The sequence below is a fragment of the Lentzea roselyniae genome (assembly GCF_039537795.1).
GTDB lineage: Bacteria > Actinomycetota > Actinomycetes > Mycobacteriales > Pseudonocardiaceae > Lentzea > Lentzea atacamensis.
Genome location: NZ_BAABBE010000009.1, coordinates 1 through 54,919, shown reverse-complemented (window position 1 = coordinate 54,919; position 54,919 = coordinate 1). Strand labels below are relative to the sequence as shown.

The following is a 54,919-nucleotide window of genomic DNA, read 5'->3' as shown; positions in this document are numbered from 1 at the left end:
TGGCGTAGCGCTTGGTCAGTCCGCGTGCCTCGATCACCGGTGCCATCAGCGGATCTCGGCCCACCCGTACGGCTCCAGGAAGCCCGCCACCTCGTCCGGCAGCAGCCCGAACTTCCACATCCGGCGCTTGGCCACGAACTCGCGGTAGGCCGCCTCTCCGCCGAACAGCGCGGTTCCGTCGAGAAAGTCCTTGCGCACGAAGGTGAAAACCAGCTCGCTGCCCGCAGGCGTCTGCGCGAGAACGCCGAGCGTCGCGCGAACAGCGTCCTCGGTCAGGTACTGCGTGACCGCTTCCCAGATGAACAGTGTCGGCAGGTCCGTGCGGTGGCCGTGGTCAGCGAGCACCGTCTCGAGGTGCTGCGTCTCGAAGTCGATGGGGACCAGGGTGAGGTCCGGCGGAACCCCACCGAAGATCGCGCGCAACCGGGCGCGCTTGCTCTCGACGTCGGGAGGAAGGTCGACCTCGAACACCCGCCTGCCGCGCGACCGGCAGCCGCGTGTGTCGAACCCGGCACCGAGCACCACGACGACTTCGGCGTCTGTGGCATCCAGTTGCTCGTCGATGTACCGCTTGCGGCACAACATGCTCGCCCACAACCCGGGAATCTTCTTCTCCGTCGCGGCGAACAACGCGGTGCGCACCGGTCGCCAGCGGGCCGCGGCCACCGCCAACCGCCCAGAAGCGGGCAGGATGCGCGCCGCGAACTCGTCCCGTACCAGCGGGTGTCCCTCGTACTGATCCACTGCGGCGATGACCATCGGACCGATGGCCGTACCGGCGACGGCGGTGTCCATGAAAGCTCCTCGACGGCGTCGTTGAACACGCCGACCAGGCTTCCCGGCACACCTGTGGACAGCCTACAACCACACCACGCTCCCGGGTTCGCCGAACCTCAGCCGAGAAGCGGTTTCCTGGACGAACCCGACCGCCTATCCTGACCAGAGGTGTGCCGGGAAGGCTGGTCGGCGTGACGATGTCCTGCGCGAAGGGAAAGTCATGCCCACCAGAAGAGCGCTCGTCGTAGGCGAGGGCACCAGCGGCCTCGCGACCACCTACCGTCTCCTGCGCAGCGACTGGGACGTCACCGTGCTGACCACCGGTGCTCCCCCACGATTCGACGGAGTTCCCGCGGCTCTCACCGACTTCGGCCTCGACGCGGCACGCCGTCTGGGCCTGTTGCCGGCACTCGCCGAACGACGCCAGCCCCGTTGCGCCCGCGTCCAGGTCGACCGCACCGGCGTACCGCTCGCGGTGCACCCCAAGCCCTCACCGCGGCACCCTGTGCTCGGCCGGGACGACGTCGCCGCCGTCCTGAACGACAGCATTGGCAACGTCGCGCGCCGCCGCGACACGCACGTGCCTGTACTCGTCGCAGACGACTGCGGTGTCACGGCCACGTTCGCGAACGGAGACGAGGACTGGTTCGACCTGGTGGTGGCGGCCGACGGAGCGTGCTCCGGCATCAGGAACGCAGTCTTCCCTCCTCCACAAGACGAACTGCCGCGCTGGTCGACGGTGTCCGGCAGGATCGAGCTGGCCTCGTCGTGCGCCGTGTCGATGGACCTCACCACCAGATCCCTTCGGCTGCACCCCCTGCGGGACAACCACTCCGCCGTGTCATTCGCCTGGCGGCACACGCAGGACACACCCTGGCAACGGCTCTTCGCAGACCTCGGCTGGGTCGTACCCGAACTGGTGTCGCATGTGGACGGCAAGCCGGCCTGGCGGATCGCACAGGCGCGGACGGATCGATGGGTGCACAGGAGGATCGTGTTGATCGGTGACGCCGCATGGTACCTCGGACCACACGCCGAGCGCTGCGTCTCGCTCGCACTCGGTGGTGCCGAGCTGCTGGGTGACGCGCTGGACATCTTCCCCGACGCCGATCAGGCTCTGAGTTGGTGGGAACGCACGCTGCGCCCGTACGTTCGGCGTGCGCAGGCAAGGAACAGTGCACCTGAGGACCGGGAGGCAAGGTGGGACTCGCCGAGCACGAGAAGCGTGAGCTGGACGCGATAGAACAACACCTCGCGCAAGAAGATCCGGCATTCGCCACGAAGCTGAGCAGTCCGCGGTGGCATCTCCGGCTGTCCGGCACCGCTCTGTTCGTCATCGGCCTGTTGACCACCTACGTGGCCGGCCTGACCTTGCTCGCCGCGGGTGTCACAGTGTCCTCATGGCCGGTGATCGCGATCGGCGCCGCCGTGACGGCCATCTTTCCGATGAAGGTCGCTCTACGCGCGATGAGAGAGCAGGCGTCGCCAGATAGTCCGTCCGGGTGAGAAACCGAGCCAGAACTCGGACAAGAGCTACCGCTGCAGGTTCTCGGCAGTTGTGCCTTTCCGCGATGCAGACCGGGAAGGCAGCACTCGGCTCCGCCGCTTTCTTCGTGCTGGCACCGCGGTGCCCGGCTGGTGGCCGCGGCTGCCGCCTTGGCACCAGAGCTGACCTGCACGGGCTTGCTCGGCATCGTCCCAACGTCATGTGCGCCCGGCGGACCGGGATCGCCGACGCGGACGTGATCCCGGCAGATCGGGTCGGGGGAGATCCGCTCAGTCGCCCACCGAAGTGCTGCTCAGCACGACCAGCGTGTCGTCACCGCGCAACGCGCCGACCACCGGGTCCTCGACCCAGATCCGCTGACCGTCCCGCACAACGGCCAGGACGTCGTTACCGCACTCCAGCGGCGAACTGCCCACCTCGTCCGGCATCACCGGGCGTTCCGTCACCGCCCATTCCAGGTCGGGCAACTCGTCGTACGAAAGACTTTCGATCTTGAGCGCCCACTCGCCGACCCGGTCCGCGACGAGGACGTGGTCAGCACCGAGGTACTCGACGAGCTCGTGCAGTTGTGTGCTGCGGACCAAAGTGGTGATCGTGGCGGTCTCGTTCAAGCTGCGTACGACCGAGGTGATGCGCAGCGCGAGGGCGTCATCGGTCACGGCGACGACGATGTGGTCCGAGGTGTGCACGCCGGCCGACCACAGCACGTCCAGGCGCCAGCCCTCGCCTGCCACGGCGTGCACACCGTCCACTCCGGCCTGTGCGATGCGCTCGGGGTCGGTGTCGACGACGGTGAAGTCCGTCGCATGTCCCCCGGCGAACAGCGCGCTCAGTACGACACGGCCGCGGGCGCTGTAGCCGATGAGCACGGCGTGTGAGCGCATCCAACGTTCCTTCATCGTGCGCGGGCGGGTACCGGCCGCCGATCCTGCCGGCCGGTACCCGGATCTTCCCGTGGTGGTTTGGCGCGGACGCTCGCCCCGACCGGTCGGCGTCCGCCTCCGCCAGTCTGCCGGAAGCCCGCACTGCGCAACCTTGCGAGGCCCTTTCGATGAGATCTCATTGTCGTTTCGAACGCGAGCCGCGCGGACGTCCACCGGTCCAGAGGTAGATCCCGCCCACCACGGCGGCCATCACGAGGACTCCGAGCAATGCATCCGTGCCGCCGCTGTCGTTGTCCTGGGCGAGGTTCTGGGTCCTGGGCACGTTCGGCACCGCCCGGGGAACGGCGGGTGCGGGCGCTGAACTGGTCGGTGTGACCGGTGCGGCGGCGAGCGCGGCGAGCGGAATCGCTTCCGTGTCGTTGAAATCGACCATGCCGGTCGCTTCGAGGACCTGGATGTGGTCGAGCACGACTTCCATGCACCGCTTGGCGAAGTCTCGGATGAGGGTGTTGCGGGTGCCGGTGCGAACGACCGCGAGGAACTTGTAGACGCCTCCGTGCGCCGCGCGCAGACGGTTGGCGAAGATCCGGTCGAACTCGACGCTTTCCGCCGGGGCGTTGGTCATTTCGGCGATCCAGCCCTGCTGGTCGGCGTTGGCCTCGTTCGGCAAAGGGACGTTGAGCGTGCGGCCGAGCTCGAGGACCTTGGCGTCCAGTTCGGCGTGCCCGTCGATCAGGTGCCGACCGGCTTCCTTGACGAGCGGGTTGGCGGACTTCTGCAGACCCAGCCGCCCGGCAGGCCCTTCCCACAGCCCGGCCAGCCGCACCTTGACGAGCATGTCGCGGCCGGCGGGTCCCATCGGACCGAACTGGGTCTGTGTGTACTCCGGTCCGAATTCGGGTTGCGCCGATGCCTGCGGGACGGCGAGCGAACAGATGATCGCGAGCGCCGTCACCACCTGGGCGAGACGTGTGAGCACTGTGGATCTCCCTCCGCGTACAGCGGCGAACGTGTGTGCTGACACGAAGGGATACGGATGATTCGGGCAACCAGGATTATTGCACTGTGCAAGCGTTATCTAGTCGTTGCCCATGCAGACGGTGCAGTAGTGCGGGCCCAGCGGGCGGTCCGAGCCGGACCAGCCTGCCTGATCGGCCTGCAGCCAGAGCAGGTCCCACGCGATTCGACCGGTGGCGCTGGTGCGGCGAGAACGCCCGCATCCGTCACACACGAGAATCGTTCCCGTGAGGCCGTCGTCGGTGGTGGGCATGCCCGTCACGACTCGTGATGACCTTTCGTCGTCCCGAGACAAGCGTCAGCCGCACCTCGGCGGCCGACGCCTGACCTTCCCCGGAAAGCGCGCAGGCACGCGCCCACTACGGGCGTTCACCCGCGGCGACAAGCATGACGGACGCGTGCACTGTGCAACCTTACGAACTCCTTCCGAAGACACGCGTTTCCGTCAAGATGCGGTCACCATGGCAACGTGATAGAAGCAGCACTGGAAACCAACGAGGAAAAGCAGGACATGGATTTCTCCGTGCTGCTCGTGGACGACGACGAGCGCATCCGCCAGGCACTTGGACTCGCCCTCGTCGACGAGGGCTTCGTCGTCGACGAAGCCGTCTCCGGCGAGGACGCGTTGAGCCGCCTGGACAACGACACGTTCGACGTCGTGCTGCTCGATCTCATGCTGCCCGGTGTGGACGGTCTGCAAGTGTGCCGCAGGCTGCGTGCGCAGGGAGACCTGCCGATCATCATCGTCACCGCGCGCACCGACACACCCGACGTCATCGCCGGATTGGAGGCGGGAGCCGACGACTACGTGACCAAACCTCTGGTCGCAAGCGAATTGGCCGCGCGCATCCGAGCGCTGTTGCGCCGGCGCGGCGGCCCGAGGCAGAACGTCTCCTACCGCGTCGAGGACCTCGAAATCTGGCCGGACGAAGGCGTCGTCCACCGCGGCGGCGAGGAAATCCGGCTCACCCGCACCGAGTTCCGCCTGCTCGCCGAGCTCGCGGTCGCGGGCGGGCGGATCGTGACCAGGGAGCAGCTGCTGCAGCGGGTATGGGGCTACGACTACTACGGTGACACCCGGCTGCTCGACGTCCACATTCGGCGGCTCAGGACCAAGGTCGAGCACAACCCCGAAGAACCGGTGTTCGTGCTGACCGTACGCGGCTCCGGTTACAAGATCGGTCCGCCGAGGTGATCGTGCGCCGTCCGTCGCTGCGCTGGCGGGTCGCCGCAGCGCTCGGCCTCGGCTCGGTGCTGGTCACCAGCCTGCTGGCGATCGCCACCTGGAACCTCGCGTCCGACTACATGCTCAGACAGCGCCTGCAGGCCACGACCCGCCAGGCACAGGTCAACCTCCGTCTGGTCGAGGAAGCCGTCCGCACGAACTCGGACGGGCTGACCGAACTGCTGACCGGGCTCACCACCAACCCCGACTCCACGATCATGCTCTTCCGCGCAAACGAGGTGCTGACCAGCGGACGGCAGGTCGACCCCGCTGTCGTGCCCGACGACCTGCTCGCGATGGCCCGCGACGGTACTCCGGCCAGGCAACGTCTCCGCGCGGACGGCATCCCGGTGATCGCGGTGGCACAACCGCTGGCCGACGGGCGGGGGGTCTACGTCGAACTCTTCCAGCTCGTCCAGCTCGACCGCACGTTCCGGTTCCTCAGCGGCCTGCTGATCGCAGGAACGGTGCTCAGCGGCCTGATCGGCGTAGGACTCGGCTCGTGGGCCAGCAGACGCGCGCTGAGGCCGCTGACCGAGCTGACCGTCGCGGCCTCGCGCATCGCCGGCGGAGACCTGAAAGCACGGCTGCCGGACCAGGCCGACCCGGACCTCGGCCCGTTGGCAAACACGTTCAACTCCACGGCCGACGCACTCGAGCAACGAGTGCTGCGCGACGCCAGGTTCGCCGGCGACGTCAGCCACGAACTCCGGTCACCGCTCACGACGATGGTCAACGCGGCCGCCGTGCTGCGTCGCAGACAGGCCGAGCTGCCCGGCACCGCGGGCAAGGCACTCAGCCTGCTCACCTCCGAGGTGGACAGGTTCGCACGCATGGTGGTCGACCTGATGGAGATCAGCCGCGCCGACCAGGACGCCGATCGTGAGGACTTCGAGCCGCTGGATGTCGGCTCACTCGTCCGAGGCGCCGCGAGCCTGCGACTGGATCCGGACGTCGAGATCGTCGTCGAACCACCACCACCGCTGGTGCTCGGAGACAGGCGCAGGCTGGACCGCGTGATCGGCAACCTGATCGAGAACGCCGAACGGCACGCAGGGGGTGCTGTCCGGCTCGCAGTGCTCCATCACCGCGGGAACGTCCGGCTGGAGGTCGACGACGCGGGTGCCGGCATCCCCAGTGACATGCGCACGCAGGTGTTCGAGCGGTTCACCCGCGGCACCAGGGCCGGCAGTCGCGGCACCGACACCGGTAGCGGGCTCGGTCTGGCGCTCGTCGCCGAGCACGTCCGCCGTCATCACGGTCGAGTGTGGATCGAAGATCGGCCCGGTGGTGGAGCGCGGTTCATCGTGGAACTCCCGGAGGCAGCCGCATGAGAACCGTCATGGCCGTCGCAGCGTGCCTCCTGATCGCCTCGTGCGGAGTGTCCACCCAGGACGAACCTGAGCCTCTTGGCACACCGACGGTGTCCGGCGAGGCGCCCACCCCCGTCGTGACACAGCGCCCGCACCATTCGACGCCGACGTCCAGTTCGAGCACTCCCGCCACATCGACAGCATCGACGCCCAGCCCGTGAGCGATCGTTAGCGACTCGTCAGGTCCACCCCTGTGTGAATTCGGACAGGATGGGAGGAATCCGCCGGAAGGACCTCGTTTTGACCCGAAGCCGATCCATGCCCGCCGACGCGGAGGCCGTCTTCGACGTTCTCTCCGACTTCGACAACATGACCACCTGGCTGCCCGACTCCATCGAGGTCGAGCTGTCCGGCCCCAACCTCATCCGGCTCTGGTTTCCCGGCCGCCACACCGATGTCGACGTCGAGCGCAGGGTCACCGTCGACTGGGACCGGCTGCGCATCACGTGGGGAAGCGAAACCACGACCAGCTGCTCGGGCACCCTGCAGGTGCTCCGGCTCACCCCTGAGCGGAGCGCGGTCAGCGTGCGGCTCACCGGCCCGCCCGGTGCATCACTGAGCTCGGTCAACGGCTGGGTCGAGGCAGCGCTGGACGCACTGCAAACGGTCGTTGCCGCTGAAAGCCGCACAAAACAGGCAGTGCACCAGCCTGCTCGGTGATCACAGCACCCGTGGTTGCGGTACAACAGTCGCATGACTCGGTCCAAGGCCAGTGCGAACGACGTCGACGCGCTCACCGACGCCGTGCTCACCGCGTCGCGGCTGCTGGTCGCGGTGTCCGCACGCTCGCTCGCCGCGGTCGAGGAGACGATCACCCTGCCGCAGTTCCGGATGCTCGTCATCCTGGACAGCCGAGGATCGATGAAGCTCAGCTCGCTGGCCGAGCTGCTGGACGTCAACCCGTCCACCGCGACCCGCATGGTCGACCGCCTCGTGGCGACGGAGATGATTGCGCGGCAGCCGAACCCGGCCACTCGCCGCGAAGTCGTCGCCGAGCTGACCGACGAAGGCCGCCGTGTCGTGCGCGGCGTGACGCGGCGGCGCCGCGCGGCGATCGGAAAGATCATCGCGAAGATGTCCGAGGATGAACGACGGGGACTCGTCGAGGCGTTGACCGCGTTCACCAAAGCAGGCGGCGAACCTGCAGTGACCGCTGGCGACCTAGGTTGGATCTGAGCACGTCAACCCAGCCACTTCCCTGCGTCGATGGCAACCACCAGCAATACCAACGCGATCATCGTCCCGGTCACGATCTGGTTGATCTGAACAACAGAGCTGACGTCCGCGCGTAGGAGGAATGCTGCCGCGACAAGCGCTACCGCTAGACCAATGTTGACCGTGCGCGCCAGCATGATCACCACGGCGAGCACCAACGGAACCCAGTAGGGTCGGAAGTGATGCTCTGCGGCTTGGAAATCGAATAGCAGAGGAGCCGCGATCAGCCACACGCCCGCGAGGAACGTCAGAGTTCCTGTCCTGGCTTCAGATCGTCGGCGCTGTTCTTGACGCACACGGCAATCTTTGCTGTGAGGGCCCTGAGGACGGTCACAGTCGTGTCCGCGACCACGAACCTGTGCATCGCGATGACCATGGCGACGCTGGTGCTGTTCGCGCAGCAGAGGCTGGGGCTGACGAACGCCGGATTCGGGGCGTTCCTCGCCACGCACGGGTGGAACTCGCTGCGGTTGTTCGCGATCGCGCGACACAGCTCACTGTCCGGTTGGCCGATGCCGTCCTTTTCGGACATCGCGGCGGAGCTGCCATCCTTCGCGGACTGGCCGACCCTGTTCACCCTCAAGCAGAAGTGGCAAGTCTCGCTCGCCGCGTTGCTGATGCGAGCCAGAAAGCTCGGACGCATGCCGGAGAAGCACTACACCGCTGCGATGAAGACGTGCAAGAGTCCTGTGGCATGTACTGCTGCCAAGCCTTCGGCCAGTAGCGCACCAAGGCTTGCGACGAGCGGCGCGGGCAGCGGGCCATGCGCTTCGATGTGGACGAACAAGTGCTTCCTGGCACGTACTCCATCGCCAGCCAGGGACGACCAGCGTAGGGATCCGCGTCGAGGAACCTTGCGACCCGGTTCGTCCCGACAACGGTCCGGGCGATCAAGGCTTCCTTTTCGAACCGTGCGCGGGTGACCGGATCCAGCCGATCGCTACGGATCAGCTTCACCGCGACAGGATCGCCAGCGGGCGAGTAGGCGAGGTACACCTCGCCCATGCCTCCGGACCCAAGCTCGCGCTCCACCACGTAGCGGCCGATCAGCGCGGGCATATCACTCATGGCCTACCGGTCGCCCTCTCGTATCCACGTGTTACCGCACGCGCTCTCGCTGCGAGAGGCACGCCCTACTCGGTGAATCGCATTGAAGCAGCACGGAAGTAGGAGCAAAACTGGTCAAAAGTGTGACACCGGAACGGCAGCAATACATTAATTGTCGTACCGCTCACTTGCACTGACACCCGCGCGGTGATACCTCAACCTCTCGGCAGATGCTTTGACTTCCTGGCTCAGGCGTGCCGGACGTGGGCAAAGCGTCCTATCACGCCCAAGTCCCGTGCCTGTCGGCCGACCGCGTTTCAAGAAGTGACGGCCTTACGCTGTAGTTCCACACTCGTCTCTTGCAATCGACAAGCCATTCGTCCGCCTACTTCGTCGTCGGTCTCGGCCCGTACTTCTCCAGACCGGCTTTCGGCGACACGCCAATATCGCCATGGCCGATCGACTTGGACAAACCCACTTCACCCTTTGCCGGCGGATTGTCCGAGGAGTAGACGACGTACTGAAATGACATACGGTCCTCCCGGTCGTACGCCGTGCTCAGCCAGTAGTCACGGTTCGCGATGTCCTCCAGCCTCTCCCAGACCTCGGCCGTGAACGACTCCGCGCGGACGATGACATCGAGATCGATCTGCTGTCCCGAGTCGATGCCGTGCACGTAGACATAACTCGCGTCGACGACCTCTGCCTGCGCCTTCCAGTCCGCCACGATCTTCTTGCAGAGCTCGTCCACGTCCTCGTAGTACTGCACGAAGAGATTGCACCCGGACAGCAGCCCGACCAGCAGCACAACCAGGCCCACTACACCGGCCACACACCTTGCCGTGCTCACCCACTCCCTCCCGTTTCACGTGACGGGTCGACGTCAACCCGGTTCGCCTCGAGTAAGGGGTTTCGCGGCCGCGAAACCTCCGAGCGGGTGGATCAGAACTCTGATCGATCGTGGTTCCGAAGTGACCGTCGTGCGGTCCGCGGTGGTGTGGTAGTACTGGGACGTCCGCTGCGCAACCGCTACGGTCGCCGGTAGATCGAGTTGTCACTGAAGTCGTCGTCCTCGACTGGCCTCGGCATAGGCTTCCGCGGTTCAGGAGTACCGAACGCCGGCACCGACACATCGGTGTCGAGCTGTCCTGCCTGTCCGCCGACCGCATTGCGGAACTCGCCCAGCACGTTGGCCGCAGCACCTTCCCTCGCCTGCCGCACCAACGCCATGAGCCTCGCGGCGAGGTCCGGGTTCTGCGCGATCTTGAGGTCGAGCAGTGCACCGTTCGGCGCCACCGTCACGGTCAGCGTCTTGTCCTCGGAGGTGACGGTCTGCCCCGCAGCCTCCAGGTTGCGGCGGAACGCGACCGCGTTGCGCTGCAGTTCCGCGGTCTTGGCCTCGAAGTCGGTCAGCCATTCGTCCGGAGTCATCGTCCACTCACCTCGTCGTCGCTCTCGGCCCGTACTTTTCTTCAGGAGATCCGGAACCCTGGCCGAGCCCGCCCTGGTAGATCACCGGACCGGGCGTCGCCGACCCGCCGCCGAGCGCGCTGCCCTCGGAATGGACCGACAGGTTGACCTTGACGTCGTTCGACGAGGTCTTCTGCCAGAAGTTCTTTCGGGCCACTTCCTGCAACTGGCCGATCACCGTGTCCTTGTCGACGTCCCCGCGGATCGTGACGTCGAGATACATGACCTGCCCCTGGTCCAGCCCATGGCGGTACTCATAGGTCGCATCGACGACCTCCGGCATCGCCTTCCAGTCAGCGACCGTCTGCTTGCCGAAGCTGTCCACGCCTTCGTAGTACTGGTCGGTGACATTGCACCCGGCCAGCAAGCCAACCATGGCGAGCAGACTGCCCAGCAGGACCGAACGCAGCGCGGTGCTCACTTCACTCCCTCACGCGTCACCTGATAGGTCCTCATCTGCGACGCCGGCCCGCCCTGAGTGAAGGCGTCCGTGCTGTCGAGGAACCTTCGGACCGAAGGATCCGAACTCTGGTCGAGTTGTCCCGCGACCGCGACATAATTGCGGTCGACGCGCTGGTCTTGCGGTTGGCCAGGGTTCTCCCGATAGCCGCCAATGCTGTGGTTCTCGCCGATGGTGCCGGTCTGGTTCTCAAAGGTGACCGTGGTGCGGTTCGGGGTGTTCGGGTTGTCGCTGGCATCGAGATGCGGAACGATGTCACCCTTGTTCTCCAGCGACAACATCTGCACGTTGCCGGGAATGTCGATGCGGCCGACCGGCGAGCCGGCGGTGACCACGTGTGTCACATTGTACCCGCTCGCGACGAGGTCGCTGGTCGACTGGGCGGCGACGATACCGCCCTGACTGTGACCGACCAGCATCACCGGTACACCGGACCCCTGCGCACCAGCATCACGCAGCGCCTGCTCGATGCCCTGCTGCAAAACGGTTCTGTTGCCCGCCATCGCGTCGACGTTGACGCCCGAGTCGTTCGCGCTCTTGGGATCCCACGGCGCATTCCAGTCCTTGGTACCAGGGACATCCACGACGTAACCGGTCACGTTTCCGTTGGCGTCCTTGATGATTCGTACATCGATGTTGCTCGGTTCCTTGTTGGTGGGGCTGTTGCGCTCGTCGAGGCCAAGCAGGATGTCACGCAGGTTGTGCGGTCCCGAGCCGTCGTCATAGGTCTGGAGGTACTTGACGTCCGCCGTGCCGTCCGCATAAGTCGCGGCGAGCAGATCCAATGTGGACGCCAGATCAACCGGTACGCCGAGCGACGAGAGCATGCCGGGTGACATGCCGATCAGGGTGTCGATCATGCCGGGGTGGTCGACCAGCCACTTCTGCCAATCGCCGTCGTAATTGGCGTACACATCCGCGGCAATCGCGGTACCCGTTGCGAGTCCAGCGGCGACAACACCACCTGGCGCCGAAGCGACCGCCAGACCTGCCATCCATCGCGAGGCGTCCAGTCCTCTGGCGGCGAGCTCGTCCGCGGCCTCATAGGCCAGTTTCGTGGCGCGAAGGGCATCGCCGCGCAGGCCGATGGCCGCGGACGTGGCGGTGAGACCGGTCGGCCCATCGAGCGCCAGGGCCATGGCCGCCTCGAACTTCGCCACCCCGGACGGATTCAGCAGAGCCGAGGCAAGCACGTCCGGCTCAGCGAGGAACTTGTGCCCGGCCAACGCTGTCTTGAGAGTGTCACCGGCAACCTCATCGGTGAGGGCGCTCATCGCCACGAGATCTTCGCCCTTGGCGCGGAACCCGCCGGCGCCGCCACTGACTTGGATGTCGGTGACAGGGGCGACCGCAACGTTGCGGTCCACGGACTTGTCGGGCGCTACAGGGTTGTCGGGCATTACAGCGCTCCTGCCACTGCCGGGGCAACCCACGTGCCCAGATCCTCACGCTCGGCTGGCTCCAGCCGCACCATCCGACGCTCGGAGCCGTCCGGCTCCGGGTCGAGGCCGCTCCAGCCACCGTCGGTGTGCACCCAGCTGACCTGAGACGTCATCCCGTTACGGCCGACGACAAGACACCGCAACGCCCCATCCGTCTCGGCCGCCACCCGCTGAGCGAGTGCCGCCTCGCCGCCGGACAGGCTCAACCTCGCCACCACGGCGGCCGGACCGCCGGGGTCGCCATCCCGAAACAACCGGGCAGCGCCCATCTCCTGCAACGCCGCCAGCGGCAACCGACCATGCAATGGTGTCTGCTCCGGTCCTGCTCCGCCCAGGCGTGACTCGATCCCGGCGTTGATGTCCTGGCTCTCGGGCGGAACGGCCCGGATCAGCTCCTTGCCCAGATCAGCCGACGCGAACATCGACATCTCCACCGCGCCGTCGCCCAGTTCGAACAGCGACGCGCCCAACGGGCCGGAGATCGCGTGCATGCTGTGCAACCCCTTGTCGCCGATCGCGGCGACCGTGTCCAGCATGGCCATCGGCAACGCCAGGATCTCCAGGTTCTTCACCACCGACCGGTGGACCTCGCCACCCACCCCGTCGACCACTCGCTTCTTGATCAGCCCCGACTCAGCAGGCCCGATGTCGGCGGACGGCATCCACGTCGGCGGCAGCTCGACACTCGTGCGCTCGACCAGATACGCCAACTCGCCCGCGGTGAGCACCAGCCGGTGCGGTGCCGGGGTCACGCGGGCACCCCCTGCCCACGCAAGTACTCGCCCGCCTCGAGCCATGCTTTGTCGCCAGCGGGCGGCAGGTTGCCCGGCCCCCACTTCCAGCCCGTCCACGGCGGCTGAGGCGGCTGAGGCGGCTGACCACCACCGAAACCAAGCGCGTCCGCGACACCGTTCGCGAAGTCCCTCGCCGCCTGGTTGAAGGCGTCGACCGCACGGTTGAACCGGTCGATCGCGCCGGTGAACCAGCCCACCACGGCCTCGGAGATCTTCTTGATCATCGCGATCAGCTCACGGACTTCCTGCGCGTGCCGACGCAGCAGCGCGGCCGCTTCGGTCAGCCCGTCCGCGGCCTTCTCCAGCTGTCGCCTGTCACCACCGACCGTCTCCCGGCACCGCTCAGCCGCGACCGAGTGCCACTCCATCTTCTGCGCGTCGTCGACGAGCTTCTTGGCACGATCCCGCACACCATCAGCACGCTTCTCGATCTCGCCCGCGATCCGGTCCAGCTCGTCCGGGTTCCCGTACATGCACCCACCCCTCACTCACAGCGAGCGAATCATGACAGGTGGTGGACGTGCACGCCCTTCACCCGGAATTGCGTGCTTCTACCTATCCGCTGCGCCGGCGCAGAACGAGATCTACTCACGGACCGTAGTGATCAACCCCTCAAATAGGGCAACTCATTCTGTAACGCTCCGTAGACCACAGGTTGACTGGCAGTATGGCTGCGGTCACGCACCGTGGGGAGCGGTGTTCGGGGAGGGAAGATCCACGTGTCAGGGGAGATCGTCTGCTCGTTCGTCGAACTCGACGTGCTGGGCGTGGCGCTGCGGCTCGACGTACGGCAGTTTCCGTTCTCGATTCCGCACTTCGCCGTCGAAGCAGAGGAGCGGCTGAGGTTGGGGCAGGCCGCGCAGGATGATCTCATCGCACGCGGGTTGATCCGAGGTGACAACTTCGCCCCAGAGCTTGTGCAGGCGCTGAACATGTACACGCGCGGACGGATCGCCATCGCCATGCGTGGCGTCGCCGACCAGGAACAGCACCTTGCCCTCGCGGTGATCGACGACCATGCCGGCCCGGCAACTCGTCCGTCTGCATCGTGTCGGTCGGAGGTGCAGACAAGTCGGTGAAGGTCGTCGTGAAGTCCGCCGACGGGGAGTACGAGGTCGGCCAGCCTCGTTGATCGGCGACATGATGCCGGTCCGAGACTGCGACAGATCACCACTCCTATGCTTGTCGTGTACGACTGATGTACAGTTCTCGTGTACATCAGTCGTACACGAGAAGGATGCACATGGACATCGCGATCTTGAGGTCGTCGGTCACCGCCGCACTGGAAGACTTGGGCTCCGTGCGGAGTCGCCTTGTCGACCTACTGGCGGACATGGACCGGTCGGCCGATTCCATCCAAGTACCGAGACAAGGCCGCTGGACGCGCGAGATGGTGGCGACGCTGTGGGAGAACGTGCAGCATCTCAACGGCGTGCGCGCCCTGTTCGAGGTGACGGCCGAGAACCCGAACACGCCGGTCACGTTCACCGATGTGCTCGCTCGCTCCGGCCTTTCTGAGCAGCAGCAACGCAACGAGCATTCCCGCTTGAGCCGGGTGGCGGCCGAGCTGTTCGGCGAGAAGCGCTGGCCCATCGAGAACTGGCAGGGCAGCACTCCGCGGTCAGGAGGCAAAGCCGAGATGCTGTACCGAATGAGCGGGACCGTCGCCGCCTGGTGGATCGAGTTGACGCGGTAACGAGCGAGCAGCCAAACCCAACCGCGCCGCCTGACCGGCCAATGCGGCGGCCCTGACAGAGGTACGCGACGGACACAAGTGCCGCCGAGGGCGGGATGCTCGGCCCGCGTTCTGTCGTGGGATCGCCGCGCCTGCGAGCGGTCTGGCCGCGGAGGCCTTCAGTTGCCGCCCTTTCCTTCCTCTCCGCGCTTCTTGTCGTTCTTCTTGTCACCGCCGACTTTCCGGTCGCCGTCCTCTGCCTTGCCGTTGACACGTTCGGACGTCACAACCTGATCGGAGTCGATGAGCACCCTGCTGCCGTCGACGATCAGGTGCAGTTGACGTGTCTCCCGAAGCCGGCCGCGACTCTCGCCGGTGTACTCCACTCCGATGGTCACAGTGTCGGCGTCGATGGCTTGTGGTGCGGTGGTGACGACGAGGTCCTTGACGTCCTTCCACGCCTTCTCGTACTGCTCTTTCCCCTGTGCCTGCATGGCCGGACTCAGCCGTGTCCACGCCTCTTCGGTGCGGTCGGGCAGCAAGGCGTAGTAGTCCGCCACGGACTGCTGCAGCTGAGCCGCGGCGACAGTGCTGGTCGTTGGCGTCGGTGGTGGGCCGGCGACCTGATCGGAGGACGTCAACACCGGGTACAGCAGCGCGATGAGCACGACGGCCGCGACCACGGCGGCCGCGATCGGCAGTGCGGAACGCAGGCGGCGAGACGCCGGGGCCGATGGACCCGCGAACGGCCGCAAGTCCACGCGCGTCGGGGCTGGTGCAGGGCGACCAGCCGCCACGGCGGTCAGACTCTCTGCTGCCTGAGCCATTGTCGGACGCGCCGCGGGATCCATTCGCATCATGTGCAGCACTACGTCGGTGATCGGGCCGCGGTGTGCGGGCGGGACCATCTGTCCGGCTGCCACAGCGTGCAGCAACGCGATCGCGTTGTCACCGTCTCCGAACGGCTCACGCCCTTCAACCGCCGTGTAGAGAGTGGCACCGAGGGAGAACACGTCACTGGCGGCGTTGGGCTCATGTCCCTGCGCGACCTCCGGTGCCAGGAACGCCGGTGTCCCGACCATCATGCCGGTGGCGGTCACAGTGGTGTCGCCGTGGGCGCGGGCGATGCCGAAGTCGGTGATCTTCGCGGTCCCGGAGTCGGTGATCAGGATGTTGGCGGGCTTGACATCGCGGTGCACGATGCCCGCCTCGTGTGCCGCCGCCAGCGCCGCAGAGACCTGGCCGCCGATCTGAGCAACCTGCACGGCGGGCAGAGATCCGCGGGCTGCGATGAGCTCGGCGAGACTGCGCGCCGGCACGTACTCCATGACCAGGACCGGCCGGCCGCCGTCCTCGACGACGTCGTGCACGGTGACCGCGCCAGGATGCTGCAACCGGGCCGCGATCCGGGCTTCCCGCACCGCGCGCTGCCGAGCCCGCTCAGCTTCCTCAGTGGACAGTCCCGGCGGCAGCACGAGATGCTTGAGTGCCACGACCCGGTCGAGGCGTTCGTCGAACGCCTGCCACACCACACCCATGCCGCCGGCGCCGATCCGTCGTTGCAGCCGGTAGCGCCCCGCGACCAGGTCGCCCTGCTCGGTCACCGGCGCCTCCTCATGGCAGTTGGTGCCTGGAGTTTATGGGCCGCCAACGGCACCCTCGTATTCGACACCGCAGGACTGGTTACCCCAGGCTCGCTGGACGAACGCCTCGCTGCCCGAGTCCCACACCACGCCTGGGATCCGAAGGAGACGGTCACGTTCGGCTCCCAGGTGCCGCGTTCCGGGGTGTCCTCCGCGTCGGTTCGCCCGGCTGACGTCGGCTTGCCCCCGACGGTGTGCTCGACCTGTGGAACAGGCCAGGCGGACTCACGCAGCCCTCACGGCCGCTGCCCTGATCTTTCTCGGCGCTGCGGCCGGCGCCCCACTGCGCTATCTCACCGACCGCTTCGTGCAGGCACGGCACGACAGCCCCTCTCCATGGGGCACCTTCAGCTACGAGACGCTGCGACTGGCCGAGCAGGAGGCGTACTTCTACGCAGCAATGAACCTCATCGTCAGCGTCGTGGCCGGCGTGGGCGCGGCCCTGCTCTCCCACACGTACGTCGCGGCCATGGTCGGCTGACCGTCAACGCTCCTGACAGCCGCAGCCCGCTGCGGTCTTCGCGTCCGCCACGGTGATACCAGGATCGACCGACCGCTCGTCGGGCGTGCAGCAGGCGCTGACACCGCAGCAAGGGCCTTCGCTCTGTGCCGCAACAGATAAGCTCACCGACGGCGCTTCAGCGGATTTGGTGGCGCGGATGATCGCGGAGTGCATGCCGTCGGCCACCTGCTGGGTCGGGGTGATCTCGATGTCGGTGAACCCGGCTGCTGCCAGGCCTTCACGGTACTCGTGGAACGTCAGCGCCCCCGCGATGCAGCTGACGTATGACCCGCGCTCAGCCCGTCCGGCGGAGGTGAGGTGATCGTCGGCCACGACGTCGACACTCCGATGCGGCCACCTGGCCGGAGAACGCGGAAGGTCTCGGCGAACACGGCCGGCTTGTCGACCGACAGGTTGATGACGCAGTTGGAGATGACGACGTCGATCGCGTTGCTGGGCAACGGGATGGCCTCGATCGTGCCCTTGAGGAACTCCACGTTCGTCGTGCCGGCCTTCGCCGCGTTGGTCAGGGCGAGAGCGAGCATTTCGTCGGTCATGTCCAGCCCGTACGCCTTGCCGGTCGGTCCGACCCGGCGCGCGGAGAGCAGGACGTCGATGCCACCGCCGGACCCGAGGTCGAGCACCCGTTCGCCTTCGCGGAGTTCGGCGACGGCGATGGGGTTGCCGCAGCCGAGGGACGCCGCGACCGCCTCGGCGGCGTCAGGCCGGCCTGGTCGACTCAGAACGTCGGGGAACCTGGGTGTACTACCGCATTCGACCTGAAACCACAGACCGGCTGGCCGAGGTGCTGGCCGAGGTCGGCAGTTCACAGAGCGCGGTCGCGAGGTAGTTCGAACCGAGGCTTCGCCTGCTGTTCATGTTCGCGTCGCCATGTGCCCGATACGAGCACCTACTGTCCTGGATCGACATAAGTCGATATACGCGTTCGGCTCGTGTCGTTCCCGAACGGACTTGCATGGAGGTGCCGTGCCGCCGCGTCCCACCACGGACCAGCGGATCATCCCGCTGCCCTTGGCGTCGACCAACCACGCCGGGCGTTCCGCCCTGACCTGCCGCTACCGCTGCGGCGACGCCTGCTTCCACGAGGCGCCCAACACCTCGACCAACGCCTACCTCGGCGACGTCATCACGAGCGCGCTGTCACGACGCTCACTCCTGAAGTCGACGGCTGTGCTGTCTGTGGCAGCAGCGGGAACGGCAGCCGTTGCCGTGCCCGCATCTGCGGACATCGACGCCGAACTCCGCCTCGGCGGCAACCGGGGTGCTCGCGGGCTCCGCTTCGAACCGGTGGCGCACAACAAGCTCGACGCCGTGGTTGTACCGCCCGGTTACGAGCAGGACGTCGTGATCCGGTGGGGCGACCCGGTTCTGCCCGGCGCTCCGGCCTTCGACCCGGCCAAGCAGACGGCGGCCGCGCAGGCGAAGCAGTTCGGTTTCAACGTCGACTACCTCGCGTTGCTGGATCTGGACCACGACCGGCTCGTGCTCGTCGCGAACCACGAGTACACCAGTGAGCAGGTGATGTTCGCCGGGTACAACGCGGCCAACCCGACGCGCGAGCAGGTCGAGATCGCCTGGGCCGCGCACGGTCTGAGCGTTGTCGTGCTCGAGGAACAGCGCCGCACCGGCAAGCTCTCGCCGGTGAAGCACCGCCTCAACCGCCGCATCACCGCCACCAGCAAGCTGGAGTTCGCCGGCCCTGCTGCCGGAAGCGCGCTGTTGAAGACCTCGGCGGACCCGACTGGGCGCACGGTGCTGGGCACGCTCAACAACTGCGGCGGTGGCGTCACGCCGTGGGGCACGGTGCTCTCCGGCGAGGAGAACTTCAACCAGTACTTCGGCAACGCCGACCTGGTCACCGATCCGACGACGAAGACCCGGCTGGCCCGCTACGGCCTGCGCGGCACCGCGAGCGAGCGCAAGTGGGAGCGGTTCGACAAGCGCTTCGACGTCTCGCAGGAGCCCAACGAGGTCAACCGGCACGGCTGGGTCGTCGAGATCGACCCGTTCGACCCGGACTTCGTGCCGCGCAAGCGCACGGCGCTGGGCCGGTTCAAGCACGAGGCCGCCGAGCCGCGGCTGACCAGCGACGGCCGGGTCGTGCTCTACATGGGCGACGACGAGCGATTCGACTACTTCTACAAGTTCGTCTCGAAGAACCGCGTTCGCCGCGGCGAGAGCCAGTCGGCTCGCCGGCACAACCTGACGCTGCTCGACGAAGGCACGCTCTACGTCGCGAAGTTCACCGGCGACAGCCCTGCCACGGAGATCGACGGTTCGGGCAAGCTGCCCGCCGACGGCGCGTTCGACGGCACCGGCGAGTGGATCGCGCTGGCGAGCGGGAACACCTCGTTCGTTCCCGGCATGACGGCCGCGGAGGTCTACGTCTTCACGCGCCTGGCCGCGGACAAGGTCGGTGCGACGAAGGTGGACCGGCCCGAGGACGTCGAGCCGCACCCGGACAACGGGACTGTCTACATCGCACTGACGAACAACTCCGACCGCGGTGCGGCGGGCAAGGCGGCGCCGGACGAGGCGAACCCGCGCACCCGCAACCGGCACGGTCAGGTCATGGAGGTCATGGAGTCGCGCAACAACGCGGCGGCGACGAGCTTCCGGTGGCGGTTGTTCCTGGTGTGCGGTGACCCCGCGGATCCCAGCACGTACTTCGCGGGTTTCCCGAAGGACCAGGTGTCGGCGGTGTCCTGTCCGGACAACCTGGCGTTCGACCGTCACGGCAACCTTTGGATCGCGACCGACGGCAGCGCGCTCGGCTCCAACGACGGCCTGTTCGGCGTCGCCGTGGACGGCCGGTATCGCGGTCAGGTCAAGCAGTTCCTCACCGTGCCGATCGGGGCGGAGACCTGCGGGCCGATCATCGAGGAACGGCGAGTCGTGGTCGCCGTTCAACACCCCGGTGAAATCGACGGCGCAACCGTCGAGAAGCCCGGATCCACGTGGCCGGACGGTCCTGGCAGGATCGCGCGTCCATCTGTGGTGACGGTGCGCCGATCTGACTGCGGCCGGATCGGTGACTGAGACTCGGCTACCTATGGCCGGGATCGGTTAGTGGGAACGACTAACCACGGTGGGGACCGTCCGGTTCGGACGGTCCCCACTCCCGTTCAGGCACGAGCTGCGACGCCGAGTTCGTCGAGCAGGCCGCGAACCTGGCGTTCGATCTCGTCACGCACGGGCCGTACATCGGAGACATCCTTGCCCGCCGGGTCGTCGAGCGTCCAGTTCAGGTACCGCTTGCCGGGGAACACCGGGCACGCGTCGCCGCAGCCCATCGTGACGACCACATCCGCAGCACGGACGATCTCGTCGGTCCACGGCTTCGGGAACTCACGAGAGATGTCGATACCGCGCTCACTCATCGCCTCGACGGCCGACGGGTTGATCTGGTAGCCCGGTTCGGAGCCGCCGGACCAGGCCACGGCGCGATCCTCGGCGAGATGCTCGAAGAAGCCCAGCGCCATCTGGCTGCGACCCGCGTTGTGCACGCACAGGAACAGCACGATCGGCTTGCCGTCGGTCGCTTGCCCCTCGATCTTGGCCAGGGCGTACAGCCTCTGGCGGGCGAACCGCTCAGCCAGCAACGGCAGGAAGTTCGGGATGGTGCTACGCGACGCGAACTGGTCGTAGCTGGTGTGCGGGTGCCGAGGCCTACATCGCCGATGACGGACGCATCGCAGACCATCCCGTGATCAACATGTTCAAGAGCTTCATCGCCGTCGCTGCGGCCTGCCTGCTCCAGGCGGCTCTCACGATCAACAGCCTTCTCGGCAACGAGACACTGGCCGCCGCGACCGCTGAAGCACAGGAGCGCCTTGGCGTCTCGATCGACCGCCCGAAGCTGAAGTGATCAGGCCAACGAGCTGGCGATCCTGGCTACTGTCGCCTTCGCGGTAGGCCCGACGCCGATCAGCGTCGCGGACGCGGGGCCAGTCCAGCTGCCGTATCCGAGCAGGTGCAAGCGCGGCTCACCAACTGCCGTCGTGCCCTCGGTGGGCACGTGACCGCGGGCGTCCCGCAGCTGCAGTGGCGCAAGGTGCCCGAGCGCGGCGCGGAAGCCGGTGCACCAGATCACCACGTCAGCTTCGGCGAGCGCCTCGGTGTCCATCGGCGTGGCCACGAGCAGCCCGTTGTCGCGCGCCTCCCGGACCGGTGGCACCGCGACGATGTCGCCGAGCTCTCCGACTCCACGGCTGGCGATGTCGAACAACGCCTTGCCGTCGATCTCGTCCGGCAGGTAGCGCGGTGGCCGGCGGGTCATCCAGGTCAACTGAGCATGGGGCACCAGGTCCGCCGCGACCTGAGCTCCGGAGTTCCCACCGCCGACCACAACGACCTTCTGCCCGGAGAACTCGAGCGGGTTGCGGTAGTCGACGGTGTGCAGCTGACGGCCCGGAAGCCCCATGAGTGGCCGGAACGGACGCCACCAGGTGCCGGTCGCGCTGATCACGTGCCGCGCAGACCACGTACCGGCATCGGTGTGCACCAACAACCCGTCGCGAGCCCGACCGACCGAGGTCACCTGGACCGAGCGATGCATTGGAACGTCGTAACGCTTCTCATACGCCGTCAGGTAGTCCACAACGTGCTGCGCGGTCGGATAACCGTCCGAAAAGGACGGCATCGGCCACCCCGGCAGCGAGCTGTGCCGCGCGATGGAGAACAACCGCAGCGAGTCCCACCCGTGCGGCCATGCCCCGCCCGGCGACGATTGTGCGTCCAGCACCACGTAGTCGATGCCCGCACGGCGCAGGTAGTAGGCGGCGGCCAGTCCTGCCTGGCCGCCGCCGATCACCACGACATCAGACTTCAGCGCGGGCCGCCCATCGACGCCGCAGCCACAGGCTCACGTAGACGAGCGCCACGAGCACGGGCACTTCGATCAGCGGACCGACCACACCGGCCAGCGCCTGGCCCGAGGTCACGCCGAACACACCGATCGCAACAGCGATGGCGAGCTCGAAGTTGTTGCCCGCCGCGGTGAACGCCAGCGTGGTGGTCCGCTCGTACGACAGTCCCGAGGCCTTGCCCAGCGCGTAGGAACCGGCCCACATGATGGCGAAGTAGACCAGCAGCGGCAGCGCGATGCGAGCGACGTCGAGCGGCCGGTTCGTGATGGTCTCGCCCTGCAGCGCGAACAGGATGACGATCGTGAACAGCAGGCCGTACAAGGCGATCGGGCCGACTCGCGGCAGGAACGCCGACTCGTACCACTCGCGTCCACGTGACCGCTCGCCCAGCTTGCGGCTGAGGTAGCCGGCCAGCAGCGGGATGCCGAGGAAGATCAGCACGGACTTGGCGATCTCCCACGCCGAGAAGTCGACCGAGGCGGTGCCGAGACCGAGCCAGCCGGGCAGCAGGTCGAGGTAGAACCAGCCGAGCACACCGAACATGACCACCTGGAACACCGAGTTCAATGCCACCAGCACGGCGGCTGCCTCGCGGTCACCGCAGGCGAGGTCGTTCCAGATGATGACCATCGCGATGCAGCGGGCGAGACCGACGATGATCAGGCCGGTGCGGTACTCGGGCAGGTCGGCGAGGAAGATCCACGCCAGCGCGAACATCAGTGCCGGGCCGAAAACCCAGTTCAGCACCAGCGACAGCACCATCGTGCGCTTGTCACGGGTGACGGTGTCGAGCTTGTCGTAGCGGACCTTGGCCAGCACCGGGTACATCATCAGCAGCAGGCCCAGAGCGATGGGCAGCGACACCCCGTCGATCTTCACCGCCTCGAGCACGCCCTGCAGGCCGGGCACGAAGCTACCGAGGCCGAGTCCCGCCACCATGGCGAGGCCGATCCACGCCGGCAGCCAGCGGTCCAGGAAGGACAACCGGTGCAGGACGTCCTGCTCCGCCGTCGGGTTGGTGGTGCTCAACAAGGCCTCCTGGCGTCGGAGTTGGCGCGGTCGGCCAGCTCGTTCAGACTGTCCGCGACCCGCCGCAGGGCGTCGGGCCGCAGCCGGTAGTACGTGAAGCGCCCGCACGGCTCGGTGTCGACGAACCCGGCCTCGCGCAGCACCTTGAGGTGGTTGGACACGTTGGTCTGCTTGGCGCCGGTTTCCTCGACAAGGTGACAGGTGCACAAGGCCTCACCGGCGAGCAGCTCCACGATCTGGGCACGCAGCGGATCGGCGAGAACCTTCAACACATCAGCATCGAGTGACATCAGTCAGGAATGATACATCAGCCCGGCCTGATGAGACGCAGGGCTGAGTAGCAGGTCAGTCGCAGCGAGAGGCGGGCTCATCACGCAGCGGGCCGCCGGGCCGCAACAGCTGTTCCATGGTGTCGAAGACCTCGTGGTCCAGCCGGTACCAGCTCCACGTGCCCCGTCGCTCGCGCTGCAGCACACCTGCGTTGACCAGGATTTTCAGGTGGTGACTCAGCGAGGACTGCGGCATGTCGAACTCGTCGGCGAGGTCGCAGAAGCAGGCCTCTCCGCTCGCCGCCTGCCTCACGAGCACGACCAGCTGCACCCGGATGGGATCCGCGAGGGCCTTGAAGAGACGTGCGGCGGAAGCCGGGTCGTCAGGCACCGCCACCAGCGCCTCCCTTCGCGCATCCAGGTCCGTCGTCGACATGGTGACATGTTCATCAAACAGGATGAACGTCCGGTGAACGCGACCCTACCGGGGGCACGCTGAACTGGTAGCCGAGGCCGCGGACGACACGAATCCACGTCGGATTGTGGTCGTCGTCACCCAGCCGCTTGCGCAGCCGCATGATGTGGACGTTCAGCGTGTTGCTCTTCGCCGAGGGCCGGTCCGCCCACAGCGTGGCGACGAGCTCGTTGCGACTGACCACGGCGCCGGGTCTCTCGGCGAAGTAGCGCAGCATGAGGAACTCCATCGGCGGCAGCTGGACGAGTACGCCGTCGAGCCAGAACTGTGGCACCGCGCCGTCGACCCGCAGCCGGCCGAGGTCGATGACCATCGGCCGGATCTCCACCGTGTCGGTCTTCGGTGCGAGCGACCCGAGGAATGCGAGCAGTTCACGGGTGCGGTAGGGGCGCGGCACCACCGCTGTCACGCCCACTTCCGCGGCCCGCGCCGCGAAGTCGCCTGAGCCCGGTCCGGCACCGACCACGACCGGTACGTCCGGATCGTCCGCGCGCACGATCGTGAGGAAGTCGATCGGATCGAGCTTGCCCACCGCGGGACCGAGCAGCACGGCATCCGGACACGTCCGGCCGAGCACCAGCAAGGCCTCCGCCGGGTCCGGGCAGACCCGCGGCTCCACCGGCTGGCCGGTGAACCCGTCGAGGAGCTGGTGCACGACGTCGGCGTCATGGTCCACCACGAGGACGGCGAGCCGGTTCTGGACCCGGCCCTTGTTCGCCAGACAGGCTCGCCGCCGCGTGTGGAACTGTGAGCTGTCGGACTCCCAAGCCCCCAACGCAGAGCCCGTCACGGCTTACCCGAATCGTCCGGTGATGTACGCCTCGGTCCGGGCGTCGGAGGGGTTGCCGAAGATGTGCTCGGTGGTGTCGAACTCCACCAGCCTGCCCGTGCGGTGTCCCTTCTCGTCGGCCTCGGCGGTGAAGAAGCCGGTGCGCTGCGAGACGCGGGCGGCCTGCTGCATGTTGTGGGTGACGATGATGATCGTGTAGGTCGAGGCGAGGTCGGCCATCAGATCCTCGATCTTGGCGGTGGCGATCGGGTCGAGCGCCGAGCACGGCTCGTCCATCAGGATCACCTCGGGCGAGGTGGCGATAGCGCGGGCGATGCACAGCCGCTGTTGCTGACCGCCGGACAGGCCGAAGGCGTTCTGCTTGAGCTTGTCCTTGACCTCGTCCCACAAGGCGGCGCCGCGCAGCGCTCGTTCCACGACGGTGTCCATGTCGGACACCTTCATGCCGGTGACCCGAGGGCCGTAGGCGACGTTGTCGTAGATGGACTTCGGGAACGGGTTGGGCTTCTGGAACACCATCCCGATGCGCCGGCGCACCTCGATGACGTCGACATCCTCGCCGTAGATGTCCACACCGTGGTAGGCGACCGCACCTTCGACTCGCGCGCCGGGCACCAGATCGTTCATCCGGTTCAGGCATCGCAGCACCGTGGACTTGCCGCAGCCCGACGGCCCGATCAACGCGGTGATCTCCCTGCTGCCGAACGACATGTTCACGTCGGTCACCGCGCGGAAGTCGCCGTAGAGGACTTCCAGGTCCTTCAGCGTGATCACGCCGTCCGGTGCTCCCTCCACTGGCGCGAGGGTGTTCGACCGCTCGATGGTGACCTGGTTCTCCGGCGTGGAGTCGTCCTGGGTCGTGCGCTGGTCGGTGGACACCGCTGGCCGCTCCGTTCTGGTCATTTCTGGCTCCTTCATCGGGGTGTCACCACCGGCGCTGGTAGCGGTTGCGCAACCAGATCGCGAGCGCGTTCATCACGAGCAGCACGATGATCAGCAGCAGGATCGTGGAATAGGCCAGGTCGCGGAACTCGACACGGTCCAGCGGCACCAGGCTGAAGATCTGGGTGGGCAGAACGGTGTAGCGGGAAAACACGCCGTCCGGGTTGAACGTGAGGAACGTCGTCGCGCCCACAAGCAGCAGCGGCGCCGCTTCACCGATCGCACGCGACAACGCGAGGATCGAGCCGGTGGCGATGCCGGGTACCGCCGCGGGCAGCACCTGCCGCCACGTGGTCTGCCACTGCGTCGCACCGAGCGCGAGCGAGCCGGAGCGGATCTCCGAAGGCACGGCGCGCAGTGCCTCGCGGCCGGTGATGATCACCACCGGCAGGATCAGCAACGCCAACGAGATCGCACCCGCGAGCAGCACCGCACCGATGGACAGCGGACCGCGCACCACGAACCCGAGCGTCAGGATGCCGTAGATCACCGACGGCACCGCGGCGAGGTTCTGGATGTTGAGCTCGATCAGCCGGTTCCACCAGCGGCTGTTGTCCGCGTACTCCTCCAGGTACACCGCAGCCGCGATGCCCAACGGCAAGGCGATCAGCGCCGTGAGCACCATGATCCAGATCGTCCCGAACAGGGCGGACTTCACACCCGACGTGTCCGGCCGCAGCCGCGACGGGTGCTCGGTGACGAGGTTCAGGTCGAACCGAGCCAGTCCTTTCTGGACGATCACGGCGAGCACGAAGAACAGGAACACGCAGATGATCGCCAGGCACGCCCACAGCGCAAAGGCGAACGCGGTCGGCCCCACGCCCTTGCGGCGGCCGGACTTCAGGCTCTGGTCGAGCACGAGCGTCGTCGCGGTCATCAGTAGGCCTGCCTGTACTTGCGGACCAGCCGGATGCTGATCACGTTGATCAGGAGGGTCATCACGAACAAGAGAGCGCCGATCGCGAACAACGCGTAGTACGACGGACTTCCGTGCGGGGTGTCACCGCTCGCGGCCTGCGCGATGAACCCGGTCATCGTCTGCGCGCCCTTGAGCGGGTCCGCGGTGAACAGCGGCATGTTGCCCGCCGCGATCGCGACGATCATCGTCTCGCCGATCGCACGCGAGATGCCCAGCACGATCGCGGCCACGATGCCCGACAACGCCGCCGGGAACACGACCCGAATGGTGGTCTGCATCCTGTTGGCGCCCAACGCGTACGAGCCCTGCCGCAACGCCAGCGGAACGGCCGACATCGCGTCCTCGCTCAGCGAGGCGACCGTGGGCACGATCATGAAGCCCATCACGATGCCGGGCGAGATCATGCTGTAGATGCCCTCGATTCCCAGCAGGGGCTTGAGGATCGGCGTGATCACGGTCAGGGCGAGGAAGCCGTAGACCACGGTCGGCACGCCGGCGAGGATTTCGAGGATCGGCTTGAAGATCTTCCGCACGCGCTGCGAGGCGTACTCACTGAGGTAGATCGCGGCACCGAGGCCGAACGGGACGGCGACCACCAAGGAGATCAGCGTGATCATCAAGGTCGCGGTGACCAGCGGCAGGACGCCCCACGACTTGTCGTCCCAGTTGAACTTGTCGCCGAACAGCGCCGTCCACTCAGTGCCGAAAAGGAACTCCCCCACGCTGACGTGGGTGAAGAACTCGGCGACCGGCGCGAACAGAGACGCGACGATGCCGACCGTGACGAGAACCGACAACGCGGCCGCGCTCACCAGCACGGCCTTGATGATCTTCTCGCCGATGCGCGGGCTCTGCGCGGTCAGGTCGACCGGCGGGCCCTCCCACGCGACCGGGTGGCCGCCCGAGTCCGGGCGGCCACCGTCACGAGTCTTGATGCTCACTTGCCTGCGGCCTTCGCCTGCAGCGCGGCGAGTGCGTCCTTGGCCTTCTTCTTCTGATCATCGGTCAGCGGAACGAACCGGGCGGCCTTGACGATGTCGTCGTTCTTCTCGAGGTAGAACTCGACGAACTTCTCGACCTGCGGCTTCTTCAGGCCGGCGTCGGAAGGGTAGATGAACAGCGGGCGGGCGAGCGGGGTGTAGCTGCCGTCCTGCGCGGCCTTCACCGACGGCTCGACGCAGCCCTTGCCACCGTCGATCTTCACAGCCTTGAGCTTGTCGGCGTTCTCCTCGAAGTAGGAGAAGCCGAAGTACCCGAGACCACCCTTCGAGCCGCTGACACCCTGAACCGTGATGTTGTCGTTCTCGGTCGGGTTGTAGTCCTTGCGGCTGGCGCCTTCCTTGCCGTTGATCACATCGGTGAAGTAGTCGAACGTCCCGGAGTCGGCGCCCGCACCGTAGAGATCGAGCTTCTGGTCCGGGAAGGACGGGTCGACCTGGTTCCAGTTGGTGACCTTGGAATCGGGCTCCCAGATCTTCTTCAGCTGGGTGACCGTGAGGCAGTCGGCCCAGGTGTTCTCCTTGTGCGCCACCACGGTCAGCGCGTCGTTGGCGACCTGCAGCTCGGTGTAGCTGACACCCTTCTCCGTGCAGACCTTGCCCTCGGCGTCCTTGATCGGGCGAGAGGCACCGGAGATGTCGGTCTCGCCGACGCAGAACTTCTTGAAGCCGCCGCCGGTACCCGAGGCGCTCACCGACACCTGGACGCCGCTGTTCTTCTCCATGAACAGCTCGGACGCGGCGATCGACAGCGGTTCAACGGTGCTCGAACCGTCGATCACGACCGGGCCGGACAGCTGCTCACCCCCGCTCTCGGAGCCACTGCCGTTGTTCTGCCCACCACAGGCGGACAGGGTCAGCGCGGCAACAGCCACGACGGACAACACGTGCGCACGCTTCACCTGGCGGATGGTCACTGACGTGCCTCCTGCTCGGGACCCGGATCGGGGCCGGGATCTTCGACGAGAACCCCCGTTCGAGGGCCCCTGCATCGAAGAATCTCGTTCTAAACAGAAGGTGAACACCGAGTGACAGGGAGAACTATGGTTGAAAAATCTCGATCCAACGCGCGTTCACTTTGCGCCGATCGGCGCAGCGAGCAGACTGCGAACCTCTTCCAGGCGCTCCGGGATCGCGACATACCAACCCCAGGTACCGCGGCGCTCGCCGCGAACGAGGCCGACCTCCGCGAGGACACGCAGGTGATGGCTGACGGTCCCCTGGCTCAGGCCAACACTGTCGACGAGGTCGCACACGCACGATTCACCGCTGGGAGCGGCCTGCAGGAGGCGGAGCAGTTCAAGGCGGACGGGACTGGACAGCGCCTTGAAGAACTCGGCGATGCTCGTTGCCTCGGCGGCATCCACGCCCTGGCCGAGTGACACGCAGCGCTCGTGGCCGCCGTTGTCCACCTGGAGTTCACCGCGACGCTCCACCATGGCCCGAGGGTATGACCTAGATTGACAAAAGTCGATGCAACCGATGTGCTCTATATCGACAATCTTCGGTCCAAGGAGACCTCACATGACGCGCGCAGGCGGCCTGCCCCAGCACGAGCTCACCGCCCAACTGCTCCGGATCACCGATGAGCTCGCCGACAAGTTCCACGGCGTGTTCGGCCGCGAGACCATCGAGCGCTTCGTCGACGAGACCTACCGCCTGCTCGACGCGAACGCGACGATCAAGACGCACCTCGCGACGCTCACCGCGCGCTTCGCCAAGCAGCGCCTGACGGACTACGGCCGCGCGCAGGGGCTGACCAAGGTCGAGGTGCCGCAGGTGTTGTTCATCTGCGTCCACAACGTCGGCCGCTCGCAGATGGCGTCCGCGCTGCTGGAGCACCACGCGTTCGGCAAGGTCGCGGTGCGCTCCGCCGGCAGCCAGCCGAGCGGTTCCATCCCGAAGGAGATCACCGAGGCGCTTGCCGAGCTGAACGTCTCTTTGACGCAGGCGTTTCCGAAGCCGCTCACCGACGAGGTCGTGCGCGCCGCCGATGTCGTGGTCACGATGGGCTGCGGCGACTCCTGTCCCGTGTACCCCGGCAAGCGCTACCTCGACTGGGAGGTGGCCGACCCGGTCGGCGCCCCGCTGCACCGCGTGCGCGAGGTGCGCGACGACATCGACCGCCGGATCCGCGGACTGCTCGCGGAACTGCTGGGCGACTGATGCTGCAGGTCTTGCTGGTCACCCTCCTGGGCACCGTCGGCGTCGTGATGACCTTCGCCCTCGGCGTTGCCAGCCTGTCCCAGGCTCACGACGCCGCACGCGGCAGTGCCCGCCAGCTGACCCGCAAGACCTTCGCCTGCATCTGGTTCACCGCCTGTGGCGCACTGGTAGTGAGTGGCCTGTAGCTCTACGTGACGTGACGAAGCGTGTCACCAACCGTTCACCTGGATCGGGCATTATCGAACCAACGCCAATGCCGCCACGAGGAGATCGTCGTGACCAAGACCCCTGAAGTGCTGTTCGTCTGCGTGCACAACGCCGGCCGCTCGCAGATGGCCGCGGCGCTGCTGCAGCACTACGGCATGGGCAGGATCGCGGTCCGCTCCGCCGGCTCGGCGCCCGCGGAGAAGGTGAACCCGGCCGCCGCCGACGCCCTCGCCGAGTGGGGCCTGGACATCACCGCCGAGGTGCCGTCCAAGCTCACGACCGAGGACGTCGAGGCGTCCGACGTGGTAATCACGATGGGCTGCGGCGACACCTGCCCGGTCTTCCCCGGCAAGCGCTACCTCGACTGGCAGCTCGAGGACCCGGCGGGCCAGGGCATCGACGCGGTCCGCCCGATCCGCGACGAGATCGACCGCCGCGTCCGCGGCCTGGTCGCCGAACTGCTCGACTGACGCGGCACGCTGGCGGCCGACAACCCGGCCGCCAGCACCCCGATCGCCCCCAGCACGATGAACACCGCCGGGTAGCCGCCGAACCACGAAGCCATGGCACTGCCCGCCCACGGCGCGATCGCAGCGGTCAACGTCACCGGCACCGCGAGCAAGCCGCTCAGCCGTCCATAGTGGACCGCTCCCCAACGATCGGTGATCGCGGTCGCCTGCACCAGCGTGAAGATCCCGCGTGCGACACCGGCAAGCACCGCACCGGCGATCAGCAGCAAAGCCGGTCCAGGCACCACACCCAGCAACGTCGTGATCACCGCACTCGCGAACAATACGAGCGCGGTCCGCGTCCGCACCGACGTCTTCGCGGTCAATCTGCCGTACCCGAGCCGCCCGAGGACCTGACCCACCCCACCGGGGCCCAGGGCTACTGCGGCCGTGGATGTCGACATGCCACGTTCGATCAGCAGCGGCACGAGATTGACCACGACCGCGTAGACGCTGAACGCCGCCAGGCTCATCGCGATCGTCAACACGAGGAACGGCCTGCTGCGCGCCACTGCGGACGGATGGTGTTCGGTCTCGTGCTCTATCTGCGGCCAAGGCAGCCGCAGACCCCACAGGTGCAGGGGAATCGTTGTGACAGCGAGGAATCCGGCCAGCAGGAGGTACGTACCGCGCCAGTCCAGATAGGTGTTGAGCACGGCGGTCAGCGGTGCGAACACCGTGCTGGCAAGCCCCGCGACCAACGTGGCCGCGTCAGTGCCGTCACCCGCCGCGGCCCGCACCACCGGGTGAGCGCGGCGAACGCGGGCGCGTAGAACACCCCGGCCATCGCGACGCCGGCCACCAACCACGCAGCCGTGAACCACGCGAGCGATTCCGCTGTCGCGAGCGCGACCAACGCCGGAACAGCGATGATCGAGCCTGTCGTCATGATGGCACGAGGCCCGCGCCGATCGAACAGCCTGCCCACCGGCACGCCCACGAGCGCCGCCACGACCTGACTGGCGGAGAAGCCCGCAGTGATCGCAGCAAGCGACCAGCCCGTCTGCGCGCTGATCGTCGGCAACAGCACGGAGAACGCGTAGAACAACACGCCCCAACTGATGATCTCGGTCGTGCACAACACGATCAGCACGCTGCGCAGCCCGGCGTCAACACCAGGCTGCGCCGCAACCGTCTCAACGTGCACTTGGCGCGAGACCGATCGTCACGTCAACCGACTCAGGCGCACCGCAGCAACCGCCCTCGCTCTTGGCTTCTTGAGGTGCGTCGAACACTCCGGCACCACCACAGACCCCGGTCTCGGGCAGCACCAACTCCACCCGTCCCGCCGACTCGTGATCGCCCGCGATCGCAGCCACCACCGAACGCGCCTGTTCGTAGCCGGTCAGCGACAGGAACGTCGGTGCACGCCCGTAGCTCTTCATGCCCACCAGGTACACACCGGGCTCGGGGTGGCGCAGTTCCGCTTCACCGTGCGGGTAGACGGTGCCGCACGAGTGGACGTTCGGGTCGATCAACGGCGCGAGCTTCGTCGGCGCCTGCAGCACCGGGTCCAGTTCGAGCCGGATCTCCGACAACCACGACAGATCCGGCCGGAACCCGGTCAGCACAACGACCTCGTCGATCCCGTCGATCTTGTGGCCGTCGAAGGACTCCAGCGTCAGCGTGCCGTCGCCCATCTGCTCGACAACCTCGGTCCGGAAACCGGTGACGGTCTCGATGTGGCCGGCTTCCGCGGCCTTCTTCGCCCGCAATCCCAACGCACCGCGAGCAGGCAGCTGGTCCGACTCGCCGCCGCCGAACGCGTTGCCGACCGCACCGCGCCGCAGCAGCCACACGATCTTCGTACCCGGCTCCTGCTCAGCCAGATCGGCGAAGGCGACCAGCGCGGTCAGCGCCGAGTGCCCACTGCCCGCGACCGCGATCCGCTTGCCCGCGTACCGCTCCCGTTCCACGGCCAGATCCGGAACCCTGTAGTTGATGCGCGCAGCAGCCGCCTTCTCGCCCACCGCGGGAAGCCCGTCACCGCCCAGCGGATTCGGCGAACCCCAGGTACCGGACGCGTCGATCACCGCCCGCGCCGTGATCCGCTCCTCCCCATCGGACGTCTGCACGTGCACCGTCAGCGGCTCGTCCTCACGACCGGCGTCGACGACCCGGTCCCGGCCGCGCCGCGCGACACCCACAACGCGCGCACCGAACCGCACGCGGTCACCCAGCGCTTCAGCCAGCGGCCGCAGGTAGAGCTCCGCCCACTCGGCCCCGGTCGGATACGTGTCACCGTCAGGCCGCACCCAACCCGTTGGTTCCAGCAGACGGGCGGCCGCCGGATCCACCAGCTCGCTCCACTTGGAGAACAGCCGGACGTAGTTCCACTGCGACACCGCGGCGCCGGCACGGTCGCCCGCCTCCAGCACGATCGGGCGCTCACCACGTTCGACCAGGCGCGCCACGGCAGACAAACCCGCTGGTCCGGCACCCACCACGACGACTGGCAACTCGTTCACCGCACACCCCTTGCATCGAAGGTCTTCGAATCAACTTAGCCGACTCTATCGACGCAAATCGATTGACACAACCATCGATTTGTGTCGATACTTGCGGCATGACGGTCACCGTGCCCGGTCCTCGCCTGCTCGAGACACAGGACGCCGCCACCTACTCGGAGTGGTTCGCAAGCCTTGCCGAACCCACCCGCGTACGCCTTCTGCACGCCGTGGCCACCGCCGGCCGGTCCATGACGGTCGGAGAACTGACGGAACTGCTCGGCATCAGCCAGTCGACCTGCTCGCACCACGTGCGCAAGCTCGCCGACGTCGGGTTCCTGTTGCTGCACAAGGAAGGCACGGCCACCCGCGTGACCGTGAACCCGAACTGCTGCACCGGACTCCCGCACGCGGCCGACGTCGTGATGGGCGTACTTGAAGCCCGCCCCTGCTGCCCCACCGACGTGCCCGCCGACGTCTTGGTGCGACAGCTCGAACCGGGCGACTGGGCCGCGGTGCGGCGCATCTACGGCGAGGGCATCGCCACCGGCGACGCAACGTTCGAGACCGAGGTACCGAGCCGGAAGTCCTTGGACGCCAAGTGGCTGCCGGACCACCGCTGGATCGCCGAAGTCGACGGATCCGTCGCAGGCTGGGCAGCAGCGACACCGGTGTCGGCACGGGACTGCTACGCGGGAGTCGCCGAAACCTCCGTCTACGTCGGCACGGACTCCCGTGGCCGCGGTGTCGGCAAAGCCCTGCTACGCCAACAGGTCATGGCCGCCGACGAGGCCGGTCTGTGGACGTTGCAGACGTCGATCTTCCCGGAGAACCGCGCAAGCCTCGCCCTGCACCACTCCGCGGGCTTCCGCACCCTCGGCGTCCGCGAACGCATCGCGCAACACCACGGCGTGTGGCGCGACACCGTGTTCCTCGAACGCCGCACCACCAACTAGCTCCCCGCCATCAGAACCGTCGCCGCACGCGGTGACGGCTACTTCGAGGTGCCCAAATGAACTGCCACGACGCCATCGTCATCGGCGCCGGCCAGTCCGGACTCGCCGCTGCCCACGCACTGATCATCCAAGGTTTGCGCCCGCTCGTGCTCGAAGCAGGTGCCGAACCGGTCGGCTCCTGGCCGCACTACTACGACAGCCTGACCCTGTTCTCCCCAGCGCGATACAGCGCGTTGCCGGGCCTGCCGTTCCCCGGCGATCCCGAGCACTACCCGCACCGCGACGAGGTCGTGGACTACCTCCGCACCTACGCCGCACACCTCGACACTGACATTCGCACCGGACAACGAGTTGCCAAGGTGGTGCGCGACAACGACTTCCGCGTCGCAACAGCGGACGGCACGACGTTCAGCGCTCCGATCGTCATCGCCGCCACCGGCGGCTTCGGCAACCCGCACCGACCTGCGTTACCCGGCCTCGACGACTTCCCCGGCACCGTCCTGCACACCGCGCAGTACCGCACCCCCGAGCCTTTTCAGGGGCAACGCGTCGTCGTGGTCGGCGCGGGCAACTCCGCAGTCCAGATCGCCGCAGAGCTCGCCGAGCACGCCCATGTCACCCTCGCCACCCGCAAGCCGGTGAAGTTCTCCGCACAACGCCCGTTCGGCCGGGACCTGCACTTCTGGCTCGACCGCACCGGCCTCGACACCCTGCCGATCGGTCCCTGGCTGCCGGACGGGTTCACCACTCCTGTGCTCGACACCGGCCGCTACCGCACCGCGCTCGAAACCTGTCGTCCAGACCGCCGCCCGATGTTCGCCGCAATAGAGGGCTCCAAGGTCATCTGGCCGGACGACCAGCGCGAGCACGTCGACACGATCATTCTGGCGACCGGCTACCGCCCGGACTTGCCTTACCTGCACGGCCTTGACACCGCACACGACCGAGGCGTCGCTCGCCACCATGCCGACCTGGGCCTCGTCGGCTTGGAATGGCAGCGCAGCCTCTCATCGGCGACTCTGCGCGGTGTCGGCCGCGACGCCACCCACGTGGTCAAACGGCTCCTCAACACGCGTTCATAAGCCTGGTCCACTACCGATGTGACGCAGGTCTCGTTGAAGGCAGTACTTGGGTACCGGCTTAGCGTTGTCAGTGTCGGTTCTGCATGAGTTCTCCAGAGGTGTGCGACATGGCGGTGGAAGGTCACCGACGCGACGTTGGAGCAGCTGGTCGGGTCGTCACCGGATCCGGCGGTCGTGGAGTTTTACGCGACCCGGTGCGGCGACTGCCGCAGAATCGCGCCACTCCTGGACGACCTCGAGGCCGAGTTCGCGTCGCGCGTGCGGTTGGTGAAGGTCAACGCTGACGAGAACCCCACACTGGTGGCGAGGTTCGGGGTGTCCTCGACGCCGACGCTGTTCGCAATCGTTGACAACAGTCAGGTCGCGACGGCCGTTGGCGCCCAGCCGGTCCCGATCTTGCGGGCACTGTTCGACAGTGCGGCGGGTGCTGGCTGTGGGTGTGGACCGTCCTGCGAATCCGGCACCAGCACTCAGCGTGTGGCCGACGCGAACTCCGGATGGGTGCCTGCGGAGGCGTGCACTTTGCCTACCGCTGACCAGCCGTTGCGGCTCAGCCGAGTTCGGTGATCATCGGGTCGACGAACATCGACACGGCGGCGGTCTGTCCGAGTGCGGTGAGTGCGACGAGCAGCGTCGACCAGCCGACGACGTGCCAGCCGTAGAAACCGGACTGCGTGAGCGAGCGGAACGAGATCAGGACTTCTCCCAGCGGCGAGCGGTCAGTCGTCTGCCCCCGCGACGAGAGGGTCCAGCCGCACGTCGGGATGCAGGCGCCGCATCACTCCCAGCGCGGTCGAGTCCACGAACAGCGCGAGGTCGGCGCCGTCGGTACGGGTGAGGACCTCGCTGCGGCCGCCGTCCACGAGGGACCGTTGTTGCGGGTCGGCCAGGCGGCGCACAACGGTGTAGGGCAACGGTTCGAGTCGCACCGGGGACTTGAACTCGGCGTCGAGGCGGTGTGCGGCGACCTCGAACTGCATCGGGCCGACCGCGGCGAACACCGGCGCGCCGTCGCCGCGGCGCAGCGAACGCAGCACCTGCACCACGCCTTCGGACTCCAGCTGTTCGATGCCCTTGCGGAACTGCTTGGAGCGACTGAGATCCGCGGGCCGCGCGACGGCGAAGTGCGCCGGGGCGAAGCTGGGCAGGCCGGGGAACCGCACGGCGGGTTTGCCCGCGTACAACGTGTCACCGACCCGCAGGGCGGTGGCATTGACCAGTCCGATCACATCGCCAGGAAAGGCAGTGTCCAATGTGGAGCGTTGCTGGCCGAAGACCTGTTGCGCGTACTTGGTCGCGAACGGCCTGCCCGTGGCCGCGTTGGTGACGATCATGCCGCGTTCGAACACCCCTGAGCACACGCGTGCGAACGCGACCTGGTCGCGGTGCGCGGGATCCATGCCGGTCTGCACCTTGAACACGAACGCCGAGAACGGCGCGTCCAGCTCTCGCGGCGTGCCGTCGGCGTCGGGCCGCGCGGTGGGGCGTGGCGCGAGCTCGACGAGCAGGTCGAGCAGGTGCCGCACACCGAAGTTGAGCACCGCGGAACCGAACAGCACCGGTGTCGCCGTGGCGTCGAGGAACCGCGCCGGCTCGAACTCTCCACCGGACGCGGCGAGCAGCTCGGCCTCCTCACAGGCTCGTGCCCACTGTGCGCCTTCCTCTGCCTCGGCCTGCCCCGGCGGTAGGTGGTCCTCCGCGGCGGCCGTGGCGCCACCGGCCGTGCGCTGGTAGCGCACGAAGTGCCCACCGCGCCGGTCGAGCACGCCGCGGAAGTGCCCCGCGTCGCCGACCGGCCAGGTCAGCGGCATTGGTTGCAGGCCGATCCGCTCCACGAGTTCGTCGCACAGGTCCAGCGCGTCCCGGCCGGGGCGGTCCCACTTGTTGATGAACGTGATCACCGGGATGCCGCGGTACCGGCAGACGTCGAACAGCTTGAGAGTCTGCGGTTCCAGGCCCTTGGCCGCGTCGAGCAGCATGACCGCGCAGTCCACCGCCGACAGCACCCGGTAGGTGTCCTCGGAGAAGTCCGCGTGCCCAGGAGTGTCCAGCAGGTTGATCACGCAGTCGCGGTAGGAGAACTGCAACGCCGCCGAGGTGATGGAGATCCCACGCGCCTTCTCCATCTCCATCCAGTCCGACACCACACCGCGCCGCCCGGCCTTGCCGTGCACCGCGCCAGCCTCGGAGATCACCTTCGCGTGCAACGCCAACGCCTCGGTCATGGTCGACTTGCCCGCGTCGGGGTGGCTGATCACCGCGAAGGTGCGCCTGCGTTCCGTTTCCGCGAGCACGGCTGCGGACGAGGCGGTCGCCGGGGTGGCGGTGGTCATTCGCGATCCTTCGGGTAGGCAACTTGCGCCAAACTCTACCCTCACGTCACGGTAATCTGATGCCGGCCCGGCAGTGCGCATGAGGCACGGACGCAGCGCGTGATGCCAGAATGACGGGATCGTGGCGCGGTTCGGGAAGGGATGTTGTGGGCGAGCACATGCAGATCGGTGAGGTGGCGGAGCGGACCGGTCTGTCGTTGCGCACCATCCGGTACTACGAGGAGGTCGACCTGGTGGTGCCGAGCGCACGCAGCCAGGGCGGGTTCCGTCTTTACACCGAGCCTGACGTACAGCGCCTCGACGTGATCAAGCGGATGAAGCCGCTGGGCTTCCAGCTCGAGGAGATGCGCGAGCTGCTCGGCATCCTCGACGCGCTGTCCGCCGGCGACGACCCCGACCGCGACAAGCACCTCGATCGGCTGTCCGAGTTCTGGACGGCCGCTGACGAACGCTGCCAGCAACTGCGCGCGCAGCTGCGCATCGCCGAGGACTTCGCCACGACCTTGCGCTCCCACCTGCCCGCGGACTGACGACCGTCATCGCGTGTGGCGTGCGGCACCGAATTTCCCTCACCGGCAACTCTCACGTAACGTGAGAGTGTGACCATGGCTCGAATCTCCACTCCTCCGCCCGCACTCGCCCCGGATGCCCTGCGGGTCATCGCCCTCGGTGGCCTCGGTGAGATCGGCCGGAACATGACCGTGTTCGAGCACGAGGGCAAGCTGCTCGTAGTCGACTGCGGAGTGCTGTTCCCCGAGGAGCACCAGCCCGGCGTCGACGTGATCCTCCCGGACTGGAGCTGCATCTCCGACCGGCTGGCCGACGTGGTCGCGATCGTGCTGACCCATGGCCACGAGGACCACATCGGGGGCGTGCCGTACCTGCTGCGCGAACGGCCCGGCATCCCGGTCGTCGGCTCCCGTCTCACGCTGAAGTTCCTGGCCGCCAAGCTGGCCGAACACCGGATCAAGCCGGTGCTGGTCGAGGTCGCGGAAGGCGAACGACTCACCCAGGGCCCGTTCGACCTCGAGTTCCTCGCCGTCAACCACTCCATCCCCGACGGCCTGGCCATCGCCATCCGCACCCGCGCCGGGCTCGTGCTGCACACCGGCGACTTCAAGATGGACCAGTTCCCGCTGGACAAGCGGATCACGGACCTGCGCGGCTTCGCCCGCCTCGGCGAGGAGGGCGTCGACCTGTTCCTCGTCGACTCCACCAACGCCGACGTGCCCGGCTTCACCACCTCCGAACGCGATCTCGCCCCCGCGATCGACGAGGTGTTCCGCACCACGCCGCGCCGGGTGATCGTCTCCAGCTTCGCCAGCCACGTGCACCGCATCCAGCAGGTGCTCGACGCGGCGGCCGCGCACGGCCGCAAGGTCGCCTTCGTCGGCCGTTCCATGGTCCGCAACATGGGCCTTGCCTCCGAGCTGGAGTACCTGCGGGTGCCCGACGGCCTGGTCATCGACATCAAGGACGCCAACCGGCTGCCCGCCCACCAGGTGACGCTGGTGTGCACCGGGTCGCAGGGAGAGCCGATGGCCGCCCTGTCCCGCATGGCGGCCGGCGAGCACGAGATCGTCATCGACGAAGGCGACACCGTCCTGCTGGCCAGCTCGCTGATCCCCGGCAACGAGAACGCGATCTACCGGGTGATCAACGGCCTGACCGACCGGGGCGCCAACGTGGTGCACAAGGGCAACGCCAAGGTCCACGTCTCCGGGCACGCCAGCGCCGGTGAACTGGTCTACTGCTACAACCTCGTGCAACCCGCCAACGTCCTGCCGGTGCACGGCGAGGCGCGACACCTGCGGGCCAACGCGGAGCTGGCCGTCAGCACCGGCGTCGACCGTGACCGGGTGCTCGTCGCCGCCAACGGCCACGTCGTCGATCTGCGCGACGGCAGGGCCTCGGTCACCGGCCGGGTCGGGGTGCACAACATCTACGTCGACGGCCAGACCGTCGGCGGCGTCACCGAGGACTCCCTGGCACAGCGCCGCACGCTGGGCGAAGAAGGCGTGATCACCGTCGTCGCCATCATCGACACCGACACCGGGCGGCTCGACGAGGCACCCGACTTCATCGCCCACGGCTTCGAACACGACGCCTCGACGTTCCAGCCGGTGGTTCCGGCCATCGAGAAGGCCCTCGCGGGCGCCGCAGAGAGGAACGTCACCGACGTGGCGGAGCTCGAACGGCTCATCGCACGACAGGTGCAGACCTGGGCACAACGCACCTACCGCCGCCGGCCGGTGGTCATCCCGGTCATCATCGAGGCCTGACCTCCCGGCGGCGATGATCATGAGAAGCAGTCCGCGCAGATTCGAGTCACCGAGCCAGTACAACGCCGCCTACCCCCGCTGTGCCCTGCCTGCCGAGCCACTGAGGCTGCGCGGCTATCGCGCCGCGCTGCAAGGCGTCGTGGACGACGTGACCGGTGCGGCGGACTCGATGACGGTGGAGTTCCTGCCCGGCGGGGCACCTGGCCCTGGGCAACCGGACCGTCTGGGGATGGTGGTGGCGACCCGCTGGGGGCAAGGCCCCGTTCTCGTACTCGCCGAACGAGTCTCGTTGCGCGCGGCGTGGGAGTCGATCGTCCAGCGGTGGCCGGCACGCGTGTCCGAGGTCCGCGCCGTTCTCGACCGATCCACGAGGTGACCATCACCCGGATACCGGATAATGGTCACGGTCAACCGGAGAGCTTGCTCACGATCAGCCTGTCCAGCCTGGGATCAACCATCACGTCAGGGTAGAGTCCACTGTGGTTGCGCCGGAGATGCCGCGGCCCGTCATGTAACCCCGATCCCTTCAGACGCAAGGCGTAGCGGGGTTCGACCGGACTGCGAGAGGCACCTGACGCATGAGTACCGCCGAGGAGGACCGCAGGGCCTAGCACCACGCTCTGCGAACCCGTAACCGTTCGCGGCACCAACCACATCACACGTCACACCGGCGTCGGCGCCGGTGCTCTCCCGCGTGCACTGGGGCGCGCGGATCCCGAAACCTGTTCACCACGCGAGCGTCCTGCCTGCTCGCGCGCACAAATCCTGAGGTGTCGATTGTCCTCACACGTGGCTGCGCCGCGCCCATCACTGCTGTCGAGGGTCCGCACGACCTGGTTCGCCAACCCGCGCGCGGATCTGCTGTCCGGCCTGGTGGTCGCACTCGCGCTGATCCCCGAGGCGCTGTCGTTCTCGATCATCGCCGGCGTCGACCCGAAGGTCGGCCTCTACGCCTCGTTCACCATCGCGATCATCATCGCGTTCTCCGGCGGCCGTCCCGGCATGATCTCCGCCGCGACCGGCGCGATGGCCCTGGTACTGGTGCCGCTGGTGCGTGACCACGGCGTGGAGTACCTGTTCGCCGCCACCATCCTCACCGGCGCGTTCCAGATCCTGTTCGGCCTGGTGGGCGTGCACAAGCTGATGCGGTTCGTGCCGCGCACCGTGATGGTCGGCTTCGTCAACGCGCTCGCGATCCTGCTGTTCACCGCGCAGATTCCGCACATCACCAAGGGCGGCTGGCCGGTCATCGCCCTGGTGGTGCTCGGTCTCGGCATCATCTACCTGCTGCCCAGGCTCACCAAGGCGATCCCGGCGCCGCTGGTGGCCATCGTGGTGATCACCGCGCTGACGGTGTTCCTGCACGTCGCCGTGCCCACGGTCGGCGGGATGGGTGAGCTGCCCACCGCGCTGCCCGGTTTCGGCCTGCCGATGGTGCCGTTCACGCTCGAAACCCTCACGATCGTCGCGCCCTTCGCGCTGACGCTGGCGGTCGTCGGCCTGATCGAGTCGCTGCTCACCGCCCAGCTGCTCGACGACCTCACCGACACCCCGTCGAAGAAGGGGATGGAGGTCCGCGGGCAGGGCATCGCCAACATCGCCACCGGCTTCCTCGGCGGCATGGCCGGGTGCGCGATGATCGGCCAGTCCATCATCAACATCAAGTCCGGCGGCCGCACCCGCCTGTCCACCTTGTCCGCGGGCGTCTTCCTGCTGATCCTGGTCTTCACCCTCGGCCCGGTCGTCTCCCTGATCCCGATGGCCGCGCTGGTCGCGGTGATGATCTTCGTGTCGGTCAGCACCTTCGACTGGTCCAGCATCAAGCCGGCCGCGCTCCGCCGCGCGCCCAAGAGCGAGACCGCCGTGATGGTCGTGACCGTCGGCACCGTCGTCGCCACCCACAACCTCGCACTCGGCGTCATCGCGGGCGCGCTGCTCTCGGCGATCTTCTTCGCCCGCCGCGTGGCGCACCTGGTCGACGTCTCCAGCGTGCTCGACCCCGACGGCACCATCCGCGTCTACGCCGTCACCGGTGAGCTGTTCTTCGCCTCCAGCAACGAGCTGATGCACTCCTTCGACTACACCGACACGGTGTCGAAGGTAGTCATCGACCTGTCCGATGCCCATGTGTGGGACAGCTCCGCGGTCGCCACCCTCGACGCGGTCACTGCGAAGTTCACCTCCCGCGGCATCGAAGCCGAGATCATCGGTCTCAACCCGCACAGCGAACAACTGCACACCAAGCTGTCAGGACAGCTCGCCGGATCACATTGATGAGGCGAAAGGGGTGGCATCTGCAGGTGCCGCCCCTTTCGCGTTTTGCCCATCTCGGGCACCATCCACTCTATACAACCCTCACGTTAGAGTAGTGTTGTGGTCATGGAAGTCGTGCCGGCCAGGAGTGAACCCGTTCTCACGCAGACCGAGATCATCGACTGCGTCGAGGACGCCTTCCTCTCCGGCTCCGCCACCGTGACCGGACTGCTGGACGCCGCCCTGCGCTGCCAGGCCCGGCCCGCCGTGTTCGCCACACTGATCCAGCTGCCCGAGCGCTCCTACATCTCCGTCATGGACGTCCTGTCCAGCCTGCCCGATCTGCCGTTCACCGCGGACTGAGCCGCTCGCTCGTCTCATCCGAGCAGGCTTCCCGCGAACGGAGACCCTTGGTCCACCCCACCACCGAACCAGCGCAGGTCACCGCAGTCCGGATGCTGCTCGCAGGCCCTCCGAACCGATGCCCTCACCCCGCACCGCTCGCCATCGCTCGAGGTGGAGTCGTCGCGCTTGTCCGGGGCACCGACCCCATCAGCCAGGAGGTCGAGTGCGGCCTGCGGACCCTGGCCGAGGGCGCCGGGATCGATCTGCTCGACGTCGTCCCCGCGCCCGAGTTCGGGCGAACACCGCCCGCCCGGCGGGTGAAGCTGGTCGTCGCCGCGACCCCGGCCGCCTCGTTCGCGGCCCAGCGGTGTGCCGCCGCCTGGAACGCCCCGGTCATCCTGCCCGGCAGGATCAACCCGGACGAGTCGCTCCGGCTCCTGCTGCGGCCGGAACCCGCGCTGACCGTCGAGTTCGGCGACGGCAGGACATGCACGGTGGTGCAGGCGGCGTACTTCACCGGCAGCGTGCACTGCGCGACCACCTCCGGCGCCTTCACCTGCGAAGCTTGCGAGCTGGCGATCAGCCCGATCCCCGGCGGCATGCTGACCTGCGTGGTGAGCGAGGACGCGAGTCCGGTCCGCCCGCTCCGCGAGCCGCTGAAGCTGCACCTGCCCGCCCCGGTCCTGGCGACCGTGGACGGCATCACCGACGTCTTCCCGGCGGGAACACACCGGATCGACCTCGCGCGCGCCCTCTATCGGATCGTGCTCCACACCACCGCACCGAAATCTGGTGATCTTCGATGACCGCTCCCACCACCGGCGTCACCCGCACGGACAAATGCCGTGGACTCCTGCTCGGCGCAGGGCTCGGCGATGCACTCGGCGCACCGTTCCAAGGCCGTGCCACCGTGGACGCCGACACGCTGACCGCCGAGGAACGCGCACCGAGTCTGCTGGTGCACACCGACGACACCGCCCTCGCCATCGTGCTGGCCGAACACCTGGCCGCGCGGCGCGACACCGACGTTCTCGACGAGGACGCGCTGGCCCGCGAGTTCGCCGCGGCGCGGAAACGTGAACCGTGGCGAGGTTTCGAGTCGGGCACCCCGCCGGTGTTCGGCCTGCTTCACGCGGGCGTGGCGTGGAGCGCCGCCGCCAAGGCGTTCCTGCAAGCACAGAGTTCCCAGGGCAACGGCGCCGCCGGCCGCGTCGCACCGGTCGCGCTGGTGAGCACGAATGTGTCGCACACCAAGCAACTCGCGCTGCGCAGCGCCGCCGTCACGCATGCCCACGCCCACGGCAGGCACGGGGCCGAGTGCCAGGCCGTCGCCGCCCACCTCGCGCTGCACAGCGACCCCGCCCAGCCCCTGGACGGATACCGGTTCCTCCGCGACATCGCCGAAGTCCTGCCGTCACGGCTGTGGCGCGACAAGCTCGACCACGTCAGCCACCTCGCCGACAGCGCCGACCCCACGCACGCCGCCCACGCCCTGGGCAACGACAGCTCCGCTCTCAGCTCGGTTCCGCTCGCACTGCTGGCATTCCTGCGCAACCCCGACGACCCCGCCGACGCCATCCGCTACGCCGTGCGCGCCGGCGGTGCCACCGACACCATCGCCGGCATGGCCGGCGCACTCGCCGGCGCCCGCACCGGCATCGGCGCGCTGCCCCGGTCCTGGCTGCGGCGGTTCCACACCACAGGCAAACTGTGCCGGCTCGCCGACCAACTCGCCGGACCCGCCGCCACGGGGCTGACGACCACATGAGTGCTCGTTTCCAGGAACTCGACTGGCGCCAGACGCCCCTGGGTGAACTCACCCTGCGCCGATGACGCGATCCCGTGACGGGCAAAGAGATCCACGAGATCAAGCTCAACGACGAGTTCCTGATGTCCAGCATGTTCACCGTCGCCGAGGTCGAACTGGCCCGCCTCGCGCTCGCGGAGATCCCGCGGGCACCCCTGGACGTGGTCGTGGGCGGTCTGGGGCTCGGCTACACGGCACAGACCGTGCTGGAGAACCCGGACGTCGGTTCGCTGGTGGTCGTCGACGCGCTCGGCGAGGTGATCGAATGGCACCAGCAGGGGCTCATCCCCGCCGGGACCACCCTGACAGCCGACCCCAGGTGCCGCATGGTTCACGGTGACTTCTTCGCGATGCTCCGCTCCGGGCAGGGCCTCGACCCGGCGACGCCCGGCCGGGCGTTCGGCCAGGTCTGCAGTTCCTGTCGAACGAGCAGTACAACCAGCTGTTCACCATGCACGGCACGGTGATGCTGCTGCTGTACGCAACACCGATCGTGTTCGGGTTCGCGAACTTCGTGGTGCCGTTGCAGATCGGGTCGCCTGACGTGGCGTTCCCGCGACTGAACGCCTTCTCTTACTGGCTGTTCCTGTTCGGCGGGCTGATCGTGGTCAGTTCGTTCATGACGCCGGCGGGTGCCGCCGACTTCGGCTGGACCGCCTACACGCCGTTGTCAAGCGCGACGCACTCCCCTGGCATCGGCGGCGATCTGTGGATCTCCGGGCTCGTCGTCGGCGGTCTCGGCACGATCCTGGGCGCGGTCAACATGATCACCACCATCGTTGCCTGCGCGCGCCCGGCATGACCGCGTTCCGGATGCCGATCTTCACCTGGAACATCCTGATCACCAGCATCCTGGTGCTGTGCTCGCCTCACCGCCGCTCGACTTCCACGTGACCGACACGTACTTCGTCGTCGCGCACTTCCACTACGTCCTCTTCGGCACCATCGTCTTCGCCACCTACGCGGGCATCTACTTCTGGTTCCCCAAGATCACCGGCCGGATGATGAACGAACCGCTGGGCAAGCTGCACTTCTGGACGACGTTCCTCGGCTTCCACGGCACCTTCCTGGTCCACCACTGGCTCGGCAACCAGGGCATGCCCCGCCGCTACGCCGATTACCTGGCCTCCGACAACTTCACGTTCCTCAACACGTTCTCCACCATCGGGTCCTTCGTGCTCGGCCTGTCGGTACTGCCGTTCCTCTACAACATCGCCCGCAGCTACCTCTACGGCGAACCTGCCGGAGGAGACGATCCCTGGGGCTTCGGCAACTCGCTGGAGTGGGCAACGACCTCGCCCTCGCCGCGGCACAACTTCCACGAGCTGCCGCGGATCCGGTCGGAGCGGCCGGCGTTCGAATTGCACTACCCGCACATGGTCGAACGCATGCGCACCGAGTCGCACGTCTCGGTCACCAAACGCGGACCCGCCGGCATCGACGAGACCACCGACAAGGTGCTCGCGCCGACCGACCGCGAAACGAAGCACTGAGCCGTGGACTCCGCGCACGAACCCCAGGAGCTTCGCCGGATCGAGCGCTGGCTCGCCGTCAACGACCCTGGCCTGGCCGCGGCACTCAGCGCACCAGGCGCGGGGCCGCGACAGGCGAACCGCCGATCGATCCGGCTCACCGTCGATCTCCTGGGGGACGGTGTGCCTGGTGATGGGCGTGTTCACCTGCGTGCTCACGTTCATCTTCGTCGGTGTGCTGGTGCTCATGGCTGGTGCGTGCCTGCACACGACCTGCCGGCGCTGAAACGACGTTTGAAGCCCCATGAAGCGGGCACAGGCTTCGTATGGGGATGCGAGATCGCCATGGGGACCAGTCGCTGCGGCTCCTGCTCGAGGGCTACGCCTGGCTGCCGGGCCTCCGGCGCAGCACCGGCAGCGACGTGGTGCGGACACGGGTCATGGGCCAGCCCACCCTCGGGTTGTGCGGACCGGAAGCCGCGCAGTTCTTCTACGACGAGAAACACGTGCAACGGCACAACGCGATCCCCAGCCCCGTGCTGAGCACGCTGTTCGGTCACGGCGCGGTGCACACACTGGACGCCGACGCCCATCGGCAGCGCGAGAGCTTCTTCCTGGCTCTGGTGACTCCGGAATCCGTCGCCTCACGGGTCGCCTGCGTGGCGGCCGCGTGGGAGGACACCGTCGTCGGGTGGCGGGCGGACCGGGAGGTCGTGCTGTTCGACGAGGCGAGCCGGGCGCTGACCGCGGGTGTGCGCCGCCTAGGGCGTGTCCGCCGGGTCATGACCGGGTTTTGTCTGGTGTAGCGCGGATCCAGTCGATGATCTCGATCAGGTCGTTGGTGGCTTGCCAGTGGCTGCCCAGCTTGTCGTAGCGGGTGGCCACTGCGCGGAACTGCTTGCGGCGGTTGAACCCTCGCTCGACCTGGTTGCGCTGCCTGTACCGGGTGCTGTCGAACGATGGCGGCCGTCCACCGTTGGATCCCTTGCGTAGCCGGTTGCTGACCTGATCCCGGCGTTCGGGGATCACCGCCTTGATCTTCTTGCTCCGCAGCAGGGCGCGATTGGCCTTGCTGCCGTAGGCCTTGTCCCCGGTCAGCGAGTCCGGACGCTTGCGCGGACGACCGGCCTTGCCGGGCCGGGGCACGGCGATGTCCTCCAGCAACGACTCCAGCTGCTTGGTATCAGCGGCCTGACCAGGAGTGACCCGGGTCGCCAGCGATCTTCCGCGTCCTTCGCCGATAGTGTGGATCTTGGACGTCAAACCACCCCGTGACCGCCAAGGCCCCGGGCTGCCCGCGATTCCTCCGGGCTCAGCCCCCTTTACGAGCACCCGCCGCATGCTGGTGGGCGCGCACGATCGTGGAATCGACCTGGGCGTTCCAGTCGATGTCCCCTTCGGCCTCGGCCCGGCCCTGGACCTGCCGCTTGAGCCGCGCCCACGTCCCGTCCGCCGCCCACCGGCGATAACGCTCATAACAGGTTTTCCACGGCCCGTACCGTTCCGGCACATCCCGCCACGGAGCGCCTGTCCGCATGCGCCACAGGATTCCGTTGATCACCCGACGACGATCACCCCACCGGCCGCCACGACCCGGCTTCGGAGCCGGCAGCAACGGCTCCAGGATCGCCCACTCCGCATCCGTCAGATCACCACGCGCCACAACGCAATTTGATCAAACCCCACGATCAGCGTTCCGGCGGACACGCCCTAACACGGCGTGGTCGGCGTGACCAGGACGGTCGTCACGTCCCGCGAAGGCGACCTGGGGCGGGGTCGACGTGAGCGGACAGCCCGGTGACGGATTCCTGGGCGGCCGTCTTCACCGCGTCGAGCCGACTGGGCGCGATGTCGGTCGCATCCATGGACAACTACTCGTTCCAGGCGTGGGCTGCCTGGTGGTCCACGATGGCGGTGACGTGGGAGGACTACGCACGGCAGTCTCCGGAAAGTAGGGCCTCTATCAGGCCAAGTCCGATCGAGCATGGATCTAGGCCCGGCGTTTTCAACGAAAGGCGGGCGGCCTCAGCAGCGAGGTGATGTGCTGAGTCCAGTCTCGGAGCGACCCGCTGCTGGCGTTCAGGCTTCGGGAGTGAAGATCGGCATGCGGCGACTTCTGCTCACGTGCGGGCTCGGCCTCCGCAGAGGTCCTGGTGTGCTGCCCTGGCGGCGAGGATGGGCAGGAAGCTCTGGAACTTGGCTTCGCGGGACAGCCGCCCGTACGCGTCGGACACGGCTCGGCGGACGGACTGTGGTCCGCTGTGGTTTTGCATCGCCGGGTGACTTCCTCGGCGGCCAGGTCGAGTTGCGCTTCGACCTGGCGTGGAGCATAAGTCGTCGCCCCTCCCAGACAGTGAACGGACTGTTAAGCACCTTGACCCCTACCGAAGACGAGGCTCCCTGCGCGTGGTGGAGGACCAGATCGAGGTAGAGCTTCTCGGACAGGTCGGCGCGGTCGGGATTGGGTGTTCTGGCGGCCAGCCGCAAAAGTGATCGGCGCCGTCGGTGGTACAGGCGATCGGGCCGGCGATTCGCGGGTCCGCGAGTCGCCGGTGGCCTCGTTGTGTTCAACCGATGCGGGTGATGTGGTTACGGTGGCCCCAACTGCTCGGAGGTTGCCGTGGATGGCGATGTGTTGCGACCGGGTGATGTCCTGGCGGCGGCCGAGAGCGCACCGCCGGTGCAGTCGGTCGAGGTCGTTGCGCGGGACCTGGCGAAGCGGTTCGAGGCCGTCGACGTGTCGTTCCTGTTGATCGACGTCGGTGATGAGCGGCTGGTGCGGCTGGCTTCGACCAGGTGGGATCTCGGCGGGGGTGGCGCGGAGTGCGTTGATCTGCGGGACAGTGTCTACGAGGAGGTGCTGCGCACCCAGCGGCCGTGGCACGAGCAGCACGGCGACGGCATGCGGGTGGTGCTGCCGGTGACCAACCGCGGCGACTGCGTGGGCGTGCTGGAGGTGACCGTGCCCTCGCTCGACGAGGAGGTACTGGCGCAGCTGGGCGAGGCGGCGCACGCACTGGCCTATGTCATCGTCACCGACCGGCGCTTCACCGACCTCTACCACTCCGGCAGGCGCACCACGACGATGAGCCTGGCGGCGGAGATCCAGCACCAGCTGTTGCCCACGGCGTCTTGCTGCGAGGCTGCCCAGTTCACCGTCGCCGGAGCCCTGGTGCCTGCTCACGACATCGGCGGCGACACCTATGACTACGCCCTGGACCGCGACGCCCTGCACCTGTCGATCACCGATGCCGTCGGTCATGACGTGGCCTCGGCGTTGACCGCGACCCTGCTGGTCGGTGCGCTGCGCAGAGCCCGCCGGGCCGGCGACGACCTGGCGGAGCAGGCACAGCAGGCCAACCACGCCCTGCTGGACCACCGCCTGGGATCACTGGCGACCGGACTACTGATGCGCGTGGACCTGCACACCGGAGCGGTCGAGCTGGTCAACGCCGGTCACCCCGTACCGCTGCTGCTGCGCAACGGCGTGGTGGAGCCGCTCGAGCTGAAGATCGATCTGCTCTTCGGAGTCAAGCCGTACTCCTACCGGGTGCAACGGCTCGACCTGCGCCCCGGAGATCGGCTGGTGCTGCTCACCGACGGCATGTTCGAACGCGACGCCGAAGCCGTCGACCTGCCTCTGCTGCTCCGCAGCACCGAAGCACTGCACCCCAGGGAGGTGGTACGGGCGGCGACCAGGGCTGTGAAGCGGGCTTACCGTGATCACCTCCAGGACGACGCCACCGTGCTCTGCCTGGACTGGCATGGAGTCGGCCGCACCGAACGCCACGCAGACAACGGCGCCGACACGGACTCCGCCTCGCCCTCGCGCCCGACCGGTCCATCTGCCCAACCGGGCGAACATCCTGTCCAGGATCATCAGGGAAGGCGCTGACGACCGGACGAGGATGCGCGAGCCGGTAGCTTCGGCTGCTCGCGCATCCGGAGCTACCGAGCGCTTGGGCGATGGTCTTGGCGCTCACACGCCTCGCAACGGTGGGTACGGCTCGCCTGGCGGGTGCGCAGGCGCTGCCTGGGTGGTGTGACTTCTGGCTTCGTGGAGTTGGTCTTCCAGGGTGACGATGCGGCAGGCGGCGTCCAGGCCGATGCCCTCGTCGAGCAGGGTGCGGACGCGGGCGGCCAGGCGTAGTTGGTAGCGGGAGTAGCGGCGATGCCCGCCGGTGGAGCGCTGGGGCTCGATCAGTTTCCGCTCGTCGAGGCTGCGCAGAAAAGCCGCGGTGGTACCGAGCATCTCGGCGGCCCGGCCCATGGTGTAGGCGGGGTAGTGGTCGTCGTCAAGGTTCTCGGCCGCGGTCTGCGGTTCGGCGAGTTCCGGTCGGGATGTCTCTGGGGTCATCGCGCCTCCACATCACGAGGGGCCCCGATGCGCAGTAGCACCGGGGCCCCAAGGGTGTATGGGTTTCACTTCCATCAATCGACCGTGAGGCCGTCTTACCTTTCCGCGTGACCCGCACCAGAGGTGGGGAACTGCGGGGATCGTTGCGTGTGCTTAACCGAAGACCACCCGCCAATCTCGATGGAACCGCGGTACCCGCCCGGCGAACCTCAGCCGGAGACAGGCGATCCGATGGCGTGCAACCCTTCCCTTCTCCTCTGCTACCTGACTTCTGTTCCTTGCATGACCGTCGGCACCGGACTTCTTGCACTGCTGATAACAACTCGCCGACTGGTCGCATTGCATCTAGCACTTGCTACTTCACGCGACTGCCGGCTCCGGGATGGTGCGTACTGCGGTCGTGCTTCCGGTCCTGCTTTGCCGACTGTCCTTGGCCGCTGGCTGGAACCCCTTACCACTGATCGGCCCCAGCACGTCCGGCCGTCCTGCACTGACTCACGGGTAGTTCGTCATCTCCCGTGCCGATATGACGTTCTCTCTCGCAACATGGAGAACACTACACACAGTCGGAGGTGAATGTCTACTCCTGCCACTACAGATTTACTCGTTCCGGCGCAGCAGGCTGTTGACCTGCGGTCTTGGAATGCTCCGACACGGCTGGCCCGACATGGGCGGCGGGTCAACATCCATCTGGGGGCAGAGCCACGCCGGCCAACGCCTCTGGGTGGTCGAGGCACGGTCTTTAGGTGCGGGTTAGCCGCCGTGCGGCAACGACCTGCCGCATGACCGCAAACGGCGACGGCTTGACGAAGGTGCTGTCTGCGGAGGTAAAGGCTTGAATCGAGGCGGCGGGCCAGTTTGACGGCGTCGCTTCGCAGGGTATGGACTGGTTTCGACCGTCTTCAGCGGAGAGGGCGCGCTCTGGTCATGGACAGTCGAGACGACAATCCACCAGACAATTCGGGCGACCTCGTGCTGGACCTCGACGAGCGCGTCCCTGCGATGGTCACGGTTCGCCGTTGGGCGGCGGACGCGCTGGCCGATCTGTCCGACGAGGTACTCGGTGACGTGCTGCTGGTCGTGACGGAGCTGGTGACCAACGCCTACGACCACGGGCTGTTCGCGCGTGAGGTTCGACTGCTCCGCATCTCCGAACCGTGCTCGGTCCGGATCGAGGTGGACGACAGCTCCCCTGAACAACCGGTCCTGGATCGCTCGAGGATCGACCGACACCGTGGTCGCGGGCTGGTCATCGTGGACCGGCTGTCCAAAGAGTGGGGCGTCATCCCCAACGTCGTCGGCAAGACCGTCTGGGCTGAAGTCTCCTGCGGTATCTGCTGAACCAGCACCTCCATACACGCGCATCGCTGTGCCTACTGTGGTGCCGCGACAGTGCATGACGGATAAAAGTGCGCTGCAGAGCACTCTGGTCGACTGGCCCACCGCCAGCGGTTCGGTGCCGGCGTTGCTCGTCCTGGTGGCGCTGCTGTTGGGAGCCGCGCTCCTGGTGCGCAACCGGCACAAGGCCCGCAAGTGAGCCCACTTTCAGGCTTACGTCAACTGCGATATGCAGAATCCGGCCGCGTGCGATCGGCGGTGTTCAGCCTTCGACGCAGGGTGTCAGCGAATTCCTCGGCGCGTCCGAGTTGGGTGCGGAGTTCGTCGCAGCGTTGCTGTGCGGCGTGCTCGAACTCGCGCAGCGTCGCGGTGAGCGCTTGGCGTTCGCTGTCGTCGACGGGCTCGTCGCTGTCGAGGCGATCGGTGGCGGCCAGGAGCTCCTGCATCTGTTCCAGGGTGAATCCGAGCGGCTTCATCCTGCGGATGACCATGAGACGCGCGACGTCCGACTCGGTGTAGAGCCGGAACCCGCCCTGGCTGCGGGCAGAGGGCACCACCAGACCGACTTCGTCGTAATGCCGGATGGTGCGCTGGGACAGCTGGGTCCGGGCTACGACCTCGCCGACCTGCATGTGCTCGCCCGTCATGCGGTGTCCATTTCTGTCATTGCTGCGGTGTCACCACTCACACTCAGGCGGCCCCAGGATCTCTACCCTAACGTAAGGGTAGAGTCCGGACCGGTGCTGAGCTGACTGGTCAACGTCAACCGCCGGTCCAGGCAAACCGTGAACCAGCACCACGACACCACCATCCTCTCAGCCAGGAGCCGCCGCGTGCCTTCATCCCCGCGTCACCGGCTTCCCTCACCTCCGCCGTAGGCCAAACGAGCCGCACCGACCAGCGCTACGGCGACCCACTGCCGCTGTGCGCGACGCGCGTGTGCCCGCCGTTCTTCCTCGTTCTTGATCCATCCGCCCGCTCCGCCAGCAGAGCCGGGCCTGAGCACGACAGGCTGATCGCTGACCATGCCTTCGACCTCCACGTTCACCCTGCCCCGACTCACGCGTCCCACCTGGCTATCACCGAAGGTCCTGCGCACCGAGGTCCTCGCCGGACTGGTGGTCGCCCTTGCGCTGATCCCCGAGGCGATCTCGTTCTCGATCATCGCCGGCGTCGATCCCAGCGTCGGGCTGTTCGCCTCGTTCACGATGGCGGTGGTGATCTCGATCGTCGGCGGCCGTCCCGCGATGATCTCGGCCGCGACCGGGGCCATCGCACTGGTGGTGGCGCCGCTGGCCCGTGAGCACGGGTTCGGCTACCTGATCGCCACGGTGATACTCGGCGGGCTGATCCAGATCGTGCTCGGTTCGCTTGGCGTGGCGAAGCTGATGCGGTTCGTGCCCCGCAGCGTCATGGTCGGGTTCGTCAACGCGCTGGCGATCCTGATCTTCCTCGCGCAGGTGCCGCAGCTGATCGACGTGCCGTGGGCGGTCTACCCGCTGTTCGCCGGCGGGCTGCTGATCATGGTGCTGTTCCCGAAGCTCACCAAGGTGGTTCCCGCTCCCCTGGTGTCGATCATCGCGCTGACCGCGCTCACCATCGGCGCCGGCATCGCCGTGCCCACCGTCGGCGACGAGGGCAAACTCCCCTCCTCGCTGCCGGTACCGGGGATCCCGGACGTGCCGTTCACCTGGGCCACCCTCACCTTGATCACCTTGATCACGCCCTACGCGATCGCCTTCGCGCTCGTGGGGCTGATGGAATCGCTGATGACGGCCAAACTGGTCGACGACATCACCGACACGCACTCGAACAAGACCCGCGAGTCGATCGGGCAGGGCATCGCCAACGTCGTCACCGGTTTCTTCGGCGGCATGGGCGGGTGCGCCATGATCGGCCAGACGATGATCAACGTGAAGACCTCCGGTGCCCGCACGCGGCTGTCGACGTTCCTCGCCGGCACGTTCCTGATGATCCTGTGCATCGTGTTCGGCCCTGTCGTGTCCGACATCCCGATGGCCGCACTCGTCGCCGTGATGGTGCTGGTCTCCTTCGCCACCTTCGACTGGCACTCCGTCGCACCGGCCACGCTCAAGCGCATGCCCACCGGCGAGATCAGCGTCATGGTCATCACCGTCGTGGTCGTCGTCGCCACCGACAACCTCGCGATCGGCGTCATCGCCGACACCATCACCGCGATGGTCATCGTCGCCCGCCGCGTCGCCCATCTCGTCACGGTCAGCCCGCTGCTCGACCCGGACGGCGAGCAGGTCACCTACACCGTCACCGGCGAGCTGTTCTTCGCCTCCAGCAACGATCTCGTCTACCAGTTCGACTACGCGAACGACCCAGACCGGGTAGTGATCGACTGGGCGCGGCGCACATCTGGGAAGCGTCCTCGGTCGCCGCACTTGACGCGATCACCACGAAGTACGCCGCCCGCGGCAAGACCGTCGAGATCATCGGCCTCAACCCGCCGAGCGCGACCATGCACGGCACGCTCAGCGGCGAACTGGCCGGTAGCCACTGATCAACGCGAATCCCAGCCGGCCCTGTCGCACCGCTGATGCTCTGACCTTTCGCGACGGCGAGATCCGCCGATGGCTGACACCCACACTTCGCGGAGACCGTCTTTGGTGAGCTTCGTGCTCATGTCGACATCCCTTCACGTCGTGACACCGCGAACGTCATGGAGGTCAGGCTTTCAGCCACCAACGTGGATGCCGGGCCGCCGGTCCAGATCGGGTTCGCTGGCGCGGATGATCTCCCGCACGACCGGTGCGGTGTCGCCGCGACCGAGAAGCAGGTAGCGGAAGAGGTGGCCCAGCGGGTTGCTCTCGCTCCAGGCGAAGTGGCAGTGCGGCTGGACGCCGGTCGCCGCCGGGTTTCGCGCGGCTGACGTCGGCTTGCCCCGACGTTCTGGCGGCGGTGTACTCGAGCGGTGAGGCTTGCCGGGCGGGCGTTGCGTTTGTCGATCTTCGTCGGGGAGAGCGACAGGTGGCGGCACCGGTCGCTCTACACCGAGATCGTGCGCCGCGCGCACAAGGCCGGACTGGCCGGGCAACCGCGATCCGCGGCATCGAAGGCTTCGGCGCGAGCTCACGCATCCACACCAAGCACTTGTTCCGGTTGAGCAACGACCTCCCAGTCCTGATCGTCATCATCGACGCCGAGGACCGCATCCGCGGGTTCCTTCCGCAGCTCGACGACCTGAACATCGGCGGCCTCGTGATGCTCGACGAGGTCCACGTCGTCAAGTACACGGCCGACCGGCGGTGATGGCAGCCACACCCGCCGTCTCCCGGCCGGCGGACTCGGTATCGTCACCGGCAGCGGCGGTGGGGCTCGCCGCTCCGGACCTCGGAGAACCGCAGCGGCAGCTGCCAACAGTCCCTACTCCCCCAGGTGCGGTACGTCCGCGGGCAGAGTAGGACCACGACTGTGCACAACGAGGTCGAACCCATCGATTCGGATGTTGATCTGCGCGTGCCCGCGCAACGCGCCGAACTCGTGCGCCATCACGGCCCGGTGCTCGCCGCGATCGCGCTCGGCGGCGGCCTCGGCGCGCTGGCCCGCTACGGGATCTCCCAGCTGCTGCCCACCTCACCCGGCGGCTTCCCGTGGAACACGTTCCTCATCAACGCGCTGGGCTGCCTGCTCATCGGCGTGCTGATGGTGCTGATCACCGAGGCGTGGTCCGCACACCGCCTGGTGCGCCCGTTCCTCGGGGTCGGCGTGCTCGGCGGCTTCACCACCTTCTCCACCTACGCCGCCGAAGTCGGTGACCTGCTGCGACCCAGCTCCGCAGGGATGGCGCTCGTCTACCTTGTCGCCACTCCACTCGCGGCGATGCTCGCGGTGCTGCTCGGTGTGTGGGCCACCCGCACCGTCGTCACGCGACAGGAGGCGAGCTGAGATGCACCTCGCCGGAACCACGACCCGCCTGACCATCCTCATCGGCGACGACGACCGCTGGCAGCACCACGCACTGCACCACGAGATCGTCCTGCGCGCACGCCGCGC

63 protein-coding genes and 7 pseudogenes (1 of these 70 cut by a window edge) are annotated in these 54,919 nt (G+C 67.3%); 35 read left to right on the top strand and 35 right to left on the bottom strand.

Annotated features, from left to right (window positions below; genetic code table 11):
- Together ABFX45_RS17750 and ABFX45_RS17745 are read right to left on the bottom strand one after the other, a co-directional pair.
- A pseudogene (locus ABFX45_RS17750) lies at nt 1-46 on the bottom strand (ATP-binding cassette domain-containing protein) (its annotated part extends 239 nt beyond the left edge of the window); the annotation flags it as partial.
- The gene (locus ABFX45_RS17745; protein WP_346131148.1) at nt 46-795 is read right to left on the bottom strand and encodes an SAM-dependent methyltransferase; all 750 of its coding nucleotides are present in this window, start codon (nt 793-795) and stop codon (nt 46-48) included. The pseudogene ABFX45_RS17750 and the gene ABFX45_RS17745, both read right to left, overlap by 1 nt.
- A 202-nt stretch (nt 796-997) precedes the next feature.
- Between ABFX45_RS17745 and ABFX45_RS17740 the strand changes: the two genes are divergently transcribed.
- Complete coding sequence (locus ABFX45_RS17740) at nt 998-2,020, top strand: FAD-dependent oxidoreductase (protein ID WP_346131146.1); 1,023 nt, start codon at nt 998-1,000, stop codon at nt 2,018-2,020.
- Nucleotides 1,978-2,283: a DUF3040 domain-containing protein gene (locus tag ABFX45_RS17735; RefSeq protein ID WP_109638344.1), complete on the top strand. Its 306-nt coding sequence runs from the start codon at nt 1,978-1,980 to the stop codon at nt 2,281-2,283. The genes ABFX45_RS17740 and ABFX45_RS17735 overlap by 43 nt, the downstream gene beginning before the upstream one ends.
- Nucleotides 2,284-2,553: 270 nt before the next feature.
- On the opposite strand, the gene ABFX45_RS17730 is transcribed toward ABFX45_RS17735, so the two are convergent.
- From ABFX45_RS17730 to ABFX45_RS17720, 3 genes are all read right to left on the bottom strand, one after another.
- On the bottom strand, nt 2,554-3,168 hold the full coding sequence (locus ABFX45_RS17730) for an NAD-binding protein (RefSeq protein ID WP_170155043.1): 615 nt from the start codon (nt 3,166-3,168) through the stop codon (nt 2,554-2,556).
- Nucleotides 3,169-3,343: 175 nt separating this feature from the next.
- Nucleotides 3,344-4,147 (bottom strand): DUF4142 domain-containing protein, encoded by an 804-nt coding sequence (locus tag ABFX45_RS17725; RefSeq protein ID WP_346131143.1) that lies wholly within the window; start codon nt 4,145-4,147, stop codon nt 3,344-3,346.
- 99 nt (nt 4,148-4,246) lie between these two features.
- Nucleotides 4,247-4,438, bottom strand: coding sequence for a hypothetical protein (locus ABFX45_RS17720; RefSeq protein ID WP_146231631.1), 192 nt, complete (start codon nt 4,436-4,438; stop codon nt 4,247-4,249).
- A 258-nt stretch (nt 4,439-4,696) separates the two neighbouring features.
- Between ABFX45_RS17720 and ABFX45_RS17715 the strand changes: the two genes are divergently transcribed.
- The 4 genes from ABFX45_RS17715 (at nt 4,697) to ABFX45_RS17700 (ending at nt 7,959) form a co-directional block, all read left to right on the top strand.
- Complete coding sequence (locus tag ABFX45_RS17715; RefSeq protein WP_109638340.1) at nt 4,697-5,380, top strand: response regulator transcription factor; 684 nt, start codon at nt 4,697-4,699, stop codon at nt 5,378-5,380.
- A 2-nt stretch (nt 5,381-5,382) separates the two neighbouring features.
- The gene (locus tag ABFX45_RS17710) at nt 5,383-6,744 is read left to right on the top strand and encodes a sensor histidine kinase (protein WP_325051060.1); all 1,362 of its coding nucleotides are present in this window, start codon (nt 5,383-5,385) and stop codon (nt 6,742-6,744) included.
- A gap of 279 nt (nt 6,745-7,023) precedes the next feature.
- Nucleotides 7,024-7,443: an SRPBCC family protein gene (locus ABFX45_RS17705; protein ID WP_170155042.1), complete on the top strand. Its 420-nt coding sequence runs from the start codon at nt 7,024-7,026 to the stop codon at nt 7,441-7,443.
- Between the two features lie 33 nt (nt 7,444-7,476).
- The gene (locus tag ABFX45_RS17700; protein WP_346131139.1) at nt 7,477-7,959 is read left to right on the top strand and encodes a MarR family winged helix-turn-helix transcriptional regulator; all 483 of its coding nucleotides are present in this window, start codon (nt 7,477-7,479) and stop codon (nt 7,957-7,959) included.
- A gap of 5 nt (nt 7,960-7,964) precedes the next feature.
- Here ABFX45_RS17700 and ABFX45_RS17695 read toward each other — a convergent pair whose 3' ends face one another.
- On the bottom strand, nt 7,965-8,231 hold the full coding sequence (locus ABFX45_RS17695; protein WP_346131137.1) for a hypothetical protein: 267 nt from the start codon (nt 8,229-8,231) through the stop codon (nt 7,965-7,967).
- 105 nt (nt 8,232-8,336) lie between these two features.
- On the opposite strand from ABFX45_RS17695, the gene ABFX45_RS17690 reads away from it, so the two are divergent.
- A complete protein-coding gene (locus ABFX45_RS17690; RefSeq protein WP_346131135.1) occupies nt 8,337-8,921 on the top strand; it encodes a hypothetical protein in 585 nt (194 codons plus the stop codon).
- Nucleotides 8,922-9,430: 509 nt separating this feature from the next.
- On the opposite strand, the gene ABFX45_RS17685 is transcribed toward ABFX45_RS17690, so the two are convergent.
- From ABFX45_RS17685 to ABFX45_RS17660, 6 genes are all read right to left on the bottom strand, one after another.
- Nucleotides 9,431-9,895, bottom strand: coding sequence for a hypothetical protein (locus ABFX45_RS17685; RefSeq protein WP_346131133.1), 465 nt, complete (start codon nt 9,893-9,895; stop codon nt 9,431-9,433).
- 179 nt (nt 9,896-10,074) lie between these two features.
- The gene (locus tag ABFX45_RS17680) at nt 10,075-10,476 is read right to left on the bottom strand and encodes a YbaB/EbfC family nucleoid-associated protein (RefSeq protein WP_346131131.1); all 402 of its coding nucleotides are present in this window, start codon (nt 10,474-10,476) and stop codon (nt 10,075-10,077) included.
- 7 nt (nt 10,477-10,483) lie between these two features.
- On the bottom strand, nt 10,484-10,936 hold the full coding sequence (locus tag ABFX45_RS17675; RefSeq protein WP_346131129.1) for a hypothetical protein: 453 nt from the start codon (nt 10,934-10,936) through the stop codon (nt 10,484-10,486).
- On the bottom strand, nt 10,933-12,375 hold the full coding sequence (locus tag ABFX45_RS17670; RefSeq protein WP_346131127.1) for a lipase family protein: 1,443 nt from the start codon (nt 12,373-12,375) through the stop codon (nt 10,933-10,935). The genes ABFX45_RS17675 and ABFX45_RS17670 overlap by 4 nt, the downstream gene beginning before the upstream one ends.
- Complete coding sequence (locus tag ABFX45_RS17665; protein ID WP_346131125.1) at nt 12,375-13,169, bottom strand: hypothetical protein; 795 nt, start codon at nt 13,167-13,169, stop codon at nt 12,375-12,377. The genes ABFX45_RS17670 and ABFX45_RS17665 overlap by 1 nt, the downstream gene beginning before the upstream one ends.
- Nucleotides 13,166-13,684, bottom strand: coding sequence for a WXG100 family type VII secretion target (locus tag ABFX45_RS17660; protein WP_346131123.1), 519 nt, complete (start codon nt 13,682-13,684; stop codon nt 13,166-13,168). Before ABFX45_RS17660 ends, ABFX45_RS17665 begins: the two co-directional genes overlap by 4 nt.
- A gap of 246 nt (nt 13,685-13,930) precedes the next feature.
- Here ABFX45_RS17660 and ABFX45_RS17655 point away from each other — a divergent pair, with 246 nt between their 5' ends.
- Both ABFX45_RS17655 and ABFX45_RS17650 read left to right on the top strand, forming a co-directional pair.
- A complete protein-coding gene (locus ABFX45_RS17655) occupies nt 13,931-14,290 on the top strand; it encodes an ESX secretion-associated protein EspG (protein WP_346131121.1) in 360 nt (119 codons plus the stop codon).
- Between the two features lie 164 nt (nt 14,291-14,454).
- Nucleotides 14,455-14,907: a hypothetical protein gene (locus ABFX45_RS17650; protein ID WP_346131119.1), complete on the top strand. Its 453-nt coding sequence runs from the start codon at nt 14,455-14,457 to the stop codon at nt 14,905-14,907.
- Nucleotides 14,908-15,065: 158 nt separating this feature from the next.
- On the opposite strand, the gene ABFX45_RS17645 is transcribed toward ABFX45_RS17650, so the two are convergent.
- Nucleotides 15,066-16,490, bottom strand: coding sequence for a serine/threonine-protein kinase (locus ABFX45_RS17645; RefSeq protein WP_346131117.1), 1,425 nt, complete (start codon nt 16,488-16,490; stop codon nt 15,066-15,068).
- A gap of 244 nt (nt 16,491-16,734) precedes the next feature.
- Here ABFX45_RS17645 and ABFX45_RS17640 point away from each other — a divergent pair, with 244 nt between their 5' ends.
- A complete protein-coding gene (locus ABFX45_RS17640) occupies nt 16,735-17,010 on the top strand; it encodes a fluoride efflux transporter FluC (RefSeq protein ID WP_346131115.1) in 276 nt (91 codons plus the stop codon).
- 3 nt (nt 17,011-17,013) lie between these two features.
- Here the strand turns inward: ABFX45_RS17640 and ABFX45_RS17635 are convergent, their stop codons facing one another.
- Together ABFX45_RS17635 and ABFX45_RS17630 are read right to left on the bottom strand one after the other, a co-directional pair.
- A complete protein-coding gene (locus ABFX45_RS17635) occupies nt 17,014-17,364 on the bottom strand; it encodes a hypothetical protein (protein WP_346131113.1) in 351 nt (116 codons plus the stop codon).
- Nucleotides 17,289-17,675, bottom strand: a complete 387-nt coding sequence (locus tag ABFX45_RS17630) for a methyltransferase domain-containing protein (RefSeq protein WP_346131111.1) — start codon at nt 17,673-17,675, stop codon at nt 17,289-17,291. The genes ABFX45_RS17635 and ABFX45_RS17630 overlap by 76 nt, the downstream gene beginning before the upstream one ends.
- Nucleotides 17,676-18,018: 343 nt before the next feature.
- Here ABFX45_RS17630 and ABFX45_RS17625 point away from each other — a divergent pair, with 343 nt between their 5' ends.
- On the top strand, nt 18,019-20,091 hold the full coding sequence (locus tag ABFX45_RS17625) for a PhoX family protein (protein ID WP_346131109.1): 2,073 nt from the start codon (nt 18,019-18,021) through the stop codon (nt 20,089-20,091).
- A gap of 86 nt (nt 20,092-20,177) precedes the next feature.
- On the opposite strand, the gene ABFX45_RS17620 is transcribed toward ABFX45_RS17625, so the two are convergent.
- Nucleotides 20,178-20,750, bottom strand: coding sequence for an arsenate reductase ArsC (locus ABFX45_RS17620; RefSeq protein ID WP_346131474.1), 573 nt, complete (start codon nt 20,748-20,750; stop codon nt 20,178-20,180).
- A gap of 17 nt (nt 20,751-20,767) precedes the next feature.
- Between ABFX45_RS17620 and ABFX45_RS17615 the strand changes: the two genes are divergently transcribed.
- Complete coding sequence (locus ABFX45_RS17615) at nt 20,768-20,920, top strand: hypothetical protein (RefSeq protein WP_346131107.1); 153 nt, start codon at nt 20,768-20,770, stop codon at nt 20,918-20,920.
- Here the strand turns inward: ABFX45_RS17615 and ABFX45_RS17610 are convergent, their stop codons facing one another.
- The 10 genes from ABFX45_RS17610 to ABFX45_RS17565 all read right to left on the bottom strand — a co-directional run bounded on the left by ABFX45_RS17610 (nt 20,921) and on the right by ABFX45_RS17565 (nt 28,781).
- Nucleotides 20,921-21,868 carry an ArsO family NAD(P)H-dependent flavin-containing monooxygenase gene (locus ABFX45_RS17610; RefSeq protein WP_346131105.1) on the bottom strand — a complete coding sequence of 316 codons (948 nt, stop codon included), beginning with the start codon at nt 21,866-21,868 and terminating at the stop codon, nt 20,921-20,923.
- Nucleotides 21,869-21,872: 4 nt separating this feature from the next.
- Nucleotides 21,873-22,949, bottom strand: coding sequence for an ACR3 family arsenite efflux transporter (arsB, locus tag ABFX45_RS17605; RefSeq protein ID WP_346131103.1), 1,077 nt, complete (start codon nt 22,947-22,949; stop codon nt 21,873-21,875).
- On the bottom strand, nt 22,946-23,239 hold the full coding sequence (locus ABFX45_RS17600) for an ArsR/SmtB family transcription factor (protein ID WP_346131101.1): 294 nt from the start codon (nt 23,237-23,239) through the stop codon (nt 22,946-22,948). Before ABFX45_RS17600 ends, arsB begins: the two co-directional genes overlap by 4 nt.
- Before the next feature lie 55 nt (nt 23,240-23,294).
- Nucleotides 23,295-23,654, bottom strand: coding sequence for a metalloregulator ArsR/SmtB family transcription factor (locus ABFX45_RS17595; protein WP_346131099.1), 360 nt, complete (start codon nt 23,652-23,654; stop codon nt 23,295-23,297).
- A 13-nt stretch (nt 23,655-23,667) separates the two neighbouring features.
- A complete protein-coding gene (locus tag ABFX45_RS17590; protein WP_346131097.1) occupies nt 23,668-24,483 on the bottom strand; it encodes a response regulator transcription factor in 816 nt (271 codons plus the stop codon).
- Between the two features lie 3 nt (nt 24,484-24,486).
- The gene (gene pstB / locus ABFX45_RS17585) at nt 24,487-25,386 is read right to left on the bottom strand and encodes a phosphate ABC transporter ATP-binding protein PstB (RefSeq protein ID WP_346131095.1); all 900 of its coding nucleotides are present in this window, start codon (nt 25,384-25,386) and stop codon (nt 24,487-24,489) included.
- Between the two features lie 22 nt (nt 25,387-25,408).
- Nucleotides 25,409-26,302, bottom strand: a complete 894-nt coding sequence (gene pstA / locus ABFX45_RS17580; protein WP_346131093.1) for a phosphate ABC transporter permease PstA — start codon at nt 26,300-26,302, stop codon at nt 25,409-25,411.
- The gene (pstC, locus tag ABFX45_RS17575) at nt 26,302-27,285 is read right to left on the bottom strand and encodes a phosphate ABC transporter permease subunit PstC (RefSeq protein WP_346131091.1); all 984 of its coding nucleotides are present in this window, start codon (nt 27,283-27,285) and stop codon (nt 26,302-26,304) included. Before pstC ends, pstA begins: the two co-directional genes overlap by 1 nt.
- Nucleotides 27,282-28,244, bottom strand: coding sequence for a phosphate ABC transporter substrate-binding protein PstS family protein (locus ABFX45_RS17570; protein WP_346131089.1), 963 nt, complete (start codon nt 28,242-28,244; stop codon nt 27,282-27,284). The genes pstC and ABFX45_RS17570 overlap by 4 nt, the downstream gene beginning before the upstream one ends.
- A 171-nt stretch (nt 28,245-28,415) precedes the next feature.
- Nucleotides 28,416-28,781, bottom strand: coding sequence for an ArsR/SmtB family transcription factor (locus ABFX45_RS17565; RefSeq protein WP_346131087.1), 366 nt, complete (start codon nt 28,779-28,781; stop codon nt 28,416-28,418).
- A gap of 85 nt (nt 28,782-28,866) precedes the next feature.
- On the opposite strand from ABFX45_RS17565, the gene ABFX45_RS17560 reads away from it, so the two are divergent.
- The 3 genes from ABFX45_RS17560 to ABFX45_RS17550 all read left to right on the top strand — a co-directional run bounded on the left by ABFX45_RS17560 (nt 28,867) and on the right by ABFX45_RS17550 (nt 30,185).
- Nucleotides 28,867-29,508: an arsenate reductase ArsC gene (locus ABFX45_RS17560; protein WP_346131085.1), complete on the top strand. Its 642-nt coding sequence runs from the start codon at nt 28,867-28,869 to the stop codon at nt 29,506-29,508.
- 11 nt (nt 29,509-29,519) lie between these two features.
- Nucleotides 29,520-29,693, top strand: a complete 174-nt coding sequence (locus ABFX45_RS17555; RefSeq protein WP_346131083.1) for a hypothetical protein — start codon at nt 29,520-29,522, stop codon at nt 29,691-29,693.
- A 90-nt stretch (nt 29,694-29,783) separates the two neighbouring features.
- The gene (locus tag ABFX45_RS17550) at nt 29,784-30,185 is read left to right on the top strand and encodes an arsenate reductase ArsC (protein ID WP_346131081.1); all 402 of its coding nucleotides are present in this window, start codon (nt 29,784-29,786) and stop codon (nt 30,183-30,185) included.
- On the opposite strand, the gene ABFX45_RS17545 is transcribed toward ABFX45_RS17550, so the two are convergent.
- The 3 genes from ABFX45_RS17545 to ABFX45_RS17535 are packed head-to-tail and all read right to left on the bottom strand — an operon-like array spanning nt 30,071 to nt 32,692.
- Nucleotides 30,071-30,967 (bottom strand): MFS transporter, encoded by an 897-nt coding sequence (locus ABFX45_RS17545; protein WP_346131079.1) that lies wholly within the window; start codon nt 30,965-30,967, stop codon nt 30,071-30,073. The genes ABFX45_RS17550 and ABFX45_RS17545 overlap by 115 nt on opposite strands.
- Complete coding sequence (locus tag ABFX45_RS17540; RefSeq protein ID WP_346131077.1) at nt 30,886-31,317, bottom strand: MFS transporter; 432 nt, start codon at nt 31,315-31,317, stop codon at nt 30,886-30,888. The genes ABFX45_RS17545 and ABFX45_RS17540 overlap by 82 nt, the downstream gene beginning before the upstream one ends.
- 43 nt (nt 31,318-31,360) lie before the next feature.
- Nucleotides 31,361-32,692 (bottom strand): NAD(P)-binding domain-containing protein, encoded by a 1,332-nt coding sequence (locus ABFX45_RS17535; RefSeq protein WP_346131075.1) that lies wholly within the window; start codon nt 32,690-32,692, stop codon nt 31,361-31,363.
- Between the two features lie 98 nt (nt 32,693-32,790).
- Here ABFX45_RS17535 and ABFX45_RS17530 point away from each other — a divergent pair, with 98 nt between their 5' ends.
- The 3 genes and pseudogenes from ABFX45_RS17530 to ABFX45_RS46500 all read left to right on the top strand — a co-directional run.
- A complete protein-coding gene (locus ABFX45_RS17530) occupies nt 32,791-33,627 on the top strand; it encodes a helix-turn-helix domain-containing GNAT family N-acetyltransferase (RefSeq protein WP_346131073.1) in 837 nt (278 codons plus the stop codon).
- A 56-nt stretch (nt 33,628-33,683) separates the two neighbouring features.
- Nucleotides 33,684-34,709 carry a flavin-containing monooxygenase gene (locus ABFX45_RS17525; RefSeq protein ID WP_346131071.1) on the top strand — a complete coding sequence of 342 codons (1,026 nt, stop codon included), beginning with the start codon at nt 33,684-33,686 and terminating at the stop codon, nt 34,707-34,709.
- 129 nt (nt 34,710-34,838) lie between these two features.
- Nucleotides 34,839-35,276: pseudogene (locus tag ABFX45_RS46500) on the top strand (thioredoxin family protein); the annotation flags it as partial.
- Nucleotides 35,277-35,428: 152 nt separating this feature from the next.
- On the opposite strand, the gene ABFX45_RS17520 reads toward ABFX45_RS46500, so the two are convergent.
- On the bottom strand, nt 35,429-37,042 hold the full coding sequence (locus ABFX45_RS17520) for a peptide chain release factor 3 (RefSeq protein WP_346131069.1): 1,614 nt from the start codon (nt 37,040-37,042) through the stop codon (nt 35,429-35,431).
- Between the two features lie 158 nt (nt 37,043-37,200).
- Between ABFX45_RS17520 and ABFX45_RS17515 the strand changes: the two genes are divergently transcribed.
- The 11 genes and pseudogenes from ABFX45_RS17515 (at nt 37,201) to ABFX45_RS17470 (ending at nt 46,007) form a co-directional block, all read left to right on the top strand.
- A complete protein-coding gene (locus tag ABFX45_RS17515; protein WP_346131067.1) occupies nt 37,201-37,572 on the top strand; it encodes a MerR family transcriptional regulator in 372 nt (123 codons plus the stop codon).
- A 75-nt stretch (nt 37,573-37,647) separates the two neighbouring features.
- Entirely contained in the window at nt 37,648-39,324 is a 1,677-nt protein-coding gene (locus ABFX45_RS17510; RefSeq protein WP_346131472.1) for a ribonuclease J, read from the top strand.
- Between the two features lie 19 nt (nt 39,325-39,343).
- Nucleotides 39,344-39,700, top strand: a complete 357-nt coding sequence (locus ABFX45_RS17505) for a hypothetical protein (RefSeq protein ID WP_346131065.1) — start codon at nt 39,344-39,346, stop codon at nt 39,698-39,700.
- Nucleotides 39,701-40,113: 413 nt separating this feature from the next.
- Nucleotides 40,114-41,598: a SulP family inorganic anion transporter gene (locus ABFX45_RS17500; RefSeq protein ID WP_346131063.1), complete on the top strand. Its 1,485-nt coding sequence runs from the start codon at nt 40,114-40,116 to the stop codon at nt 41,596-41,598.
- Nucleotides 41,599-41,703: 105 nt separating this feature from the next.
- Nucleotides 41,704-41,940: a hypothetical protein gene (locus ABFX45_RS17495; RefSeq protein ID WP_346131061.1), complete on the top strand. Its 237-nt coding sequence runs from the start codon at nt 41,704-41,706 to the stop codon at nt 41,938-41,940.
- A 92-nt stretch (nt 41,941-42,032) separates the two neighbouring features.
- Nucleotides 42,033-42,728, top strand: a complete 696-nt coding sequence (locus ABFX45_RS17490; RefSeq protein ID WP_346131059.1) for a hypothetical protein — start codon at nt 42,033-42,035, stop codon at nt 42,726-42,728.
- On the top strand, nt 42,725-43,690 hold the full coding sequence (locus tag ABFX45_RS17485; RefSeq protein ID WP_346131057.1) for an ADP-ribosylglycohydrolase family protein: 966 nt from the start codon (nt 42,725-42,727) through the stop codon (nt 43,688-43,690). The genes ABFX45_RS17490 and ABFX45_RS17485 overlap by 4 nt, the downstream gene beginning before the upstream one ends.
- A gap of 74 nt (nt 43,691-43,764) precedes the next feature.
- Nucleotides 43,765-44,196: a hypothetical protein gene (locus ABFX45_RS17480; protein ID WP_346131055.1), complete on the top strand. Its 432-nt coding sequence runs from the start codon at nt 43,765-43,767 to the stop codon at nt 44,194-44,196.
- Nucleotides 44,130-45,222, top strand: a pseudogene (locus ABFX45_RS17475) (cytochrome c oxidase subunit I); the annotation flags it as partial. The gene ABFX45_RS17480 and the pseudogene ABFX45_RS17475, both read left to right, overlap by 67 nt.
- A 3-nt stretch (nt 45,223-45,225) precedes the next feature.
- Nucleotides 45,226-45,354, top strand: a pseudogene (locus tag ABFX45_RS46495) (DUF3040 domain-containing protein); the annotation flags it as partial.
- 179 nt (nt 45,355-45,533) lie between these two features.
- The gene (locus ABFX45_RS17470; protein WP_346131053.1) at nt 45,534-46,007 is read left to right on the top strand and encodes a cytochrome P450 family protein; all 474 of its coding nucleotides are present in this window, start codon (nt 45,534-45,536) and stop codon (nt 46,005-46,007) included.
- Here ABFX45_RS17470 and ABFX45_RS17465 read toward each other — a convergent pair.
- Nucleotides 45,982-46,864 (bottom strand): IS5 family transposase gene (locus tag ABFX45_RS17465; protein WP_411711423.1). Its coding sequence is split into 2 segments (ribosomal slippage): nt 45,982-46,522 and nt 46,521-46,864, totalling 885 coding nucleotides; the frame shifts between segments, so codons are not numbered across the junction. The two genes, ABFX45_RS17470 and ABFX45_RS17465, sit on opposite strands and share 26 nt — an antisense overlap.
- A gap of 457 nt (nt 46,865-47,321) precedes the next feature.
- Entirely contained in the window at nt 47,322-47,474 is a 153-nt protein-coding gene (locus ABFX45_RS46490; protein ID WP_428834157.1) for a three-helix bundle dimerization domain-containing protein, read from the bottom strand.
- Between the two features lie 347 nt (nt 47,475-47,821).
- Between ABFX45_RS46490 and ABFX45_RS17460 the strand changes: the two genes are divergently transcribed.
- Nucleotides 47,822-49,096, top strand: a complete 1,275-nt coding sequence (locus ABFX45_RS17460) for a PP2C family protein-serine/threonine phosphatase (protein WP_346131051.1) — start codon at nt 47,822-47,824, stop codon at nt 49,094-49,096.
- A gap of 84 nt (nt 49,097-49,180) precedes the next feature.
- Here ABFX45_RS17460 and ABFX45_RS17455 read toward each other — a convergent pair whose 3' ends face one another.
- Complete coding sequence (locus ABFX45_RS17455; RefSeq protein ID WP_346131050.1) at nt 49,181-49,558, bottom strand: MerR family transcriptional regulator; 378 nt, start codon at nt 49,556-49,558, stop codon at nt 49,181-49,183.
- Between the two features lie 927 nt (nt 49,559-50,485).
- Between ABFX45_RS17455 and ABFX45_RS17450 the strand changes: the two genes are divergently transcribed.
- Nucleotides 50,486-50,899, top strand: a complete 414-nt coding sequence (locus ABFX45_RS17450; protein ID WP_346131048.1) for an ATP-binding protein — start codon at nt 50,486-50,488, stop codon at nt 50,897-50,899.
- Nucleotides 50,900-50,954: 55 nt separating this feature from the next.
- Nucleotides 50,955-51,095, top strand: a complete 141-nt coding sequence (locus ABFX45_RS17445) for a hypothetical protein (RefSeq protein ID WP_346131046.1) — start codon at nt 50,955-50,957, stop codon at nt 51,093-51,095.
- 19 nt (nt 51,096-51,114) lie between these two features.
- Here ABFX45_RS17445 and ABFX45_RS17440 read toward each other — a convergent pair whose 3' ends face one another.
- Nucleotides 51,115-51,528 carry a MerR family transcriptional regulator gene (locus ABFX45_RS17440; protein ID WP_346131044.1) on the bottom strand — a complete coding sequence of 138 codons (414 nt, stop codon included), beginning with the start codon at nt 51,526-51,528 and terminating at the stop codon, nt 51,115-51,117.
- A gap of 393 nt (nt 51,529-51,921) precedes the next feature.
- Here ABFX45_RS17440 and ABFX45_RS17435 point away from each other — a divergent pair.
- Nucleotides 51,922-53,426: pseudogene (locus ABFX45_RS17435) on the top strand (SulP family inorganic anion transporter).
- Between the two features lie 174 nt (nt 53,427-53,600).
- Here ABFX45_RS17435 and ABFX45_RS17430 read toward each other — a convergent pair.
- Nucleotides 53,601-53,771 (bottom strand): annotated as a pseudogene (locus ABFX45_RS17430) (amino acid transporter); the annotation flags it as partial.
- Between the two features lie 66 nt (nt 53,772-53,837).
- On the opposite strand from ABFX45_RS17430, the pseudogene ABFX45_RS46485 reads away from it, so the two are divergent.
- Together ABFX45_RS46485 and crcB are read left to right on the top strand one after the other, a co-directional pair.
- Nucleotides 53,838-54,175, top strand: a pseudogene (locus tag ABFX45_RS46485) (DUF190 domain-containing protein).
- Nucleotides 54,176-54,337: 162 nt separating this feature from the next.
- Nucleotides 54,338-54,811 (top strand): fluoride efflux transporter CrcB, encoded by a 474-nt coding sequence (gene crcB / locus ABFX45_RS17415; protein WP_346131040.1) that lies wholly within the window; start codon nt 54,338-54,340, stop codon nt 54,809-54,811.
- Nucleotides 54,812-54,919: the final 108 nt, after the last annotated feature.

Bases quoted from the DNA above. Each gene is read 5' to 3' on its own strand.
- ABFX45_RS17530 (WP_346131073.1), top strand. From the start codon at position 32,791: ATGACGGTCACCGTGCCCGGTCCTCGCCTGCTCGAGACACAGGACGCC.
- ABFX45_RS17490 (WP_346131059.1), top strand. From the start codon at position 42,033: ATGCTGCTCGCAGGCCCTCCGAACCGATGCCCTCACCCCGCACCGCTC.
- ABFX45_RS17740 (WP_346131146.1), top strand. From the start codon at position 998: ATGCCCACCAGAAGAGCGCTCGTCGTAGGCGAGGGCACCAGCGGCCTC.
- ABFX45_RS17565 (WP_346131087.1), bottom strand. From the start codon at position 28,781: ATGGTGGAGCGTCGCGGTGAACTCCAGGTGGACAACGGCGGCCACGAG.
- ABFX45_RS17495 (WP_346131061.1), top strand. From the start codon at position 41,704: ATGGAAGTCGTGCCGGCCAGGAGTGAACCCGTTCTCACGCAGACCGAG.
- ABFX45_RS17700 (WP_346131139.1), top strand. From the start codon at position 7,477: ATGACTCGGTCCAAGGCCAGTGCGAACGACGTCGACGCGCTCACCGAC.
- pstB (WP_346131095.1), bottom strand. From the start codon at position 25,386: ATGACCAGAACGGAGCGGCCAGCGGTGTCCACCGACCAGCGCACGACC.
- ABFX45_RS17600 (WP_346131101.1), bottom strand. From the start codon at position 23,239: ATGTCACTCGATGCTGATGTGTTGAAGGTTCTCGCCGATCCGCTGCGT.
- ABFX45_RS17485 (WP_346131057.1), top strand. From the start codon at position 42,725: ATGACCGCTCCCACCACCGGCGTCACCCGCACGGACAAATGCCGTGGA.
- ABFX45_RS17470 (WP_346131053.1), top strand. From the start codon at position 45,534: ATGCGAGATCGCCATGGGGACCAGTCGCTGCGGCTCCTGCTCGAGGGC.
- ABFX45_RS17515 (WP_346131067.1), top strand. From the start codon at position 37,201: ATGCAGATCGGTGAGGTGGCGGAGCGGACCGGTCTGTCGTTGCGCACC.
- ABFX45_RS17670 (WP_346131127.1), bottom strand. From the start codon at position 12,375: ATGCCCGACAACCCTGTAGCGCCCGACAAGTCCGTGGACCGCAACGTT.
- ABFX45_RS17660 (WP_346131123.1), bottom strand. From the start codon at position 13,684: ATGTACGGGAACCCGGACGAGCTGGACCGGATCGCGGGCGAGATCGAG.
- ABFX45_RS17450 (WP_346131048.1), top strand. From the start codon at position 50,486: ATGGACAGTCGAGACGACAATCCACCAGACAATTCGGGCGACCTCGTG.
- ABFX45_RS17680 (WP_346131131.1), bottom strand. From the start codon at position 10,476: ATGACTCCGGACGAATGGCTGACCGACTTCGAGGCCAAGACCGCGGAA.
- ABFX45_RS17510 (WP_346131472.1), top strand. From the start codon at position 37,648: ATGGCTCGAATCTCCACTCCTCCGCCCGCACTCGCCCCGGATGCCCTG.
- ABFX45_RS17440 (WP_346131044.1), bottom strand. From the start codon at position 51,528: ATGCAGGTCGGCGAGGTCGTAGCCCGGACCCAGCTGTCCCAGCGCACC.
- ABFX45_RS17720 (WP_146231631.1), bottom strand. From the start codon at position 4,438: ATGCCCACCACCGACGACGGCCTCACGGGAACGATTCTCGTGTGTGAC.
- ABFX45_RS17520 (WP_346131069.1), bottom strand. From the start codon at position 37,042: ATGACCACCGCCACCCCGGCGACCGCCTCGTCCGCAGCCGTGCTCGCG.
- ABFX45_RS17745 (WP_346131148.1), bottom strand. From the start codon at position 795: ATGGACACCGCCGTCGCCGGTACGGCCATCGGTCCGATGGTCATCGCC.
- ABFX45_RS17615 (WP_346131107.1), top strand. From the start codon at position 20,768: ATGTTCAAGAGCTTCATCGCCGTCGCTGCGGCCTGCCTGCTCCAGGCG.
- ABFX45_RS17505 (WP_346131065.1), top strand. From the start codon at position 39,344: ATGAGAAGCAGTCCGCGCAGATTCGAGTCACCGAGCCAGTACAACGCC.
- pstA (WP_346131093.1), bottom strand. From the start codon at position 26,302: ATGACCGCGACGACGCTCGTGCTCGACCAGAGCCTGAAGTCCGGCCGC.
- ABFX45_RS17595 (WP_346131099.1), bottom strand. From the start codon at position 23,654: ATGTCGACGACGGACCTGGATGCGCGAAGGGAGGCGCTGGTGGCGGTG.
- ABFX45_RS46490 (WP_428834157.1), bottom strand. From the start codon at position 47,474: ATGCAAAACCACAGCGGACCACAGTCCGTCCGCCGAGCCGTGTCCGAC.
- ABFX45_RS17560 (WP_346131085.1), top strand. From the start codon at position 28,867: ATGACGCGCGCAGGCGGCCTGCCCCAGCACGAGCTCACCGCCCAACTG.
- ABFX45_RS17455 (WP_346131050.1), bottom strand. From the start codon at position 49,558: ATGACCCCAGAGACATCCCGACCGGAACTCGCCGAACCGCAGACCGCG.
- ABFX45_RS17650 (WP_346131119.1), top strand. From the start codon at position 14,455: ATGGACATCGCGATCTTGAGGTCGTCGGTCACCGCCGCACTGGAAGAC.
- ABFX45_RS17715 (WP_109638340.1), top strand. From the start codon at position 4,697: ATGGATTTCTCCGTGCTGCTCGTGGACGACGACGAGCGCATCCGCCAG.
- ABFX45_RS17445 (WP_346131046.1), top strand. From the start codon at position 50,955: ATGACGGATAAAAGTGCGCTGCAGAGCACTCTGGTCGACTGGCCCACC.
- ABFX45_RS17525 (WP_346131071.1), top strand. From the start codon at position 33,684: ATGAACTGCCACGACGCCATCGTCATCGGCGCCGGCCAGTCCGGACTC.
- ABFX45_RS17730 (WP_170155043.1), bottom strand. From the start codon at position 3,168: ATGCGCTCACACGCCGTGCTCATCGGCTACAGCGCCCGCGGCCGTGTC.